Below are 57,492 nucleotides of genomic sequence, written 5' to 3' on the forward strand. Positions count from 1 at the left end.
CCCCCCCCCCCCCCCCCCCCCCCCCCCCCCCCCCCCCCCCCCCCCCCCCCCCCCCCCCCCCCCCCCCCCCCCCCCCCCCCCCCCCCCCCCCCCCGCGCCCGTAGGCTGCTCCCCTCGGCCTACAGGTGCCGCTCGTCGACGCCGTCGTAGGCGGAGAGCGGACGGATGAGGGCGTTGGACGCCGCCTGCTCGATGACGTGCGCCGTCCACCCGGTGACCCGCGACGCCACGAACAGCGGCGTGAACATCTCGGTGTCGAAGCCCATCAGGTGGTACGCGGGCCCCGACGGGTAGTCGAGGTTGGGGTGGATGCCCTTGCGCGCGACGAACTCGCGCTCGAGCGCGTCGGAGAGCGCAGCGACATCCGGCCGGCCGTAGTACTCGATGAGCGTGTCGAGCGCGGCGGTCATGGTCGGTACGCGCGAGTCGCCGTTCTTGTACACGCGGTGCCCGAAGCCTATGATCTTGCGCTTCTCGGCGAGCGCCGCATCGAGCCACGCCACGACGTTCTCGGCTGAGCCGATCTCGTCGAAGACGTGCATGACGGCCTCGTTGGCGCCGCCGTGCAGCGGGCCCTTCAGCGCGCCGATCGCGCCGACGACCGCCGAGTACAGGTCGGAGAGCGTCGAGGTGATCACGCGCGCCGTGAACGTCGACGCGTTGAACGAGTGCTCGGCGTACAGGATCATCGACACGTCGAACGCGTCGACGACGAGCGGGTCGGGCACCTCGCCGAACGCCATGTGGAGGAAGTTCGCCGAGTAGTCGAGGTCGTCGCGCGGCGGCACGATCTCGTGGCCGCGGCGGCGGCGCTGGTCGTAGGCCACGACCGCGGGCAGTGCCGCGAAGAGCCGCGTCGCCTTCGCGAGGTTCGCCTCGGGGCTCGGGTCGTCGGCCGCCGGGTCGGACGCGCCGATGACGCTGACGGCGGTGCGCACGACGTCCATCGGATGGCATGTGGTGGGCAGCAGATCGATGGCGGCCCTCACGTTCGGCCGCAGCGCGCGCTCCGCGCGCTCGGCGGCGCGGAACTCGGCCAGCTCCGCGGCATCCGGCAACTCGCCGTGCCAGAGCAGGTACGCGACCTCCTCGAAGCGCTTGGCGGCGGCGAGCTCCTGCACCGGGTAGCCGCGGTACAGCAGCGAGTTGGTCTCCGGGTTCACCTTGGAGATGGCGGTCGTGTCGACGACGACCCCCGCGAGGCCCTTGCGGATGTCGGGCGCCGCGGCCGGCGCCGTCGTCAGGGTGTCGGTCATGATGGCTCGCTTTCGTTCCGGCCGGCGCGCGTCAGCGTGCGACGGTGAAGTTGAAGATCGAGGTGTCGAAGTGGTTGTAGCCCTCGTAGTCGATGAGCTCGTACAGGTCGGCGCGGTGCTGCATCTCGGGCAGGAGGCGCGTGAGCGCACCGGCATCCGTCAGCTCGTCGAGCCCGCGGCCGGCGGCGCCCATCGCGATGCGGAGGAGCGAGACCGGCCAGATCACGATGTTCATGCCGACGTCGGCGAGCTGCTGCGCGGTGAAGAGGTCGCTCTTGCCGAACTCGGTCATGTTGGCCAGCAGCGGCACGTCGACCGCGGCGCGGATCGCAGCGAACTCCTCTAGCGAGGCCATCGCCTCTGGGAAGATCGCGTCGGCTCCGGCGTCGACGAGGCGCTTGGCCCGGTCGACAGCGGCATCGAGCCCGTCGACGGCGCGGATGTCGGTGCGCGCCATGATCAGGAAGTTCTCGTCGCGGCGCGCATCGACCGCCGCGGCGATCCGCTGCAGGGCCGTGTGCTCGTCGACCACCTGCTTGCCGTCGAGGTGGCCGCACCGTTTGGGGTTGACCTGGTCCTCGATGTGCAGGCCGGCGAGGCCGGCGTCCTCCATCTCCTGGATGGTGCGGGCCACGTTCATGGGCTCGCCGAAGCCCGTGTCGGCGTCGATGATCGCGGGCAGCTCGGTCATCCGGGCGATTTGCCTGCCGCGACCGGCGACCTCGGAGAGCGTCGTGAGCCCGATGTCGGGCAGGCCGAGGTCGGCCGAGAGCACGGCGCCTGAGATGTACACGCCCTCGAAGCCCTTGCGTTCGATGAGCCGGGCCGAGAGTGGGTTGAACGCGCCCGGGAAGCGAAGCAGCTCGCCGGTCGCGAGGCGCTCGCGGAAGAGCCGGCGCTTCTCGTGCGCGGGCGTCTGTGCGTACAGCATGGGTCCTCCTGAGGGTCCGGGCTAGAAGAGGCCGTGGGGCGTCTCGACCGAGGCGAGCACGCCGGGTGCGGCGATGATGGTCAGCTGCCCGAGCTCCTCGGCGGTCAGCAGTGGCAGGCGCTGCGCGACATCCAGGAACCGCTCGATCTCGGCCGGCTCGAGGACGTCGGCGGCCAGCGTGCGGAACTTCTGCACGTACTGCTCGCGCCCGAAGGGCCGTGCGCCGAGGGGGTGCGCGTCGGCGACCGCGATATCGTCGGCGATCGTCGTGCCATCGGCCAACGTGATCACCACTCGGCCGCCGAACGCCTTCTCGGCGATGTCGAGCGAATGGTAGCGGCGGGTCCACTCCTCGTCCTCGACCGTGGTGACCTTGCGCCACAGCTCGACCGTGTCGGGGCGTCCGGCGCGCTCGGGTGCGTACGAGTCGACGTGATGCCAGGCGCCGTCGAGGAACGCGACGGTGAAGATGTACGGAATGGAGTGGTCGAGCGTCTCGCGCGACGCCGTCGGGTCGTACTTCTGCGGGTCGTTCGCGCCCGAGCCGATGACGACGTGCGTGTGGTGCGAGGTGTGGATGACGACGCTCTCGATCCGCGACGGGTCGGCGACGAGCTCGGGGTGCTCGTGGTGGAGCTTGCGGGCGAGGTCGATCCAGGCCTGCGCCTGGTACTCGGCCGAGTGCTCCTTGGTGTAGGTGTCGAGGATGGCGCGCTTGGCCTCGCCGCGCTCGGGCAACGGCACGTCGTACGCGCCATCCGGCCCGTCGAGCAGCCACGCGATCACGCCGTCCTCGCCCTCGTAGATCGGGGTCGGGCTGGTCTCGCCGCGCATCGCGCGGTCGACCGCCTCGACGGCCATCTTGCCCGCGAACGCGGGGGCGTGCGCCTTCCACGTCGAGATCTCGCCCTTGCGCGACTGGCGGGTCGCGGTGGTGGTGTGCAGGGCCTGGCCGACGGACTGGAAGATCGTCTCGGGGTCGAGGCCCAGGAGCGTTCCGATGCCGGCAGCGGCCGACGGGCCGAGATGGGCGACGTGGTCGATCTTGTGCTTGTGCAGCGAGATCGCCTTCACGAGGTCGACCTGGATCTCGTAGCCGGTTGCGATGCCGCGCACGAGGTCGCGACCCGTGAGGCCCCGGGCGGCCGCGAGGTGCTGGGCAACCGCGACGATCGGCGGGATGTTGTCGCCCGGATGCGAGTACTCGGCCGCGAGGAACGTGTCGTGGAAGTCGAGCTCGCGCACGGCGACGCCGTTCGCCCATGCGGCCCACTCGGGGCTCGTGCGGCGTGCCGGAGCGACGCCGAACACGGTCGCTCCGTCGCCGCCGACCGAGACCGGGTGCGAGAGCGCCTGCGAGCGCGCGGCGACCACGGGCCGGCGGGTGAGGGATGCCGCGGCGACCGACGCATTGTCGATGACGCGGTTGACGACCATCTCGGTCACCTCGTCGGTCACCTCGACCGGGTCGGCGGCGACCTCGGCGATCTTCCAGGCGAGCTGGCCCTCGCGGGCCAGGTTCTCGTCGCTGCGATGGACGCGGACGTGGTGCAGCTGCACGATGGGACCTTCCGTTCTATGCGGCGTCGGCCGAGGTGGCCAGCGCGTTGGTCAGGCTCATGTGCAGGTGCACATGCGTGGCGTGGGAGGCGAGCTCGGCGTCGCGCGCGAGGATCGCGTCGACGATGAGCAGGTGCTCGCCGGCGGCGGCGCGGAGCCGCTCGGGGTTGTGTCGCGACAGCCGCCGGATGCGCGCCGAGTGCAGCTGCACGCTGCGCAGTGCCGTCGCGAGGAACGGGTTGGCGACCGCGGCCTCGATCGCATCGTCGAGGTCGTCGACGATCGCGAAGTAGGCGGCCAGGCCCGCCTCGCCCTGGGTCAGCAGCTGCGGCGTATCGCGGAGGCGGTCGCGGATGCGTTCGAACGGCGCGTCGTCGTGTCGCTGCGCGGCGAGGCCGGCGGCCTTCGCCTCGAGCGCCTCGCGCAGTTCGTAGAGCGAGACGATGTCGTCGCGGTCGACGCCCGTGACGACGGTGCCGCGACCGGATGCCTCGACGAGCCCGTCGGCGGCGAGCTGCCGGAGCGCCTCGCGGACCGGGGTGCGGCTCACGCCGAGCCGGGTCGACTGCTCGACCTCCTGCAGCACGGTGCCCGGCTCGAGCGCGCCGTCGAGGATCTCGCTGCGGAGGGTGCGGTAGGCACGATCACCGGCTCGCATCAGTCTCCCTTCGACATCGACGTCTGGCCTCAATGTATACACGCGCGGCACGTAATCCGCAATTCTCGCGGAAATTCGTCCTCTGAGTTGGCGCGCCAGCGCATGTGTGTATACATTGGATGGACTCGCGCCAGAGCCGGCGCGAACCGACAGCACGTCCCGAGGCAGTGGCACCGTCGCCCTTCCTCGGTGGGGAGGAACGGCGATGGGCACGACCGAGACGCGCACGCACGCGGACGAGTACCGGCGGAGCGTCGAGCATCCGGGCGAGTTCTGGCTCGAGGCATCCGCTCTCGTCGACTGGGTCACGCCGCCCGCCCGCGCCCTCGACGAGTCGGCCGCACCGATCTACCGGTGGTTCCCGGACGGCACGCTCAACGTCAGCGCGAACGCGCTCGACCGCTGGGTGGCCGCCGGCCGCGGCGACCAGGTCGCGCTCGCGTACGACTCCGCCATGACGGGGTCGAAGCGCACGTTCACCTACGCCGAGCTGCTGCACGAGGTCTCGCTGTTCGCCGGCGTGCTGCGGGGTCGCGGCGTGGAGCGCGGCGACCGCGTGGCGATCTACCTGCCGATGACGCCCGAGGCGGTCATCGCGATGCTCGCGTGCGCGCGCATCGGCGCCGTGCACTCGGTCATCTTCGGCGGCTTCGCGGCGAACGAGCTCGCGGTGCGCATCCAGGACGCCGAGCCGAAGGTCATCGTGACCTCGTCGGGCGGACTGGAGCCGGGCCGCACGGTCGAGTACCTGCCGATCGTCGAGAAGGCGCTGGCGATGATCGTCGGAGACCGGTCGGTGACGGAGGCGGTGACCTCGTCGATCTCCGTGATCTCCGAGGACGAGCTCAGCGTCGAGACCGTGATCGTGCGGAACCGCGAGGCGGTGCCCGGCGATGCTGCGGAGTTCGACGGGCGGGTCGGCGTGCGCTGGGTGGACTGGGCGACCGAGCTCGCCACGGCGTCGCCGGTCGCTCCCGTCGAGGTGACGGCGACCGATCCGCTCTACATCCTCTACACGTCGGGCACGACAGGCACGCCCAAGGGCGTCGTGCGCGACCACGGCGGGTACGCCGTGGCGCTCGCCTGGTCGATGCGGAACATCTACGACATCCACCCCGGCGACGTGATGTGGACGGCGTCCGACGTCGGCTGGGTCGTCGGCCACAGCTACATCGTCTACGGGCCGCTGCTCGCGGGCGCCACGACCGTGCTCTACGAGGGCAAGCCGGTCGGCACGCCCGACGCGGGCGCGTTCTGGCGCATGGTCGAGGAGTACCGCGTGAAGGTGCTGTTCTCGGCGCCGACGGCGGTGCGCGCCATCCGTCGTGAGGATCCCGGTCTCGAGCATCTGAAGCGGTACGACACGTCGAGCCTCGAGGCGCTGTTCCTCGCCGGCGAACGCCTCGACACCGAGACCTACCACTGGATCAACGACGCGCTGCACTGCCCGGTGGTCGACCACTGGTGGCAGACCGAGACCGGCTGGGCGATCGCCGCGTACCCGCGCGGCATCGAGCCGCTGCCGGTGAAGCCCGGCTCCCCCACCGTGCCCGTGCCCGGCTACCGCGTCGCGATCGTGGATGGCAGAGGTCGACCGGTCGCGACCGGCAGGGAGGGCAACATCGTGCTCGAGCTGCCCCTGCCGCCGGGAAGCCTGCCGACGCTCTGGGGCGGCGACGAGAAGTACGTCTCGTCGTACCTCACCGCGTTCCCCGGCCACTACGCGACCGGCGACTCGGGCTACCTCGACGACGACGGGTACGTCTACGTGATGGGGCGAACGGATGACGTCATCAACGTCGCCGGGCACCGGCTCTCGACCGGCGGGCTCGAGGAGGCGCTGAACCACCATCCGGCGATCGCCGAGGTCGCCGTGATCGGCGTCAAGGACGAGCTCAAGGGCCAGCGCGCCGCCGGCTTCGTGACGCTCAAGCACGGCACGGTCGTCGACCACGACGTGCTCGTGAAGGAGCTCGTCGCGCTCGTGCGCGAGACGGTCGGTCCGGTCGCGGCGTTCCGCGACGTGACGGTGCTCGAGCGGCTGCCCAAGACCCGCTCGGGCAAGATCCTTCGCAAGACCATGCGGCAGATCGCCGACGGCGAGCCGTACAAGGTACCCGCCACCATCGAGGATCCGACCGTGCTCACGGCGCTCGAGGCGGCGCTCGCCCGATAGCTCAGGCTGACGACCCGTTCAGGCCCTCGTCGACCAGGTCGCCGCGCGTGGCTGACCGCACCGGGTAGTGACGCCCATCGAGCCCGCTCGAACGGTGTCGCCGTGTGACGCCGCCCCTTGCCCGGAGTGAGGGTTGCTCAGGATGATGAGCGCGGACTAACCACCGTACTGTCCTCGGGGGTCGCGGCGTTTCCCTCACCTGGCGCCGCGACCCCGCGACGGGGAGGTTCACTCGGGCGGCCCGGCGCGCGACGACGCCGATGCCGAGAACACGCCCCGCTCGACGACGACCGAGACCGTCGCCTCCGCGCCCGAAACCTCGCAGCCGACGAGCCGCCCGCCGTTCCGCGCAGCGAGCCGCCCGGCGAGACCGCACGGCTCCCCCGCCACCGCACCGGACACCGCATCGGCCGCGGCGAGCGCCGCCGCATCCGCCGCGTTGGCGGCTTCCTGTGAGGCGACGGACGCGGCGAGGACCGCGACCAGTCCCGCCGCGAGCGCGACGATCGCACCCGCGATCGCGATCGCGAGCACCGTGGCTGCGCCGCGCTCATGGGCTGTCCGAGTGGAGGGCGGGCTCGGGAGCGGATCGAGTCCGTGCTGCTGCCGGAGACGCCATCGCCTGCGCGACGCGGGGAGAGCGGCATCGGCCGAATACCTCGCTGCCCCGTTCCAGGCGAGCAGCCCGTGCCGCGCGGGCGGCCCGGGTCGCGAACGTCCGCCTGCGCACACAGTCACAGTCCGCCTCGCATGGCGCACGACTCGGCACGCAACTCGAGTGCCGACAGCACGCCGCCGGCGCTTCCGGTCAGGGTCGCGCAGACGAACGGCTCGTCGGTGCTCGTCGACAGCCGGGCCCCGGCCGCGTTGCGTGCCGCGATGCCTGCAGCGACCGCCGCGCTCTCGCCGCGCCCGAGCGCACGCGCAGCGTCGGCCGCGGCATCCGCAAGACGCACCTGCACTGCGGCCACGTGTACCGCCGCCAGGCACGCGGCGAGCACCAGCGCGATCGCGGGCAGCGCGACGGCGAACTCGGCCGTCACGCTGCCGCGCTCGCGCTCACCCCACCGTGAGCGCATTCCGCACGAGGTCGGTGAGGATGCCGCGCACCTCGTCGCCGCGGAGGATCACGACGAGCAGGCCCGCGAACCCGACAGCCGCCATGGTGGCGACCGCGTACTCCGCCGTCGCCGCGCCGCGCTCGCCGGCCAGTCGGCGGGCCAGGCGCCGGAGCCGCGCTCGGGTCGGCGCGATGCCGGCGCGGAGGCGGCCTGCCGACGCACGCGGGCCTTCGGCGGATCCGATGGATCCGGTGGATGGGATGTTCGACATGGGGTTCCTCTCACAGGGCCGCGGAAGCGGCGACGATGGCACGAGTCGGAACCGCCCTCATGCGGCACCGCCGAGGGTGCCGGTGACGACGGAGACAATGAGCGGCGCAACGCCGAGCAGCACGAAGGCGGGCAGGACGCAGCAGCCGAGGGGGATCATGAGGCGCACGCCGAGCGCCGCCGCCCGCCCGGCACCGGCGGCGCGGGCCGCGCCGCGGAGGCGGGCCGCTTCGGCACGGAGCAGCTCGGCGACGGGGGCACCGGCCTCTTCGGCCAATCGGAGCACGGGCGCCGCCTCGGAGGACCTCGCGAGCTCGGGCAGGTGCGACGCGAGCGCGCGCGCCACGTGCGCCTCCGCCCTCGCGAGCGAGGCACCGCTCGTGAGCGCCACCGCAAGCAGTTCGAGCTCGAGACCCGCGGACGGCGTGGCGTCGGCGGCGCGGCGCACGAGCGAACGGCTCCATCGGGCACCGGCCCACAGGAGGGCCGAGCCGACCACGAGGCAGGCGAGTCCGATCGGGTTGCCGACGAGCACGCCGAACGTGTCGAAGCCGAGCAGCACCCCGAACAGCACGGCGATCACCGGCAGCGCCGCCACGAGTCGCGCACTGGCTGCAGGCCCGGCGAGGGCGGCCGCCGCCTCACGGCGCAGTTGCGCCTCGTCGCGCAACGCCCCCGCGAGCACGCCGAGCGTTCCCGCGAGCGGTGCGCCCGCCGCATCCGCCACGGCCCACGCCGCCGCGAGTGTCGACCATGCGGGCGACGCGTCGCGGTGTTCGCTGCGCGCGCGCTCGATTGCCGGCGCGACCGGCTCCCCCTCGGCGGCCGCGCTCGCCGCCGCCGTGGCGACCGCGGTGTCGGCCGATGCCACGCCCGCGCCGGCCGCGGTGCGCGTCGGCGGCGACGCGACGGTCGCACCCTCGGGGTCGATGTTCCGCCAGGCGGCGGCCGGTCCGAGCCCCGCAGCGAGGAGGGCCGCGAGCCGTTCGGCAGCGGCCGCCACGCGGTCGATGGCGGCCGGGGGCTCGGCGTGCCGTCCATGGAGACGCACGAGGATCTCCCGGAACGACCTCGCAGCCCCATCGCGCCTCGAGCTCAGCACGGGGCCATCCCGAGGCGACCGTCGTCGAGCCGGAAGCGCCCGACCTGCGCGACACGGCGACGACCGTCCACGCGCTCGAGGTGCACGACCAGATCGAACGCGCTCACGGCCTGGCGCGCGACCGCGTCGGCCGACATGCCGGCCGTCGACCCGAGCGCCTCGAGCCGCGCCGGCACGTCGTCGAGCGAGTTCGCGTGCAGCGTTCCGGCGCCGCCGTCGTGCCCGGTGTTGAGCGCGGCGAGCAGTTCGCGCAACTCGGGCCCGCGGCACTCCCCCACGACGAGCCGGTCGGGTCGCATGCGGAGCGCCTCACGGAGCAGCACGTCGAGTCCGATGCGTCCGCTGCCCTCGAGGTTCGCCTGCCGCGCCTCGAGCGCGACGACATGCGGGTGCCCGATCCGGAGCTCCGCCACATCCTCGAGCAGGACGACGCGCTCACGCGGCCCCGCCTCGCCGAGCAGCGCACCCAGCAGCGTCGTCTTGCCCGATCCGCCCGCGCCGGTCACCAGGATGTTCCGGCGCTCGGCGACCGCACCCCGCAGCAGGGTCTCCTGCTCGCGATCGAGCATGCCCGCCCTGGCGAGCGCGGCGAGGGAGAAGTCGGCGACGCGTGGCACCCGCACCGACACGAGCGTGCCCGTCGAGGACAACGGCGGGAGGACGGCATGCACCCGGATGCCCCGACCCAGGCGGACGTCGACGGCGGGCGTCGCCTCGTCGACGTGCCGGCCGCCGCGGGCGATGAGCTGAACGGCGAGCGCCCGAACCTCGGGCTCGGCGGCGGTCCACGACGGTTCGTGCTCGGGTCCGATGCCGCGATCGATCCACAGGCCGCGTTCCCCGTTCACGAAGAGATCGGTTACCGGGCCGGATGCGGCGTACGGAGCGAGCGGACCGAGCAGCGCGAGCTCATCGGCGGCGACGCCACCGGTGGGAGCGGATGGTGGTGACATCCCGGTGGATGACGCCGCGAACGGCAGCGGTCGGCCTGGACCCTCACCGTCGCCGGGCACCGCCGCCGACCGCTCGGCGAGGGCGGGCTCGACGAGCGCGGACTCGACGAGCGGGGGCTCGACGAGCGCGGATTCCCACGAGGGGACGGGGACGAACGGACGAGGCATGCCGCCGACGCTAGGCCCCCGCACGCCCGGCTCCGCCGGGATCGGCGCCGGAGACGGAACGAGCCCTCCGCCACGCCGTTGTGGAGGAGGGCTCGTTCCATGGCATCCGCCGAGTGGTCGTCGGAGCCGTTAACAGAAGGGGGCGGCACCCATTGGGGGGAACAGGTGCCGCCTCGGCAACGCAAGGATTGGGGGGAATCACGAGCGTTGCAGGCCTCGAAACGAAACGTCCGGGCGGTACTCAGTGTATGGGTTACGGATCCATGCGCAAGCACTTTTTGTCCTCATTTGTGCCGACACTCAGAAATCTCTTCGACTTCCTCCATAGCCGAGGTCGACAGCCACGGATTCGTTGGAGAAATCGTCAGGAGACGACGCATTCCGAAGGTCCGAAACCGTGGCGCTCCAGCGCGGATGCCGCTCGAGAGGGGCACGCGATACGCCGGGGTCCCTCTCACGACCCCTCCTCGGGCCGTGGATACCGCTCAGGATACGCCTCACCGCCGACCTCGGACGAACGACACGCACTGCGCCGGGCGGTAGTCTGCTGTGTGGGGCAGGCGAACCCACCGTTTGTTGATTTCGCGAAGGAGCGATCGCACCACTATGAACGCGCAGATCGATCACGCGCTCGAGGAGATCCGGCGCTTCCGCCCGAGTCCCGAGTTCGCCGCCCAGGCCGTCGCCGACGAGGGCCTCTACGACGCCGCCCGGGCAGACCGGCTCGGCTTCTGGGCCGACCAGGCCCGCACGCTCCTCCAGTGGGAGAAGCCCTTCACCCGCACGCTCGACTGGTCGAACCCTCCGTTCGCGAAGTGGTTCGACGACGGCGAGCTCAACGTCGCCGTCAACTGCCTCGACCGGCACGTCGAGGCCGGACTCGGCGACCGCGTCGCGCTCCTCTGGGAGGGCGAGCCCGGCGACTCGCGCGCCATCACCTACGCCGAGCTGACCGATGAGGTCAAGCGGGCCGCGAACACGCTGACCGACCTGGGCGTCGGCGAGCACGATCGCGTCGCGATCTACCTGCCGATGATCCCCGAAGCCGTGGTGGCCATGCTCGCGTGCGCGCGCATCGGCGCCATCCACTCGGTGGTCTTCGGCGGGTTCAGCGCCGACAGCCTCGCCTCGCGCATCGACGACGCCGAGGCATCCGTGGTCATCACAGCCGATGGCGGCTACCGCAAGGGCCGCGTCTTCCCGCTCAAGCCCGTGGTCGACGAGGCGCTCGGCAAGAGCGAGGGCGGCACGGTGCGCAAGGTCCTCGTCGTCAAGCGCGGCGAGAACGAGGTCGACTGGAACGCCGACCGCGACCTCTGGTGGCACGAGACCGTCTCGACCGCATCGAACGAGCACGAGGCGAAGGGGTTCGAGGCCGAGCACCCGCTGTTCATCCTCTACACGTCCGGCACCACCGGGAAGCCGAAGGGCATCCTGCACACCTCGGGCGGATACCTCACGCAGGCCGCGTTCACGCACAAGAACGTGTTCGACCTGCACCCCGAGCGCGACGTCTACTGGTGCACCGCCGACGTGGGCTGGATCACGGGCCACTCCTACGTGGTCTACGGGCCGCTCGCCAACGGCGCCACCCAGGTGATCTACGAGGGCACGCCCGACACGCCGCACCCCGGCCGGTGGTGGGAGATCGTCGAGAAGTACAAGGTCTCGATCCTGTACACGGCGCCCACCGCCATCCGCTCGTTCATGAAGCTCGGCCGGCAGATCCCGCACGAGTTCAACCTGCGCTCGCTGCGCCTGCTCGGCTCGGTCGGCGAGCCGATCAACCCCGAGGCCTGGATCTGGTACCGCCACGTCATCGGCGGCGGCTCGATCCCGGTCGTCGACACGTGGTGGCAGACCGAGACCGGCGCGATCATGATCTCGGCGCTGCCGGGCGTCACCGACCTCAAGCCCGGCGCCGCGCAGGTGCCGATCCCGGGCGTCTCGATCAGCATCCTCGACGACGACGGCACCGAGATCCACGGCGAGGGCGGCGGGCTGCTCGTCGCGACCGAGCCGTGGCCGTCGATGCTGCGCGGGATCTGGGGCGACCCCGAGCGCTTCAAGGAGACGTACTGGGAGAAGTTCGGCGACAAGTACTTCGCCGGCGACGGTGCCCGGCGCGACGAGGACGGCGACTTCTGGCTGCTCGGCCGCGTCGACGACGTCATGAACGTCTCGGGCCACCGCCTGTCGACCGCCGAGATCGAGTCGTCCCTCGTCGCCCACCCGTGGACGGCCGAGGCGGCCGTGGTCGGCGCCTCCGACGAGACCACGGGCCAGGCGGTCGTCGCGTTCGTCATCCTCAAGGCGAGCCAGGTCTCGCACGTGAACGACCCGTTCGAGGCGAGCGAGGAGCTGCGCAAGCACGTCGCCACGCAGATCGGCGCCATCGCGCGGCCTCGCCAAGTGTTCATCGTCAACGAGCTGCCGAAGACGCGCTCGGGCAAGATCATGCGGCGCCTGCTGCGCGACCTCGCCGAGGGCCGCGAGATCGGCGACACCACGACCCTCGCCGACACGTCGATCATGCAGGTGATCAGCGCGCAGGTGCGCTGAGGCCCTTCGCAGAGCGGATGCCGCGGCGGGCGAGTCCCGCCGCGGCATCCGTTCGCTCCCTGAATGCCCGCGCCCCGGTTCGCACGTGCGAGACGTGGGCGGCGGCATCCGCTCGCTCGATGGCAGCCCCGGCCCGGGCCCCGGTCGCACACGCGAGACCTCCCTCGAGGCATCCGCTCGCGCCATGCCCCACACGCGGTCCGCCGGCGCCTCCATGTGCATCTCGGGTTCGCAGGAGAATCGACGATGCGCATGACGATTCGGTTGCATCGGTCCTGCGCATCGTCCATTCGCCTTCAGACCTGTCAACGCTTGGAGTCATCCCCACGGACGTGCAACCCAGGCCCGCCCGCAATTCTGACCGTCTCCTGCTGAATCGGCCGAAGCGCCGGCGATCCTGACCAACGATGCAGCCCTTGCGCCACTGCCAAGAGGATCTGCTCCTCAGTCGCACCCCATCGATCCATCACGTCCGCGTAGCCGTAGCGCAGCACGGTGAAACCCTGGAGGACGAGCCGCGCGTCCTCTTCTCTGTCGCGCTGCCGATGCTGCTTCGTGGAATGGAATGTGTCTCCATCGAACTGCAGCACGAGTCGTTCGCCGATCAGCCCATCCACCTTGTGCCCGTCGACTTGCACCTGCGGAATCATCTCGATTCCGCGCCGCGCGAGCCGCAGCCGCGGCAAGGTCTCGATGCCGCTGTCGGCTCGACCATCCGAGTCGACGACCGCGTCGGCGAAGCGCCCGCCCACCTCGACTGCGAGCCGGAGAAGCTGCGGCCTGCGAACCAGCTTCTTGTTGAGGGCCGAATCGATGATCGCGACCGCGTGCTCATGGGGCTGGCATCGGGCGACGCCGACCAGCACGTTCGCGATCGGGTCTATCGCGATACGGGTGGTGACGTGAACAGGCGGCTCGGACCAGTGCACGATCTCGCGCGGCGCGACCCCTGAGGAAGCAGATTCCGTTAGACGAAGGCGGCTGGCCGTCGGCTGCGCCGCGACGTGGAAGCGCCCGTCATCGATCGTCCACAGCCCCAGATGGGCGGCAGCGGAGAGGCATGCCAGCCTGCCACCGATCCTCACTGCACGCAGCAGCGGAGGTGCGCACTCCGGAGTCGCGACCCAGTCGCGCCGGACACGCACGACGTGACCGCGCCGGATCGACGCCCGGACGGTGTCACGCGTCGCGCCGGCGTCGTACAGCGCGCTGCGGTGGGCAATGCCGCCGAGACGGCGGACGAGGTCGGGCGGAGACTCGCTCAGCATCGTCCGATCGTCGCGCACCGATGGGGTCGGTATGCGGCCGCATCGAAGATCCGCTCGGGCTGGACGGCGACTCGCGCCTGTGGAGGACGGGCGCGCGGCGGCGGACTACTGGCGCGACTCAGGAGAACCTGCGGTTTACAGGACCGATCTGCGGAATCCGGCATGTAGAGCGCGGTATCTCCTGTGGACCGCGGGAAGCGAGTGTGGTCCGGGCGGGGCATGCCGGGTCGGGTCGGGTAGGGGTTCCGTGCTCGCCGCGTGGCTTCGCGGGAGGCTCGCCGACGTGCCGCGGCCGTCAATACAGGAGAGCCCGCGGTCCACAGGACGGATCTGCGGAATCCGGCATGTAGAGCGCGGAATCTCCTGTAGACCGATGGTCCGTGCGCGGCGCGCGGAGCGGCGCGGTGCGCGGCGCGCGCTACGCGAACTCGACGATCAGCTCGACCTCGACCGGGGCGTCGAGCGGGAGGGCGGCGACGCCGACGGCCGACCGGGCGTGGCGACCGGCGTCGCCGAAGACCTCGCCGAGCAGCTCGGAGGCGCCGTTGACGACGCCCGGCTGGCCGGTGAAGGCGGGATCGGATGCCACGAAGCCGACGAGCTTCACGACGCGCGTCACGCGATCGAGCGAACCGAGCTCGGCGCGCACCGCCGCGAGGGCATTGAGCGCGCAGAGCCGCGCGTACGACTTGGCGTCGTCGGCGGAGACGAGTCCCTCGCCTTCGCCGACCTTGCCCGTCGCGGGCAGCGCACCCGACACGAACGGCAGCTGGCCCGACGTGTAGACGAGCGACCCCGTGGCGACGGCGGGCACGTACGCGGCGACGGGCGCGGCGACATCCGGCAACTCGATGCCCAGCTCAGCGAGCCGCGCCTCCACCGACCCCGAACCCGACCCCGAGCCCGAACCCGAACCCGAGCCCGAACCCGACCCCGAACCCGAACCAGCGCCCATCAGGCGCCGCCCTCGAACTGCTTCGCGGCCTGCGCGGCCGCGGCCGCACCGGCGGATGCCGCGGCCGAGGGCTCCCCGCCGGCGGGACGCTTCAGGTAGGCGACGAGCCCGCCCTCGGGGCCTTGCACGACCTGCACGAGCTCCCAGCCCTGCGCGCCCCAGTTGTTGAGGATCGCGGCCGTGTTGTGGATGAGCAGTGGGGTGGTGATGTACTCCCAGGCGGGCATGACGCTCCTTCGAGCCGGCGGTTGCGTGTGGAGTCGGCGGCAGGGTCGCGGGCGCGCGCGCTCGCGGGCACGCGTGGGCGCACCGGGTTTTTGCCAGCCTTCTCGGTTAAGCTCCACTATATGTCTGCCCAAAAACCCTTGAGTGATGCCGCCACGGGCGTCCTCGGCTTCGTCGGCATGAGCGCACTCGCCGGAATCCTCGTGACGGCCGCGGTGACCCCCGCGCTGGCCGTCACGGGCATGGCCGCCAACAACAGCATCAGCATGTTCGAGAACCTCCCGGCCTACCTCGACATCAGCGAACTCTCGCAGAAGACCGACATCTACGCGACGCAGGCCGACGGCACGGTCGTGCCGCTCGCATCGTTCTTCGACGAGAACCGCGAAGAGGTCGCGTGGGAGCAGATCAGCCAGTACGTGAAGGATGCCGCGATCGCCGGTGAGGACCCCCGGTTCTACGATCACGGCGGCGTCGACATCCAGGGCACCGTGCGCGGCGCGCTGAGCACGGTCACGGGCAAGGACGTGCAGGGCGGTTCGTCGATCACGCAGCAGTACGTCAAGAACGTGCTGATCAACAACGGCGTGAACAAGGCGACGACCGAGGAGGAGAAGGACGCCGCCTATGCGGAGGCGACCGAGGTCTCGGCCGAGCGCAAGCTGAAGGAGATGCGGTACGCGATCGCGCTCGAGAAGAAGTTCTCGAAGGACGAGATCCTCCGTGGCTACCTGAACATCGCCGCGTTCGGCGGCCGGGTCTACGGCATCGAGTCGGCCTCGCAGTACTACTTCGGGGGCAAGCACGCCGTCGACCTCTCGCTCGCCGAGGCCGCGAGCCTCATCGCGATCGTGAACCACCCCGAGAAGTTCCGCCTCGACCGGCCCGACAGCGAGACGAACGGCGCGAACACGGTGGTCGACGGGCAGCCCGTTCCCTACGCCGAGAACAAGCAGCGGCGCGACTACATCATCGGCGAGATGCTGAAGTACGGGAAGATCACGCAGGAGGAGCACGACGCCGCGATCGCGACGCCGGTCGCCCCGGTGATCACCGATCCGAGCACCGGCTGCCAGACCGCGGGCGGCAGCGCGTACTTCTGCGATTACGTCACGTGGATCATCAAGAACCACTACGACGACCCCGCGACCGAGGATGTCAACGAGGGTGCGCGCCTGCTGCAGCAGGGCGGCCTGCAGGTCTTCACGACCCTCGACCTCGACCTGCAGAACACGGCCGAGACCGCGATCGCCGAGAACGTGCCATCCGTCGACCCGCGCTTCGACGTGGGTTCGGTGGCGGTGAGCGTCGAGCCCGGCACGGGCCGGGTGCTGGCGATGGCGCAGAACAAGAAGTTCACCGCCGACCCCGAGCTCGCCGCGACGAGCGCCGAGTACACGTCGGTGAACTACAGCACCGACTACGAGTACGGCGGCTCGAGCGGCCTGCAGCCGGGTTCGACCTACAAGACGTTCACGCTGGCCGAGTGGCTGAACCAGGGGCACTCGCTGCTCGAGTCGTTCAACGGCGGGCGGCGCACCTTCACGTCGTTCACCGACAGCTGCACGGGCAACTGGAGCGGCAGCTACAACCCGCGCAACGACGACGGTCGCGTCGCGAGCAACGCGGTCGACGCCACGAAGTGGTCGGTCAACACGAGCTTCATGGCGATGGCCCAGCAGCTCGACCTGTGCAAGATCAAGCAGACGGCCGAAGCGTTCGGCATCCATCGCGCCGATGGCGGCGAGTTGCAGATGAACCCCTCCGACGTGCTCGGCACGCAGGAGATCGCGCCGGTCACGATGGCTGCGGCGTTCGCCGGCATGGCCAACAACGGCACGACCTGCAGCCCGATCGCGATCGACCGGATCGTGAAGGCCGATGGCGAGGAGGTTCCGCCGCCGCAGTCGAACTGCGTGCAGTCGGTGACGCCCGAGGTCGCGCACTCCATGGCGTACGCGATGCAGCAGGTCTTCGCGGGCGGCGGCACCGCCACCGCGTCGAACACGGGCTCCGACGTCCCGCACATCGGCAAGACCGGTACGACGGATGGCGCGAAGGACACCTGGATGATCGGCTCGAGCACCGAGGTCGCGACCGCGGTCTGGGTCGGCAACGTGACCGGTGATGCGAACCTGCGCGACCTGAGCTTCGACTCGGGTTCCGCGGCGACGGCGCGTCACCGCATCTGGCCGGCGATCATGGCGGTCGCCGACGGCAAGTACGGCGGCGCCGCGTTCCCCGAGCCCCCGACGGGCGCCTTCAAGCAGGTGCTGGTCGACATCCCGCAGGTCGCGGGGCTCTCGGTCGACCAGGCTCGCCAGGCGATCGAGGCCGCCGGGTTCGTGTTCGAGCAGGGCCCCGAGGTCGACAGCGACCAGCCGAAGGGCACCGTCGCGGGCACCGATCCGTCGGGCCAGGCGGCTCGCGGCTCGGTCGTCCGGGTGCTCATCAGCAACGGCAACGTGGCGAGCGTGCCCGACGTGCGCGGCCAGACGGCCGACCAGGCGAAGGCGACGCTCGAATCGGCGGGCTTCAAGGTGCAGACGCGCGACGAGAACGTCGCCGATCCCGCCCAGGACGGCGTCGTGATCGCGCAGTCGCCCGACGCGGGTGCCACGGCGAAGCCCGGCGACACCATCAGGCTCTCGATCGGCAGGCTCGCAGGAGGCGTGACGCCGCCCGGCAACAACGACTCGTCCGGGAACGACTAGTGCCCGCGGCGCGCTCGACCGCCGCGACGCGCGTCGCCGCGGCGGTCGGCGTCGCGGTGACCGCCGCAGCGGTCTGGGGTTCGCTCATCGAGCGGACGCACTGGACGCTGCGGCGCGTTCAGGTGCCCGTGCTGCCCGCGGGCGCCACGCCGGTGCGCGTGCTGCACGTGTCCGACCTGCACATGGCACCGTGGCAGCGTTCGAAGCAGGAGTGGGTCGCGGCGCTCGCCGCGCTGAAGCCCGACCTCGTGGTGAACACGGGCGACAACCTGGGTCATGAGCGCGGCCTCGAGGGTCTGCGCCGTGCGTTCGCGCCGTTCCGCGGCGTGCCCGGCGTGTTCGTCAACGGCTCGAACGACTACTACGGGCCCGTGCTGAAGAACCCGTTCAGCTACTTCGGCGGCCCGTCGGGTCATCTCACGCGCGCGAAGCGCCTCGATACGGCGGCGATGCTCGAGTTCTTCGACGAACTCGGATGGATCGACCTCGACAACCGCGCGGCGGCGCTCGATCTCCGCGGCACGCACTTCGAGATGTTCGGTGTCGACGACCCGCACAAGGGCTACGACCGGCTCGACCTCATCACGGCGGCGATCGACGACCTGCGGTCCGACGACGCGCTCGGCGACGACGCGTGGCCCGACGCGCCGACGCCGCGCGAGCTGCGACCCACCGTGACCGTCGGCGTCACGCACGCGCCCTACCAGCGGGTGCTGAACTCGTTCGTCACGCACGGCGCACAGCTGCTGCTCGCCGGCCACACGCACGGCGGCCAGGTCTGCCTGCCCGGGTTCGGCGCGCTGGTCACGAACTGCGACATCCCGCGCTCGCAGGTCAGCGGGCTGAGCGTGTGGCGGCACGGCCTGCGCTCGGCGTACCTGCACGTGTCGGCGGGCCTCGGCACGTCGATCACGGCGCCGGTGCGGTTCGCCTGCCCTCCCGAAGCGACCCTGCTCACGCTGGTTCCGGCCGGATGACGCGTGCGCGCGTCGGCGCGTCGGGCGTGGTCAAACGCGGGTGGATTGTGGGCTATCCTTGTTGAGGCCTTCGGGCCAGACGGGGTGTGGCGCAGCTTGGTAGCGCGCTTCGTTCGGGACGAAGAGGTCGCAGGTTCAAATCCTGTCACCCCGACCACGTGAACCCCCTCCTCCGGGAGGGGGTTTCGTCGTCTGCGGGCCGGGCGTCAGCGGCCGCGATGGCGGATCACGGCGGCGTCGCCGGTGAGGTGCACGATCGCATACTCGGGTCCGGCGTCGAGACGCGTGACGCCGAGCGCGCTCGGGTCGACGGGCACGTCGCGCGGGTCGCGCGCCAGGCCGACGCCCAGCGCCTTGAGCGTGGCCTCCTTGACGGTCCACGCGCGTGCCAGCGCCCGCGGTCGGACGGTCTCGGGCAGGCGATCGAACTCGGCACGCTCAGCCGACGAGCACATGCGCCGCACGAGCGCGTCGCGGCGGAACGCGTCGAACGGCGCATCCTCGACGTCGACGCCGACCTTCCCTTCGCCGCCGATCGCGGCGACGAGCAGGGCGGTGTCGCCGTGCGAGATACTCACGTCGATGCCGGGCGCGCCGCGCAGCCGTGGCTTGCGTCCCGGGACGTCGGGGGCGTAGCCCGGCCAGTCGAGGTCGAGGCCGTGCGTCACGAGCTCGCGCGCCCACTCGCGGCCGAGCTCCCGCCGTCGGCGCAGGGCCTCGGCGCCGGCCGCACCGGCACCGGCGCCGGCCGGCGCATCCCGCCACCGCCCGAGCCGCCAGACGACCCCGGACGACGTGACGCCCTCGAGCCGGGCCGCACCCGTCGTTGGGGCGGTCGGCGGAAGCGGGAGCCCCCGCAACCCGGTCACCGTGGTCACGCCGCCGTGAGCAGCCGCTCCGAGATGCCGTGCGCGAGGTCGCGGATGGTCGGGTGATCCCACACGATCGTCGGATCGACCTCGAGTCCGAACTCGTCCTCGATGTCGCCGCACAGGGTGAGCGCGTAGACCGAATCGAGCCCGAGCTCGGCGAGCGGCGTGTCGGGCGTGAACGATCCCGGTTCGACCTTGCCGTACGCCACCACCCGGCCCTCGAGCCAGGCTTGGACCGTCGTTGCGTCCGTCATCGTGGTTCTCCTTCCCCGGTCGTGCCGACCGGTGCGTGGTCTGCGGCCTCGGCGGCCGAGTCGGGCGAGCGGATGTCGCGTGCCGCGCGCTCGCGCAGGGAGGCGACGAGCGCGTCGGCGAGGTGCGGCTCGAGCGGTGCGACCCGCCCGCCGAGGCGGAGCTCGGCGCGCCGCAGGCACGCCTCGCGCGCCGTCGGGTCGGCTGCGACGGCACCGAGCGGGCCGGTGCCGCCGCCCTCGGAGCACACCCCGGTGAACGCGGCCGCGGCCAGGAGCGGTGCGAGCCGTTCCGCGAGATCGACGGCCTTGGGCGCGGCATCCGCGCCGCCGGGCGTCGGCGCAGCCCCGGCGAGCGCGCCGCGCACGGCGTCGAGCTCGTCGGCCAGCCGATCGAGCAGCCCGCGTTCGGCGTCGCCCCATGCGATCCCGTCGCGCACGACCGGGTCGCGGAGCGCGCCGCCGATCGGGTCGCGAGTGCCGGCAGCCGGCGGCGTTGCGCCCAGGAGCCCGAAGTCGAGCTCGTCGAGCGCCGCGGCGAGCCGGACGACCGCGGGGTCGACGCCCGCCGACGTCGACGCGGCGGCACCCGCCCAGCCGGGCAGCTCGTCGAGCACGTCGAGCAGCGGCCACGCCGCGCCACCGTACGCGAGCGGGAGCATCGCGACATCCCGCAGGAGCTTCTCGAACACGTCGTACGGTGCGACGCGCGCGTAGAAGGTGGAGCCGAACAGCACGGAGAGGTCGAGCATGGCGGACGAGACCAGGCGCGTGACGGCGTTCGCGGCCGCGGCGGAGAGGATCCGGCTCGCCCCGGGATCGACGTGCAGGGCGCGCACGGCGACCGAGGCGAGCGCGTCGGCCAGTCGGACGTCGGCGACGGCGCCCGCCAGGAGCGCCCGGGACTGCGGCAGGTCGAGCACCGAGCCGCCGTAGAGCACGCGCTCGTCGCCGTAGCGCACGGCGAGGTCGAGGGCCGCGTCGACCGCGGCGACGGCGAGCGCCGGGACGACCGCGCGCACGACGGCGGCGGCGGCGCGTGCCGTCTCGTCGGCCGAGCCGGGCGCGCCGATCATCCGATCGGCGGGCAGCCGCAGACCCCGGAACGCGACCGTGCCGAGGTCGGCGCCGCGGGCTCCGCCGGTCCGGATGCGCCGGGTCTCGACGAGGGGTGCGGTCGCGTCATCCGTCGACCAGAGCAGCAGCGAACGGCGCCCCGCCCCGTCGACTCCCCCGGTGCGCGCCCGGATGAGCAGCGACGCGGACCGGTCGGCATCGACGACGAGGCCGAGCTCGCCGTGCAGCACCCACTCGCCGTCGAACGGCTCGGCCGTGCAGTGTTCGACGATCGCGCCGCCGTCGCGGCCGTCGCCGAGCGGGCCGGCGAGGCGCTGCCCCTGCCGCAGTCGGGCGGCGACCTCGGCGCGCTGGGCCTCGTCGCCGGCGATCCAGACGTCGGTCGCGGCGGCGAGCAGGGCGACGTGGCCGAGGCCCGCGGCGGCGTCGCGTCGGAAGACCGGCCGCCAGCGGCGCACGAGATCCTCGGTGGAGCGCCAGCGTCCGCCGAGGGACGCGGGCACGGCGTCGGCGGTGGCGTCCCATTCGTCGAGCAGCGCCTCGAGGGATGCGTCGGCGCGGCGCGCCGCGTCGGCCGCGAGGATCGCCGCGAACCCGTACGGCCCGTCGGCGCGCGGGTCGCCGAGCAGTGCCTCGAGATCGTCGGGCTCGTGGACCGGCGGGCTCGCCGCCAGAGCGGGGTCGATGCTCACAGCGCCTCCGTCCATCCGTCGAGCACGCTGAGACGACGTCCGCCGCGCGCGGCCTGGAGCGCGAGGTCGCCGAGGGCCGCGACGGAACCGGCCACGGCTGCGTGCGCCTGCAGTCCCAGCCGCGCGGCGAGCCGGTCGAGGGTCGCGAGCAGACCCGCCTCCGACTCGGCCTGTCCGGCGGTGGGTCCGGCGAGCTCGACGGCGATCGCGCACGCCGCGCCGAAGCACAGGGCGATCCGCTCGGCGAGGTCGAACGACCGGGCGCTCGGCGCCGCCTCGCGGGGCGCCTCCGCGGCGAGCGCGACCACGCGGCGCAGCTCGGCCTCGATCCGACGCGCGGGGCCGGCGGAGCCGCGCCGACCGAGCAGGTCGACGAGCGACGGCAGGGCGCGAAGGAGCCGCGAGCCGCGACGCGTCACGAGACGCAGGCGCGCGGGGTCGAGCCATCCGTCGGCCCGGATGTCGCGGCGCAGCGACGCGACGACCTCGGCACCGTCGACCGGCTCGTCGGGCCGCGCGATGCTGCCGAACTCGTTCGCGATCATGTTGAGGTTGACCATCGAGTTGCCGTCGAAGATGCCGACCACGCGGCTGTCGCGGGCGACCTTCTGGAAGCCTCCGGCGCCGCCGAACCCGAGCACGTGCGCCCAGGGGCCGATCGCGGCGGCGATGTCGCGCACGAGGAGGTCGACGGTGCTCGGCACGAGGAACTTCGCGAGCGAGCTGACGAGCGCCATCTCGTTGGTCGCGAGGTGCATCTCGCGGGCGGCGGCGACCATGACGGCCTCGGCGAGGAGCGCGTCGGCGACGGCGGTGCCGAGGGTCGCGCGCGAGAGGGCGCGCGGCCCCGCTCGCCCGTCGGCGCCGGGCCGGGACGCGAACTCGAGCGCCACGCCGACGACGTGGTCGGCCGCCCCGACGGAGAGCGGCGTGGTGAGCGGGCGCGTGAGCTGCAGGCTCTTCAGGACGGTCTCGAGGCCGTGGCCGGGCGGGCCGATGAGCTGGTCGGTATCGAGCGCGGTGCCGCGCATCGCGAGCCCGCTGATGTCGGCGCCGCGCGTGCCGTGCGTGGCGACCTTCGGGAGGGTCGTGAGCGTCGACTGGTCGGCGCGGTGCTTGTCGAGCAGCACGAGCGAGAGCGACCGCGGCCCGGGCTGGTCGGAGGTGCGCGCGAGCACGGTCATCGCGCGGCCGCGCGTGGCGTTGTTGATCGGCCACTTCTCGCCCTCGAGCACGATGCGCTCGCCGAGCGTCGCCCGGGTCGCGGTGTTCGAGAGGTCGGAGCCGCGCCCGCGCTCGGTCAGCCCCCAGGAGACGGGGCCGCCGGCGAGTACCAGGTCGGCCATCGTCGCGGCGATGGGGCCGCCATCGATCCACGCGCCCACCGCGCCGAGGAAGGTGACGCCATGCGCGACGGCGACGGTGAGGTCGCGGCTCGCGATGCGCCGGATCAGGAGCATCGGGACGAGGAAGTCGCTGAGTTCGCCACCGTGCGCCTCGGGCACGTACCAGCGCTGCAGTCCCCACTCGGTCACGGCCGCGATCGACTCGGCGGGGAACTCGAGGCGCTCGTCGAGTTCGACCGATCGGCCGACCGGGACGACCGAGCCGGGGTCGCGCGGGTCGCCGAGGAATGCGTCGAACGCGGCCACCACGCCGCCGGCACCGAGCGGGACCCCGGCGGAGCGCTCGGCGATCGCGGGCCCCAGCACCGGATCCGCCACCGGCCCGTTCACGGCGCGACCGCCTGCCCGAAGCCGAGGGTGTGCACGGTCGCCAGTCGCCGGTCGGCGAGCATCGACCGCGTGAGCCCGCGCTGCACCTTGCCGCTCGTGGTGCGCGGCAGCGTGCCCTTGCGGATCAGCGCGATGCCGAGCTCGGGCAGCAGGTGCGCGTCGGCGACCGTCCGCCGCAGGCGTTCGGCCAGCTCCCCGGCGGCGTCGTCGCCGACCCGCGGGTCGACCTCGGCGACGAGGCCGACCACCGGCTGGCTCTCGAGCCCTTCGAACGCCGCGCTGAGGCATCCGTCGGGGAGGACCGCCTGCGCCGAGGTCTCGAGGTCCTGCGGGTAGATGTTGCGGCCGCGGATGATGATGAGGTCCTTGAGCCGCCCGGTGACGACGAGCTCGCCATCGACGAGCGCGCCGAGGTCGCCCGTGCGGAGGTACCGTCGCCCGGCGGGGTCGCCCGGCACGGTCGCCCCGAAGGCGGCGGCGGTCTCGTCGGGTCGCCGCCAGTACCCCTGCGCGACGCTGGGCCCGGCGACCAGCACCTCCCCGATCGCGCCGTCGGCGACCGGCCGACCGCTCGACGGATCGACGACGACCACGTGGTGGCCGTCGGCGGGCGGCCCGCACGAGACGAGCTCGGCCACGCGCGCGCCCGGCTCGGCAGGTGCGGCGACGGGGCGGATGGCGCCGCCCTCGAGTGCCGCGGCATCCGCGAGCATCGTGGTGACGGCCCGGCCGGCCGGCTTCGCGGTCACGAGCAGCGTCGTCTCGGCCATGCCGTACGCGGGGATGAACGCCTCGGCGCGGAAGCCCGCGGGAGCGAAACGCTCGGCGAAGGCGCGGAGCGTTCCCATGCGCACCGGCTCGGCGCCCGTGATCACGCCCTCGAGCGCTGAGAGGTCGAGCGCGGCGAGCTGCTCGTCGGTGACCAGCCGCGTGCACAGCGCGTAGGCGAAGTCGGGGCCAACCGTGTGCGTCGAGCGGTGCTCGCTGAGCAGCGACGGCCAGAGCGCGGGCCGGCGGAGGAACTGGGAGGGCGAGGTGAGGACGCTGTCCGCGACGGCCGAGATCGGCTGCAGGAGCTGCCCGACGAGTCCCATGTCGTGGTAGTGCGGAAGCCAGCCCATGGTGCGCGACTCTGGACCGATCCCGGCGGCGCGCGTGATCGCGACCTGGTTGGCGACGAGGTTGGCGTGGGCCACCATCACGCCCTTCGGCGTGCCGGTCGAGCCCGACGTGTACTGCAGCACCGCGAGCGAGGAGGGGCCGATGGCGGGCTCGGTCCACGCATCCGCGTGCGCGGGCGCGTCGGCCTCGGCATCCGACACCGGATCGAGCTCGGCCACGTGCGCCGGGCCGATGCGGTCGCCCGCGGTGATGCCGACGCCCGCGAGCGCCGAGCCGTCGGTGAGCACGAGCCGGCTGCCCGAGTCGGCGACGATCGCCTCGAGGCGCCGCAGCGCGAGCTCGGGGTGCCGCACGGCGCCCACGGCGACCGGCGCGGCGACGAGCCCGGCGTAGAACGTCGCGTACAGCGCGCGGATGAACGGGAGCCCCGCATCGAACGCGAGGATCACGACCTCACCCGGCCGGTGCCCCCGGTCGATGAGGCTGATGGCGTCGGCCCGCGCCCGGCGGTCGAGCTCGGCGTACGAGCGGAACTCGGAGTCGCGCGGGCTCGTGTAGAACCGGAACCCGCGATCCGCGCCTGCGACCTCCGCGGCGGTGCGCATCGCCTCCACGAACGTGCCGATGATCGACATGCCGGCCCCCTTCCAGTCGGTGTTCCGGCTTGACGGTTCATCGGCGAACCCCGTCGAGTGCGGGCCACGTTACCGACCCCCGACTCCTCGCCGTGTTGCGCCGACGTTAACGTCCGGCAACGTCTCGGCCCCACTTCTGGGGGCGGGACATCCGGCGGGGAACGGCTGGCTATCATGGCCCCCACGCCCACGAGAGGATCTCCGATGGCTTCGTTGCTCGGCCGTGCACGTCAGCGCCTCTCCCAGCCGCTGCGCTCGCCCGCACTGCTCGCGGCGGCCGACCGGGTGCTGCTCACGCGCCGCACCGTCCGCCCGGCGGGCACGGGCGCCGACGACGCCGGAAGCACCGAGCCGCACCACGTGCTGCTCGCCCCAGCCGGCGGCGGCAACATCGGCGACCAGGCGCTCGTCGAGGCGTTCCTCGAGAACGTCGACGGCCGGGTGAGCGTCATCGCCCGCCGCCCGACCGACTTCACGCTGCCCGACGATCCCCGCGTGCGGCTCGTGCCGCTGTTCTCGCTCGTCTACGGCGACCTGCTCGGGCACGTTCGCGACGTGCGGGCGCTCCGCGAGGTGCTGGCGGATGCCACGTCGTTCTCGGTCATCGGCGCCGACGTGATGGACGGCGGTTACGGGTACCGCGCCTCCACGAACCGGGCGAACCTCGCACGGCGCCTCGCCGAGCTGGGCATCGACACCCGAATCCTCGGCTTCAGCTGGAATGCCGCGCCCGACGCCCGTGCGCTCGCGGCACTCCGGGCGGCGGCCCGCGCGGGCGTGACGACCGTGCTCCGCGACCCGCGGTCGGCCGAGCGGGCCCGGCGCGACGGCATCGAGCCGATCATCGAGGGCGCCGACATCGTGTTCCTGGCGCGCACGGTCGACGCGGATGGCGCGGCGGCGTGGGCCGATCGCGTGCGCGGGCCCCTCGCGCTCGTGAACTTCTCCGGGCTGGTGCCGTCGGGCGGCGACCTCGACCCGTACGTCGAGGTCGTGCAGGCGCTGCGCGAGCGCGGCCACGGCGTGCTGCTCGTGCCGCACGTCTCTCGCGCGGGGGCCGACGACCTGCCGATCTGCCGCGCGGTCGCCGAGCGCTTCGCCGGCGACCCCGACGTGCTGCTGGTCGACCGGCTCGTCTCCCCCGCGACGATCCGCGGGCTCGCGCAGCGAGCCCGAATCACGGTGACGGGGCGGATGCACCTCGCGGTCATGAGCCTCATGCACGGCGTGCCGGCGGTCACCGTGGCGACGCAGGGCAAGGTCGAAGGGCTGATGGAGCTCGTGGGCGCATCCGAGCTGTGCGTGCCGACCGACGAGCTCGCGAGCACCCTGCCCCGCGCGGCGCGCGAGGCAGCCGACGCCGCGGAGTCCCTGCGCGAGCGAATCGACGCCGCGCTCCCCCGCGTGCTCGAGCTCGCGGCACGCAACCTCGACGGCCTGCCGGTCGTCCGCCCTGTTACCTCCGGGTAAACAATGGCGAACGGGCGGCTCGACCGCGGGAACGGCTGGGTACAGTGGGCGAGCGGGCGAGTCGGCCGATGACGACCACGGTGGCCCCCGCCGGGCCGACTCGCGTGGCGCGGAGGACGGAACTCACGCGGAGGGGCGGAACGTGAACGGTCTGGATGTGATCCTGCTCCTGCAGCGAGCACGCGACGCGGTCTTCTCGCGCATCGCGGCGACCGGCTTCCACGGCTTCGGCGCGCGGTCGCGGATCCTGCTGCCGTTCCGGGTGGGCAACGCCGACCGCATCGCGATCGGCTCCGACGTGCTGATCGGCCCGGGGTCGTGGCTGATCGTGCCGCGCCTGGACCATCCGGCACCCGTCATCCGCATCGGCGACCGGGTGCGCATGAACCAGACCTCGATCTCGGCGATCGAGAGCGTCGTGATCGAGGACGGCGTGGCCATCGCGCGCGGCGTCTACATCTCCGACCACACGCACGGCTTCGACCAGCCCGACGTGTTCATCCGCGACCAGCCGCTGCAGCGGGTCGCGCCGGTGCGGATCTGCCGCGGCGCGTGGCTCGGGCAGAACGCGGTCATCATGCCGGGAGTGACGGTCGGTGCGGGCGCGGTCGTCGGGGCGAACTCGGTCGTCCGGGAGGACGTGCCTCCCCGGTCGATCGTGGCGGGCGCCCCGGCACGCATGATCCGGCAGCTGGCCGCATGATCGAGCACACCGATCCCGTCGTGGCGCCGCTCGAGCCGGCGAGCGCGTCACGCACGCCTGCCGACTTCGTCTTCACGTTCAGCTACGAGACCTACTCCGACGCGGTGCGGCGCGGCATGATGCGCCCGCCCGACCGGATCCTCGCGAGCCTGATGGCGAGCCCCGAGGTGCGACGGCTCCTCGTGGCGAACCCGTTCCGGTGGGGCCCGCGCGTCGCCGCGACCCCGGTGCTCGATCGCGACGTGCGCTTCCCGTCGAGCGAGCGGATGTCGCTGCACCGCCCCGTGCGCGCGCGTCGCGACGATCCGACCGACGTGTCGCGGATCGACGCCGAGTACGAGCTCTACGACCGCTCGCTCCGCCGCGCCGCGCGACGTCTCGGGCTGGACCGGCCGCTCGTGCTCACGACCAACCCGCTCGTCGCCGGGTTCGCGCCGTTCGACTGGGCGTCGGGCGTGACGTTCTTCGCCCGCGACGACTGGTCGAGCTCGCCGGCCCGCGAGGCGTACTGGCCGGCGTACCGCGAGGCGTACCGGCGCATCGCGCGCTCGGGCCGTGCGGTGGCGGCGGTCTCGGCCGAGATCCTCGAGCGCATCGAGCCGACGGGGCCCGCGCTCGTCGTGCCGAACGGCGTCGAACCGTCGGAGTGGCTCGGCGACCCCCCGCAGTCCCCGCCATGGTTCGCGGCGATCCCGGGGCCTCGCGCGGTGTACGTGGGCACGCTCGACTCCCGGCTCGACGTGCCCGGCATCGCCGACCTCGCGACCCGCATGCCCCACCTGCAGGTCGTGCTGCTCGGCCCCCTGCCCGACCCCGAGTACGTCGCCGCGCTGCGCCGGTTCTCGAACGTGCACGTGCACCCGAGCGTCGCCCGGCCCGAGCTCGTGGCCGTGCTGCGCAACGCCGAGGTGTGCCTGCTGGCGCACCGGCGCACGCCGCTGACCGAGGCGATGAGCCCGCTGAAGATCTACGAGTACCTGGCCGCGGGTGCGCCGGTCGTCTCGATCGACCTGGCGCCGGTGCGCGGCATCGATGAGCGCGTGCTGCTCGTCGACTCGGTCTCCGACTTCGCCGACGAGCTGCCGCGCGCGCTCGCGCTCGGCCCGGCCGTCGAGGCCGACCGCCGGGCCTTCATCGCGGCGAACTCGTGGGCGGCCCGCCACGAGCAGGTGTTCGCGCTCGCGCGAGCCTGAGCGGCGCCATCCGGCCGCGACCCCCGAACGGAGGGGTTCCGCATCGCTGTGTGTCGGCGGTGTATCGACCTTCTGAAGCCCGTGTGAACTTCGCCCTCGGTGCCTTCCACCGCCTCCGGCGCCTGCATAGCATCGCTGCAAGGAGCGCGATCGACGACGAGGCCCTGAACGCCACGGCCCCCCATGACGGAGGGGCCACGTCGCCGGCCGCGCTCCTCACGTTCCACCAGGGCGACGCCGCCTGCGATGTACCCGTCCAAGGCGGGTGGGGGCGACCGCGGAACCCGCGTGCTCGTCGGCACTCGCCGATCGCCGACGCACGAGGGGGCTTGATGTCCGGCGAAGTCGACACGATGCTGCTGGTTCCGAGTCCGGCCGAGCGCCTGCGAGATCGGGCGGCCGCCGTGGGCCAGCGGGTCGTGGCGCAGCCGAGGCGGCTCGGCTGGCGCAACCGGCTCGTGGCCGCGCTGACGGTCACCGATGCGGCCGCCATCGTCGTCGCGCTGCTCGTCGCGCAGCTGGTGCGCTTCCAGACCGACGGCCTGCGAGCGTCGACTCCGGCGGGCGAGGTGGCCTACCTGTCGCTCAGCGCGGCGATCGCCGCGGCCTGGCTGGTCGCGCTGTCGGCGACGCGGTCGCGGATGCTGCGCAACATCGGCACGGGCACCGTCGAGTACCAGCGGGTCGTCAACGCGACCCTCATCACGTTCGGCCTGCTCGCGGTCGTCGCCTACCTGTCGGGCATCGACATCGCTCGCGGGTTCATCGCCGTCGCGCTGCCATTGGGCCTCGTGCTGCTCCTCGCGGGGCGGGTCGCGTGGCGCTGGGTGCTGCACGCGATGCGGCGGCGCGGCCGCTGCACGACCGGGTCGATCGTCGTGGGCCGGCCCGACGACGTCGCCCGCGTGGTCGATGAGCTCCGGCGGCAGTTCCGGGTGGGGTACCGCGCGATCGGGGCCGCGTACGCGGGCTCGGCGCGCACCGCGCAGGCGAGGGAGCTCGACCTGCCCATCGTCGACTTCGCACGCCTGGCCGAGACGTCGAAGCGCACGCGCACGCGTGCGGTGATCGTCGCCGGCGACCTGCCCGGCGGGAACAGCACCATCCGGCGCCTCGGGTGGGAGCTCGAGAACTCGAACACCGAGCTCATCCTCGTGTCGCGGCTGACGGATGTCGCGGGCCCGCGCATCCACCTGCGGCCCATCAACGGGCTGCCGATGGTGCACGTCGACCTGCCGCAGTACACGGGGTTCAACCATGTCGTGAAGCGCGGCTTCGACATCCTGGTGTCGGGCATCGCCCTCACCCTCCTGCTCCCGCTGCTCACCGCCATCGCGATGACCGTGCGGCTGACCAGTGACGGGCCGGTGCTGTTCCGCCAGGAGCGCGTCGGCGTGCACGGCACGCGGTTCACGATGCTGAAGTTCCGGTCGATGGTCGTCGACGCGGAGGCTCGGCTGCGGGAGCTGCGCACCGCCAACGACGGCGACGGCGTGCTGTTCAAGATGCGCGAGGATCCGCGGATCACGCCGGTGGGTCGCACGCTCCGCCGGTACTCGCTCGACGAGCTGCCGCAGCTGTGGAACGTGCTCGTCGGCGACATGAGCCTCGTCGGCCCGCGCCCGCCCCTCCCGTCGGAGGTCGAGCGGTACGAGGAGGACGTGAACCGGCGCCTGCTCACGAAGCCCGGCATCACCGGGCTGTGGCAGGTGAGCGGACGGTCCGACCTGTCGTGGGACGAGAGCGTGAAGATCGACCTCTACTACGTCGAGAACTGGTCGATCACGGGCGACCTCGTGATCCTCCTGAAGACCGTCCGCGCCGTCATCGGCAGCCACGGCGCGTACTGACGCCGACCCGACCTCGAGGAGCCGCACATGACCGGTCTGATCGTGCAGGAGTGGATCGAGGAGTCGGGCGGCGCCGAGCAGGTGCTCGACGCCATGCGCGTCGCGCTGCCCGACTCGCGCCTCGCGTGCCTCTGGAACGACGATCCCCGCCGCTTCCCGCGCGAGGGCGTCGACGAGTCGTGGATCGCGCGCACGCCGCTGCGCGGCCGCAAGGCGCTGTCGCTGCCGCTGATGTCGCAGACGTGGCGGCGGGGCTGGCGCACGATCGAGCCCGAGTGGATCGTCACGAGCAGCTACGTCTTCGCGCACCACGCGGGGTTCGGCTCGCAGCGAGGGGTCCCGAAGTTCTCCTACATCCATACGCCGGCGCGGTACCTGTGGGAGCCGGGCCTGGACCGCCGCACGTCGAACCCGCTCGCGGGGCTGGCACGGAGCTACCTCCGGGGCGTCGACCGTGCCGCGTCAGCGGGATCGGGGTCGCTCGCGGCGAACAGCGACTTCGTGCGGCAGCGCATCGGCCGCGCGTGGGATCGCGAGGCGATCGTGATCCATCCGCCCGTCGCGTCGCGGGCCATCGCGGGCGTCGACGACTGGGCCGAGCGGCTCACGCCCGAGGAGCGCGAGGTGCTCGAGCGGCTCCCCGACCGCGGGTTCCTCATGGCCGCGTCGCGCCTCGTGCCGTACAAGCGCCACGAGGCAGTCGTCCGCATGGGTGCCGCGCTCGGCCTTCCCGTCGCGCTCGTGGGCTCGGGCCCCGAACACGACCGGCTCGCGGCGCTCGCGGCGGCCTCGCCGGTGCCCGTGCACCTGCTCGGTCGCGTCTCCGACGAGCTCATGCGAGCGCTGTTCCAGCGCGCGCTGGCGTTCGTGTTCCCGCCGATCGAGGACTTCGGGATCATCCCCGTCGAGGCGATGGCGGCCGGCTGCCCGGTGATCGTGAACCGGGTCGGCGGAGCCGCGGAGTCGGTCGTCGACGGCGTCACGGGCGCGCACTACGACCCCGACGACGCGTCGGGCTTCGCCGCGGCCGTCGAGCGGGCCGACACGGTCGACCGCGACGCGGCGCGGGCGCGCTCGCTCGAATTCGACGTCGCCCGGTTCACGTCGCGGATCCGGGAGTGGGTTCTGGGCGAGCCTCAGGCGTCGGCGAGCACCCTGCCGAACAGCGTCTCCTCGGCCTTCGGGTAGCCGTCCATCCAGTCGACCCGGCGCCGCCACACGGTGCGCCAGGGCGCGCGCGTGCGCCGGGTCGCGATCTCGAGCGCAGCGCGCACCCCGACGCCCGCGACCAGCAGCCCGACGCCGAGGCGCGCGCGAACCGGCGTCCACGTCTTGCGCAGCAGGGTGACCTTGCCCGCCATCACCATGCAGCCCTTCGCGCCGCCGGCGTCGCTCGAGCCGCCGACCTCGTGCACGATGACGGCGTCGGGCACGACGACGCGGCGGAGCCCGGCGCGGCCGGCACGCAGGCTGAACTCCGCGTCCTCGCCGTAGAGGAAGTAGTCCTCGTCCATGCCGCCGAGCGCGTCCCATTCCGCGCGCCGCATGAGCAGGAGGCATCCGGTGACGATGGGCACCTCGCGCACGCTGTCGCGCTGCCAGCCGCCGAGCGACTCGGGGTCGAACACGCGCGAGCGCTTGAACGCGGTCGAGAGCATGCTCGCGAACATGGCCAGCGACCAGAGGCTCGGCGCGCCCCAGCAGGAGCTCGGGTCGACGGTGCCGTCGGGTCGCAGCGTGCGCCCTCCGAAGACGCCGAACTCGGGGTGCCGCTCGGCGAAGTCGACGAGCGCGCGCAGCGAGCCGGGCAGCACGACGGTGTCGGGGTTGAGGAGCAGCAGCCAGGTGCCCGTGGCCTCGCGCGCGCCGCGGTTCACGGCGCGCGCGAAGCCGAGGTTCTCCCCCGCCTCGATGGTCACCGCGGCCGGGAACCGCTCGCGGAACGCCGCGGCGCTCCCGTCGGCCGAGCCGTTGTCGACCACGACGACCTCGAGGTCGAGTCCGCCCGCGGTGTCGAACACCGAGCGGAGGCAGGCGGAGGTCGCCTCGCGGGTGCCGTAGTTGACGACGACGATGCTGAGTTCGGGCACGATCGGATGGTTCGCCGCGGTCAGATCGCGACCGGTTCGAGGTCGTCGCGGCGGGTGACGCGCCAGCGCGACGCCTCCCGCAGGTCGTCCTCGGTGATCTCGTCGGCGGGGCGGATCACCGCGAGTCCGCGGTCGGCGAGGAACGCGGCGAGGTCGTCCTGGTGCGAGTCGACGTGCTCGCCGTGCTCGACCGAGCGCGGCGCGAGCACGGGCACCTTGCCCGCGGCGAGCGCGGCCAGCGCCGTTCCGGTGCCGGCGTGGCCGATGACCACGTCGGCGGCTTCGAGCTCGGCCGACAGGCGGGCCGACGGCACGGACGGCTCGGCCCGGATGTCGAGCCCCGCGACATCCGTCGACCCCGACTGCCAGAGCACCTCGGCGTCGCGGGGGATCGCTCGGCGCGCGGATTCGAGCAGTCTCCGGAAGCCGTAGTCCCCGTTGCCGCCGACCGTGACGACCGCGCGGCCGATCGGGCGCTCCTCGGCCGGTTCCACCCGGAACCCGTCGAACACCGACAGCGCGTAGCCCCAGCGCGAGGACGTGCGCATGGGGTACTGCACGTACCGGCGCACCGACGGGATGTGATCGATGAGCTTGCCGGTGGTGGAGAGGCCGGTCACGCGCGTCGCCGACTCGACGTAGCTGAACGGCACGCGCTTGAAGTACGCGGGGATGAGCGCCGACAGCGCGATCTGGGCCCCCGAGCTGATGACGCGTGTCACGGGGTGCTCGGCGAAGGCGCGGCGCGCCACGCCGGTGTCGCGCAGCACCCCCACGAGGTCGCGCGGGGGCCGCGTGGGCACGTGGTAGACGCGTTCGCCGTCGAGCAGCGATCTGCTCTGGGCGGTGTTGTCGGTCATCCAGACGACGTCGTCGCCGTCGGCGATGCGCGGCGCGAGCAGGTGCAGTTGTGCGAGATGGCCCCCGGAGATGGCCACGAGCATGGTCGTCATGGTGTTCCCCTTTCCAATGCGTCCCACGCGATCGCGGCGATCGCGCGCTGCCCTGCGACCGACGGGTGGAACCGGTCGATCGCCGAGATCTCGTCGGCGCTGAAGGCGTACGCATACACCGCGCCGTCGTCGTGGATGCACCCCTCGGTCGCGTCGCACACGCGCGCGATCGCGGCGTTGTACTCGACCACCCGGGCGGCGACCGCGTCGCGCCGGGCGGCGGCCTCGGCGGAGTCGTCGTCGGCCGAGCCGAGCAGGTTGGTGCATGAGGGGCTGCTGTTCCAGACCTGCACGGTGCGCGCGTCGGCGCGGCCGAGCTCCCAGAGCCGGTGGAGGTCGGGCACCGACATGGTGAGGATGACGGCGTCGGGCGCCTCGGCGGTGAGGCGCGCGTAGAGCCGGCTGAGCCGGTCCTCGAAGTCGGCGGCCGAGGTCATCTCGTCGAGCGTGGGCGCGCATGCGTCGTTGCCGCCGAGCAGCACGGTCACGAGCTGCGGCTGCGCGGCGATCACCTCGTCGACCAGGCCGAGGGCGTCCTCGACGTCGCCGCCGTCCTTCGCGGCGTTGACGACCGCGGGCTCGGTTCCGGATGCCGCGGCGAGCCGGGCCGCGACGGATCCGACGGCGGCCTCGGTGCCGCCCGCCCACGACGCGGCGGCGCACTGGCCCTGGGACTCGCAGGCGTTGACGCCGAGCGAGATGGAGTCGCCGAGGATGCCGATCGTGTCGACCTCGGCGGCGGCGGCCGGCGGCTCGAGCTCGGTGAGGTCGGGCGGGGCGGCGGCGGATGGCGCGCACCCGGCCAGGATCGCGGCGGCCGCGAGGCCGGCCGCCGTTCCGAGGATCCGGTGGCGCATCCGCATGTCAGGGTCCCTTCGTCCGTTCGGGTGCCGGTTCGGTGGTGTCGGCGGGGGCGGGGTCGGCGGCATCGGAGGGCGCGCCCGTGGCGGCCGGGGAGCCCGCGGGCTTGCGCACCTGCTTGACGAACCCGACGATCTGCGCCAGGTCGCGCCGGTAGGCGGGGATGGCGAGGCAGGCGGCGAGCGGCACGACCCCCGCGACCACCCCGAGCGACAGCTGCACGATCGCGGGCAGCCCGGCGGTCGCGAGCTGCACGCCGTACGCGGCGCCGAAGCACAGCGGCGCGAGCACGACGGGCCGTGCGATGGGCCGGATGATGTCGCCGACGCGCACGAAGGTGCCGACCGTGGCGAAGTAGAAGCCGGGGATGAGCAGCAGCAGCGTGAGCACGCCGTAGACGAGCGCGAGCCCTTCCACTCCGGCCCACCAGATGCCGAGCACGTAGCCGCCGATCACCATTGGGCGCGTCACGAGGTAGTACACGAGCTGCCGATGCGCGCGGCCGAGCGTGATGTACAGCCAGCCGAGCACGCTGCCGATCGACTGTGCGACGCCCGCGATGGCGAGCAGGCTGAAGAGCGTCGCCGCCTGCTCCCACCCCGGTCCGAGCAGGATGGCGATGAGCGGCGCCGACACCGCAGCGGCGACCGCATACACCGGGATCGTGAGGTACCCGATGACCATGAGGGCGCCGCTCACGTAGCGCCGGTACCGTTCGCCGTCGTCCTGCAGCTTGCTGAGCACGGGCAGCGCGACCCGGCCGAGCGTGCCGTTCAGCTGCTGCATGGGCAGCAGGTAGAGCGCGTACGCGCGCGAGTACTGGCCGAGCGTCGCCGGACCGAGCTGCGCGCCGATGATGACGTTGTCGGCGTTCTTCGCGGCGTAGTTCAGGAGCTGGACGCCGAAGATGCTGCCGCCGGTGGTGACGAGCGGGAGCACCTCCTTCGCGATGTGCGGGCGGCCGAAGCGGGGGCGGGACGCCACCCAGAGAGCGACGAGCCGGTAGAGCTGCCCGGCGGCGTTCATGGCCACGAGCGACCAGACGCCCCATCCGAGGAGTGCGGTGCCGATGCCGACGGCGACGCCGCAGAGCATCGACACGACGTCGATGCTCGCGAGCGTGCCGAACCGCAGGTCGCGCTGCACGCGGGCCTGCATGGGCATCGCGAGCCCGTTGATCAGGAGGATCGGCGCGATCGCGAGGGTCAGCACGACGAGGCGTTCCTCGTCGTAGATCCAGGCGATCAGCGGCGCGCTCGCGGCGATCAGGCCCATGAGCCCGAGGCCGAGGGCGACGGAGAGCCACATGACGCTCATCCACATCCGCTCGCTGAGCTTCTTCGCCTGGATGATCGCGCCCGTGAGCCCGAAGTCGCGCACGAGGTCGGCGACGCCGACGATCGCGGTGACCATCGCGACGAGGCCGAAGTCGGCCGGCGAGAGCAGTCGGGCGAGCACCACCGTCGAGGCGACCTGGATGAGCGTCTTGCCGCCGAACCCGCCCATGGTGACGAACACGCCTCGCGACGAGGTGTGCGCGAGGCGGTCGGGCGCGGCGTGGTTCACGCCGTCGTCCTGGCGTCGTCGCGTGCCCATACCGCCTCCTTCCGTTCGTCGATCTGGCGGATGGCGCGGAGCTTCGGGATCGTCGAGGTGACGCAGTACACGGCGAACGCGGGCCACAGCGCGGGGCGTCGGGCGACGCGCTCGACGAGGTTCGACGCGCGGTCGCCCGACGGGGCGAGGTCGGGCGCGCGCTCGTCGGCACCGGCCAGCTCGAGGTTGCCGCGCGCGATCCGCGTCGTGCGCCGCAGGTGCGCGCCGATGGTGCGGGCGCTCGGCACCGTGAACGCGTGCCCGTCGAGCGTGGCCCGCTCCCCCGGCTCGAACAACAGCTGCACGAACCGGTCGTCGGCGATCACGTCGGGCCACTCGCGGAACCGCGACCGTCCCTCGGCCGAGAGCGCGACGACGCCCGAGCCGATGTGGCCCTGCTGGCGGTAGTCGGTGAGCTCCCAGATCCGGTAGTGCGCGCGGACCGGCCACGACGCGCGCGACGTGTCGACCTCCAGCCGCGGCGAGGCGACGAGCGGTCCGCCGGGCGTCTCGAGCAGGTCGGCGAGCGCGAGCAGCGCGTCGGCCGAGATCCGCACGTCGGCGTCGACGTAGGCGCGCGGGAACGCGGACGCCGCGCGGTCGCCGGCCCGGAGCGCGGCGATCTTCGAGGCCTCGGGGATCTCGATGACTCGCACGCGGCGGCCGAACCCGCGGGCGACCGCGGCCGTCGCGTCGCGACATCCGTTGGCCACCACCACGATCTCGAGCCCGGCCGAGCGTGCGTCGCCCACGAGGTCGGAGAGCAGCCCGCCGATCACCGCCGCCTCGTCGTGCGCCGGGATCACCACCGAGAGCCGGGCGGTCACGTCACGGCCTCCGGTTCGGGCTCGCGCTCGGCGACGGCCTCGCCGGTCACCCGCTCGCGCCGCGGCGCCTCGGTGAGCAGCCACGCCCCCGCCGCGAGCAGCATGCCGTGGATGAAGAACGTCTGGAAGAACCCGAACGCGTCGTAGAAGAAGATCGCGGCGATGTAGCCCGCGATCGACACCGCGAGCGCGATGGCGAGGTTCGCGTGACGACGCTCGGCCGCGCGCGCGAACGCGAAGTGCAGCAGCATGATCGGCGGGACGAGCAGGAACGCGGCAAGCCCGATGACGCCGAGCGCGCCGGTCTCCATGAGCGTGCCGAGGAACTGGTTGTCGAGGATGAACGCATTGCGCTCCTCGCCGATCACGATGCGGCTGCCGTAGCCCTGGCCGAAGAACGGCGACTGCTCGACCTCCTCCATCGCGGGCCCGAGGTCGGCCAATCGTCCGGCGCCCGTGAACCCGGCCGAGGAGTACTGCGATTCGATGAGCGAATCGAGGTCGAGGAACGAGAGCACCATCTCCTCGAACACCTTCGGCACGACCACGGCCGCGAGCATCACCACCGGGAACGCGAGCGCGAACAGCGCGCCCGCGACCCGCGGGGTGAAGATCAGCGCGACGAGGAACATGACGCCGAGCACGACGACGGCCGTCCGCGAGATCGCCGAGAGGATGCCGCCGAACAGCAGCACGGTCGCGCCCGCGTACACGATGGTGCGGTTGTACGGGTTCCTCGGCCATCCGGCGTACTTGGCCAGGTAGATCGCGATGGGGATCAGCAGGCACAGCGCGACCGCGAGGGCGATCGGATGCTGCGCCGAGCCGAACGCGCGGGCGACGCCCGCACGGCTGACGTCGCCCGCCTCGCGCAGCAGCTGGAACGGCAGGAAATTGGCGAGCATGAGGAACACGTTCATGCGCGTGAACCGCTCGTACACGGCGAACACCGAGACGACCGCGCCCGCCCAGGTGATGAAGGTGAGCAGCAGCATGACGTCGCGTTCGGAGCGGAACAGCTGCCGGAAGCAGAGGAACACCGTGAGCATGAGCAGCAGCTGCGTGATGCCGCCGACCGAGGTCTCGATGAGCGCGTCGTTGGCGAGCTGCGTGGAGTTGACCACGAACGAGACGAGCACGGTCGCCACGAAGATGCCGATCGGCCAGCCGAACGCGATCGGCCGCCAGCGCACCTCGGGCTTGAGCAGCAGCGCGACCACGAGCGAGACGATCACGATGGCCAGCACGAGCCGGTAGGGCTCGAGCTGGAACGGCAGCGGGATCGGGATGGCGTACCGCCGGGCGGGCACGAACATGATCACGGCGGCGAGGCCGATGATCATCGCGCTCCAGGTGAACACGACGCGTCGGAAGATCACGAGGAGCGCGATCGTGGCGAGCACGGCCGCGGCGATGAGCGGCGGGAGCAGCGCGACCGCCGTGACGGCGGCGGCCGCGAGCACGAGTGCGGCGATGACGATCCGGCGACGGCTCACCCCGTCGGCCCGCCCGTCGCCCCGGTCGGTGCCGGGTGCGACGGACGGACCGCCGGTGGGGGCGGAGCGGTCGGCGGCGACGTCGATCACGGCGTCGGCGCGGGTCATGGCGCGGGCTCAGTCCCTGCGGCCGGCGCCCACGAGCCGATGGTCGTCGGCGTCGGTGGTGTCGTCGGCGTCGGGCACGGCGGATGCCGCGGGCTGGTCGTCCGGCACGGTGTCGGCCGACTCGGCCTCCCGCCGGCCGCGTCGCGGCGTGCCATCCGTCTGCTTCCTGGCCTTGCGCTTGGCACGGTCGGCGCGGATGCCGGCGATGATGAACGCGAGCGCGACGAAGGACAGGAACACGGCCACGCCCGTGACGACCACGGGGATCGCCGGGTTGCTCGTCTCCGCCTCGACGGCCTTGCCCTCCTTGAGCACCTCGAGCATCACGCGGTTCTCCTCGGCGATCTGCTTGGCGGCCTGCTCATCGGTGACGTAGGTGAGGAATGCGGCGGTGGCGGCGGCCGAGATCTGCTCGGCGCGCGCCTCGGTCGCACCGGTGCCGACGATCTCGAGCACGGGGAGCTTGAGCGATCCGGGGAACCGCTCGTCGCCCGCAGGCTGCGTGGTGCGGCGGATGGCGGTGATCGACTCGGTGTCGTCGTCGAGCGCGCCGACCTCGGTTTCGACGGCGTCGCGGATGCGGGCGCCCGTGACGATGTAGGCGTAGATCTGCGCCGACTGCGACAGGTCGAGCGGTTCGGGCGCCGTGACGCCCTCCTGGATCTCGCGGCCCGGCACCTGCGACTGGTAGAGCGTGTCGCTCGGGCTGGTGACGAGCACCGTCGTGCCCGCGGAGAACGATCGCACCGCGCGCGACTCGACCTGCCCGTTCACGACCGCGAAGCCGGCGAAGAAGCCGGCGACGATCGCGACCAGCAGCCCGAAGGCGAGCAGCCACTTGTAGTTCCACAACACCTGCAGGTACTTCGGAGTCTCCATGTCGTCCCCCTGGATTCCCATCGGCCGGCTGTGGTGCGAGCCGGGCATCGGTGAGCGCCCCCGTTCCGATCGCTCGGTCCCGGTGCGCCGTCGACATCACGAGAAGGAGAAGCTCCGTCGAACCCCATCGTGGGACCGTCGTGTTAACTCCGGCCCCGGCGGATGTTGCGTGACTGTTAACTCTGCGCGTCAAAGGCCGCCGCAAGTTGTATCGGCCGACCCGGTCGCTCGAAGGTGGAGAGGACACATCCTGCGTCTGGGGGTCGCATGGCTTCGATGGCACCGACGAGGGACGGCGAGCGGATCTCGATCCTGTACAGCTTCCCGCACGTGTTCGGCGCGCCCGGGATCGGCTGGACGGCGTGGAACCAGGTGAACGAGCTCGTCCGCGCGGGGCACGACGTGCACCTCGTGACGACGAGCGTCGCACGCCCGGTCGAGGGCCTCGCCTCCCTCGAGACCACGCTCACGGTCGCCGGCCGCCGGGTTCCGCACCGCGCGCTCGGCCGCGATCGCGCGCTCGCGTGGCACGACAGCCGTGCGGCTCGCGCGGTGGTGCGCCGTTCCCCCGAGGTGGTGCACGTGTGGCCGCTGGCGGCGACGCGCACGATCGCCGAGGCGAGCCGACGCGGCATCCGCTCGTATCGCGAGGTGCCGAACACGCACACGGCCAACGCCTACGAGGTCGTCGCGCGTGAGAGCGCGCGGCTCGGGCTGACGCCGCGCGCCGGCGCGTCGCACGCCGCCGATCCGGTGCGGCTCGCCACCGAGGAACGCGAGTGGGCGACCGCGACGGCGCTGCTCGTGCCGTCCGATGCGGTCGCGGCGACGTTCCTCGAGCGCGGGTTCGACCCGGCCCGGCTGCGTCGCCACCGCTACGGGTGCACGCCCGATTCGGCCGTCGAGCGCCCGCCGCGCGAGCGGGGCGCGGGGCTCACGGCCGTGTTCCTCGGCCGGGTCGAGCCGCGCAAGGGCCTGCACCACGCGCTCGACGCGTGGCTGGCCTCGACCGCGAGCGACTCGGGGCGCCTGCTCGTGTTCGGCGCGATCGACGAGGACTACCGGGCCGTGCTCGCCGATTGTCTGGCGCACCCGAGCGTCGAGCTGCGCGGCGTCACGGCGTCGCCGATGGCCGAGCTCGCGAGCGCCGACGTGCTGCTGCTGCCGAGCCTCGAGGAGGGCAGTGCGCTCGTCACGTACGAGGCGCAGGTCGCCGGATGCGTGCCGCTGGTGTCGACCGCGGCGGGCGCGCTGCTCGAGCACGACGTGCACGGGCTGGTTCACGAGCCCGGCGACGTGGCGACGCTCACGGCGCAACTCGACCTGCTGGCATCGGATGCCGCGACGCTCGAGCGGCTCCGGGCGGCGGCGCTCGCGCACGCGCCCGAGCTGAGCTGGGCGGCCGCCGCGCGCAGCCTGGTCGATGCGTACACCCGGGCGGCGCCCGCGGCCGCGGCGACCACCTCGGTCGACGAAGGAGACGGAGCGGTGCGTGCCGACGCCGCATGAGCTCACGGTGATCGTCTGCACGCGCAACCGCGCGCGGATGCTGGCGGACGCGCTCGAGTCGATCACGGCCGCGGTGCCCGAGGGCGTCGAGGTGCTCGTGGTCGACTCCGCATCCGACACCGGTGAGACCCGCGAGGTCGCCGAAGCGGCCGGCGTAGGCTACGTGCGCAGCGACGTGAAGGGGCTCTCGATCGCGCGGAACCTCGGCTTGGAGACGAGCACCCGCCCGATCGTGCTCTACACCGACGACGACTGCGTCGCGGTCGAGGGCTGGATCACGCCCGTGCTGGCCGGCTTCGACGACCCCGACGTGGGTGCCGTCACGGGCCGGATGCTCGACCACACGCTCGTCGGCGGCGATGCGACGCCCGCGCCGGCGCGCCGGTACGCGCGCACGCTCGAGGGCCTCGACGCCGGGCACGGCGCCGTGATGGCGTTCCGCCGCGACCTCGTCCTCGAGCTCGGCGGCTTCGACCCGGTGCTCGGCGCGGGGCGGCGGCTCGCGGGCGCCGAGGACCTCGACATGTTCTGCCGCGTGCTCGACGCGGGGCACGCGATCGTGCACGACCCGGCCTGCGTCATCCACCACATGAACACGCGCGTCGGCGACGATTACACCGCGCTGCACCTCGGCTACGGGCTCGGCCTCGGCGCCATGGCGGTCAAGATGGTGCGCCTGCGGCTCGGGGTCGGCATCGCGATGCTCGCCGTGCTGGTCAAGCGCACGATCGGGCGCGCGGTGCGGCACCGCCGCGACCCGCGCAAGGGCCGGGCCGACCGGGCGATGCTGCGCGGCATCGCCGAGGGCTTCCTCGCCGGGGCCCGCATACGACTGCAGGGAACGACGTTCATCGACGAGCATCCGCCCGCACCGACCCCGATCGGCGATCCCGCCGGTCGCGACACCGGGAGGACGCGATGACCCGACCGACGCCGACGGCCGAGCTGATCCGCACGCTCGACGAGAAGTACGTGGCGAACGCGATCGCCTTCGAGGCGATGGTCGCCGCGGCGACGCTCATCGTCGAGGGTGCGCCGCTGCGGGGCGCCGACGGCGCCATCGACCTCACCGGCATCCGCGACCGTATGGAGGCCGTGACCTGGCTCGTGCCGGCGATGCGGCAGCGGCTCGTGCCGACGCCGCTGCGCCTGACGACGCCCGCGTGGGTGCCCGTCGACGAGCTCGACATCGCCCGGCACGTGCACCTGCACCCCACGATCGAGCCCGACGACCCCGCGCACGTCGAGCTGCTCACGGGTCGCCTCGGCGGGCCGATGGACCCGGCCGCGCCGCTCTGGGACCTCCATGTCGTCGAGCTCGACTCGGGTCGCGTCGCGATCGTGGCGCGGTACCACCACGTGATCGGCGACGCGCTGTTCGGGATCCGGATCGGCGAGGTCGTCGCGGGCGCCGAACCCGCGCCCGAGCTGCCCGCGGTGACCGAGGCCGACCGCGCGGCGGTGGGCGTCGCGCCGCGCACCGGGTTCGGCATCCTCGCGATCGCGTGGCGCGCCTGGTGGGCCGAGCGCGACGGGCCCGCGGCCGCATGGCGCGAGTACTGGCGCAAGCCGTTCACCCGGCGGCTGCGCCGCTGGGGCGGTCGCGTCATCCGCCCGCTGAAGAATGCGGTGATCGCCCGCACCGGCGAGGCCGAGCGCGTGCTCGTGCCGCGGCACTCGCGCTACCTCGACCTCGAGCTGGTGCCGGCCACCAAGCTCGCGTATCGGCTGGGCGGCACGGTGCACGACCTGACGGTCGCGGCGACCCTGCGCGCGGCCGCCGCCGTCGAGCCCGACCGCGAGACGGTGTCGCTGCTCGTGCCGATCTCGCGGCGGGGGCGCGACGACGCGAACGTGCGCAACCACATCAGCATGGTGAAGGTGACGGTGCCGTCGGCGGCGCCCATTGAGGAACTCGTTCCGCTCGTGCGCGCGCAGGTGCAGGCGGCGGTCGAGGACCGCGACCGGCGCGACCTCGGCGAGCGCGACTGGAGCGGCTACGCGACCTTCATGACGTGGGGCCGCCAGCCACGGTTCTTCGGGCCGGCGCGCATCGAGACCGTCACCGGATGGCCCGCCGGCGACCCGCGCGACGACCTCGCGTGCCTGTCGTGCGCGTACGCCGATCGTCTGACCCTGGCGGTGACCACGCGCGCGACGACCGACATCGACCTCGTGATGGCGGCGATCGCCGAGGCGTTCACGGCGGCGCCGGTCGCGACGTCGGCGCCCGTCGCGGCGGCGGCGGGGTGATCCGGATGCCACGGCTCCCCAGCGTCGCGCAGTCGATGCTCGACCTCCGCACCTACCTCCACGCGCTGCGCCTCGCGCACTTCTCGAGCTACTCGCACGTGCGGCAGGTGCGCCGGCTCGACCTCGGCGAGGGCGTGTCGATGGCGCCGAACGTGTCGTTCCGCAACGCGGAGCGAATCCGGATCGGCGCGGGCACGCACGTCGGCGAGCACTCGGTGATCTGGGCGGGCAACTCGACCGGTCGCATCGTGATCGGCGAGAAGTGCCTCTTCGCCCCGAACGTGACGCTGACCGCGTCGAACTACGGCATCGTGCAGGGCGACGTGGCGATCATGGACCAGCCGAAGGACGAACGCGACATCGTGATCGGCGACGGAGCATGGCTCGGCGCGAACGTCGTCGTGCTCGCGGGCGTGACGGTCGGCGAGGGCGCGGTCGTGGCGGCGGGCGCGGTCGTCACGAAGGACGTGCCGCCGCAGGCGATCGTCGGCGGCGTGCCGGCGAGGGTCATCGGCGAGCGCCCGACGGCGAGCGCCGAGGCATCCGACGACCATGCGGCGGCCGACGCCCCCGACTCGACCGCGGAGGCCGCATGAGCACCCACCCCCTCGTCGTCGAGGCCGAACCCGCGTTCCGCACGGCGCACGCGAACCCCTACAACGCGCGGCTCGCGACGAGCCTGATCGCCGAGGGCTGCACCGTGCGCGACCTCAGCTACCTGCGGCTGTTCACGCGCCGCGTCGACGTCGTGCACCTGCACTGGCCCGAGCTGACCTTCCTCACGGGCCGCCGATGGCGAGTGACCGCGCGGCTGCTGCTCTTCAGTGCGGCGCTGCGGATGGCACGACTCCGCCACCGCACGAAGCTCGTGTGGACGGTGCACAACGTCGCCTCCCACGAGCAGCGCTCCACGCCGGCGCTCCGGGCGCGGCTGCGGCGCCTGCTCGTCGAGGAGGTCGACGGCCTGCTCTCGCTCACCGAGGGCGGGCTCGACGCCGCGCGGGCCGCGTACCCCGAGCTCGCCGCGACGCCTGGCGCGGTGACGCCGCACGGTGACTACCGGGGCGACTACGACTTCTCGACGTCGCGCGCCGAGGCGCGGGTCGAGCGCGGCCTCGACCCCGACGCGACGGTGATCGCTTCGGTCGGCCTGATCCGCGCGTACAAGAACGTGCCGGGCCTCGTGCGCACGGTCGCGGCCTCTGGTGACCCGTCGCTGCGGCTGGTGGTCGCCGGCAAGCCCGCGTCGGCGGCACTGGCTGAGGAGATCCGCGCGGCGGCCGCGGGCGACCCGCGCATCGTGCTCGACCTGGCGTTCCAGTCCGACGCGGCGATCGCATCGTGGCTACGGGCAGCCGACGTCGTCGCGCTGCCGTACCGCGCGATCCAGAACTCGGGCTCGGCGATCCTCGCCCTCTCCGCCGACCGCCCGGTCGTGGTGCCGGCGCTCGGCGCGATGCGCGAGCTGCAGGAGCTCGTCGGCTCCGACTGGGTGCGCTGCTACGACGGCGAGTTCGACGCCGACGTACTCACGCGCGCCGTCGCCTGGGCGCGCGAGCCCCGCCCCGAGCGCGCCCCGCTCGACCGGCTCGACTGGGGCGACATCGCCCGTTCGACCATCGCGTTCTACGACCTCCTGCGCGCCAAGTCGCCCGCCACGTCGTCGGAGCGCGCCGCCATCCCCCTCCAGGAGCCCGCACCCTACTAACCTCGAGGAGCCGCCATGACCATCGCCCGAACCGAAGGTCGCCGCCCCACCCGTCACCACCTGCGAATCGCCGTCGCGGCAGCCGCGATCGCGGTGCTCGGCACGTCCGCCCTCGCCGCGGCGCCGGCCGCGGCATCCGTCTCGCTGCCCGCCGGCACGTACAACCTGAGCCTCACGGATGCCACGGCGAGCGCCGCCGCGATCGAGGCGTACGACCTCGAACCGACGCGACAGTACGACTCGGTGATCACCGGGTTCACGGCGAAGCTGACCGCCGAGCAGGCGACCGCCCTCGCTGCCGACCCGGCCGTGCTGGGCATCACGGCCGACCGCGTCGTGCAGGCGCTCGCGCAGACCGTGCCGCCCGCGGTCGGAACGGCCGAGGCCGACGAGGCGCCCGTGAACGCGGGCTCGGGCAAGGCGTGGAGCGGCCCGTCGGTCGGCATCCTCGACTCGGGCGTGAGCACGCACACCGACCTCAACCTCAGGTCGGCCGTCAACTGCTTCCCGACCGGCGACGGCGCCGACGTCGACGGGCACGGCACGGGCGTGGCCGGCGTGCTCGGCGCGATCGACAACGGCAGCGGCATCCTCGGTATCGCGCCGGGCGTGCCCATCCACTCGGTGCGCGTGCTCGACGGCAGCCTGCGCGGCACCGTGCAGACGCTGCTGTGCGGCCTCGAATGGATCTCGGAGAACGCCGACCGCTACGACATCGCGGCGGTCAACATGAGCATCTCGTACACCGGCGCCGACGACGGCAACTGCGGCCTGTCGAACAACGACACCGTGCACCAGGCGATCTGCTCGCTCACGCGCGACGGCGTCACGGTGGTGGGCGGTGCCGGGAACTCGGCGAAGGACCTCGCGACCACCTCGCCCGCGAACTACGACGAGGTCATCGCGGTGACCAACATGGCCGACTTCGACGGTCGCCCCGGCGGCCTCGGGACGGCGCCCTGCAGCGTGACGACGAAGGATGACGCGTACGCCGTCTCATCGAACTTCGCGGTGAGCGCCGCCGACCAGGCGCACACCGTCGCGGCGCCGGGCGTCTGCCCGTACACGACGAAGCTCGGCAACCGGTACGGCTACGTCGCGACCGGCACGAGCATGGCGACCCCCGTCGCGACGGGCGTGGTGCTGAACTGCCACCGCTACGGGCCGTGCACCGGCAAGCCGGCCGCCGACGTCCGGTCGACCGTGCGCGCCCAGGCGCAGGCGGCGGCCGCGCGCGGCCACGTCTTCGCTGGCGACCCGACGAAGCCGGTCCCCGGACGGTACTTCGGCTACCTGGTCTCGACGGTGCCGACGGGTTCGACGCCGACGCCGACGCCCACTCCGACGCCTACTCCTACGCCGACGCCCACTCCCACGCCGACGCCGACCCCCACTCCCACTCCCACGCCCACCCCCGACACGACCGCTCCGACGGTCGCGATCACGTCGCCGGCGTCGGGCAGCACGGTCTCGGGTGCCTCGGTCGTCGTGCTCGTGAGCGCGACCGACAACGTCGGCGTGAGCTCGGTCGCGATCTGGTCAGGCACGACCCGCCTGGGCAACGCGGGGAAGCAGGCGGATGGCTCGTGGCGTGCGGTCTTCGACTCGCGCGACTACCCCAACGGCACCTACCCCGTCGTCGCCCGCGCGACCGACGTCGCCGGTAACACCGGCACGAGTTCAACGGTGACCCTCACCGTCCGCAACTGATCGGGATATTGCCGTTAGTCCGGTAGGACGCGAAGCGCGCGTACCCGACCCCCACGCGCTGCCCGGGAAGTAGAGGAGCACCTGAAGCATGCCTTCGATGTGCGCTGTGAGTAGACCTCCGCGAGAGAACTTCGCCGGTACCTCGTGACTCCTTCGCTTGACCCGACTGGGAAGGGCAGGGCACGCTGGGCCACGAGATCAAGGCCCGCAGTGGACTCTTTCCTCGATCGCCTGCGAGGACCGCATCAACCAGTGACCGCCGTCCCAGAAGCACCGTGCATCGGGCAAACCCGCGGAAGGCCGAAAGCAGGTTGCTTCGATCCCGTAGTACGGTGCTTCCGTTGTTCGAGTTCGAACAGTTCGCGAGGCTCGAAGCAATGACATCGCTGGAGGAAACGTGAAGAAGGTGCTCGGCTTCTGGGAACGACGCTCCCGGCGCCGCGACACAACCCCGGGCGAGCTTGCCGGCCAACTTCTCGTCGAAGAGTACACGAGCGTGCGTGCGGAAGCGGTCCAGTCCTTCCAGAACGCGCAGTCGATAATCCAATGGAGTCTTGCAACCTACGGCGTGCTATTTGGTGCCGGTCTCGTCGCTCTTGGAGGTGACATCGCGGGCCCATCTGAACCCTTCGTCGTGTATTCCGCTCTGTTGATATTCACGCTCCTCCTGCCTGGTCTAGTCGCCGCCGCCACGTGGCAGTGGCTAGGCGAGATTACGCGGATGGAGCGAACGGGGGTGTTCCTGCGTGGACTCGAAAACAAACTGCGCGACCATGGGCAACCCCACGCCACTAACGAGGGATTGGCACCGCTGCACTGGGAGACATTTCTTGCTGGTTCGCAAGGCCAGGGCCGTAAACGGCTTGCCCCGTATGTGGGAACGGCGTTGATGTTCGGTGGCTCATTTGTGGCATCGCTCATCTTCGCAATGGTCTGGTACTGGTCTTACGCGGGCGACTTGGGATGGAGCTTCCCGGGTGTCCTTTGGGTGGTTGCCGTGATCGTCTGGTTCATCTTGTTTGCGTGGGTCTCCATCGTGATGGGCGTAGCCGTCTTGAAACTCGGAGGGCAGAGATACAACTTCGACACGGGCACGTTGGAGAAGACCCACTGATTGGAAGCCGGGATCTTGTGCCACTTGTTCTAGGGGAAGACCAGTACTCGCGAAGGGCCGTATCGAGACCTTTGGGCGAAGCTTGGAATGGCTGCCTAGATGAAGCCGTCGTAGGTGCGGCGGACGACGCTCGAGTACACCCAGTCGATGAGCGTGATGTAGTCCCACACCGGCAGCCCCGTCGCATCCTGAATTTGCTTGGCGTAGGGCGGCATGTCGCTGCACTCGAGCAGCAGGGCGCCGATCTCGGGATGCTCCTTCACGAGCTGCACGGCCGCGCCCACGACCTCGTCGCGCACCTGCTCGAGGTCCATCCAGCCCTGATCTTCAAGGATTGCCGCGCGGAACCCGGGGCTGTGCTCCATCCCCGCCACCACGATGGGCGCCTCCTCACGGATTCCGACGGCTTCCAGCATCCGCTGGTCGAGGCTGCTCTCCTTGGCACAGAGGATGCCGAGCCGCTGCTGCGGCTGCAGCGCACCCAGCAGCATCGGCACCTGGCACAGGCTGGAGAGGAACACGGGAACCGGCAGCGCCTCGGCGAGCTCACGCTGGAAGCGGGCGAAGTAGCCGCAGGCGCCGATGATCGCGCGGCACCCGTCGTGCACGAGCTCTCGGGCGGCGGCAAGGATGGGTTCGAGCAGCGTCGGATCGCCGCCGATGAGTCGCGGGCTGTCGGCGCCCTCGACCACCTTGTACCGGACCGGGTAGCTGTACGTCGACGCGTTCGCGACGTTTCCGGGGATGATCGGGTACCCGGTGTTCAGTAGCAGGATCCCGACGGCGTGCCCGCCCATCATCTGAGCGGCAGGCTGGTGGATGATCGTGCCCATACGTCCCCCTACCGCACGTCGAGCGTTCGGCAATCGAACTCACCGTACAACGGGTCATCACGCCGACGGATGGCACCGAGCCCGCGATGTTCGACGTCCGCGGCTTCCCCGCCGTACCATGGCGCCTGAGGGGAGGCGGACGATGGCCGATCCTGTGGGCGACATCATCGGGGACTATCGGGCGTTCACGGCGCAGCAGCGTGACCGCCTGCTCACCCGAGGCATCGACATCGCACCGTACGAGCTGGGGCACCTCGCCTTCCGCGTGCCGGAGTGGGACCAGTACGTGCACGTTCGGACCCTGCTGGAGCGGCACGCGATCGCCAACACGGAGGGCGTCTGGAACGGCCGTCCGATGTCCATGCTCCTTCTCGCCGAGCCGCTCCGCGTTCTCGACGGCAAGGTGATCCCGCTCATCGAGCTCATCCCGCCTGTGCACCAGCGCGTGTACAAGATGGGCATGGAGCACTTCGGCGTCGTCGTCGGCGACGAGGTCGACGAGTTCTCCCGCCGGCACCGGGAGGTGCTGACGGGCCAGCAGTTCCAGAACCAGTGGAACGAGCCGTACTACATCCTGTTCGAGGACTTCACCCACGTGAAGTTCCATCGCCGCGCGCTGCGTGAGGTGATCGAGTTGCAGGGCGGGACGTTCGACGGAATCCAGCACGTCGACGGCTGGGTGCCGCAGCGGCTGGTCACGGCGACCGGGCCGAACCCGCTGCCGCGTTGAGCGGAGCGTCGCAGGCGCTTCAGACGAGGCCGAGCCGGGCTCGCACCGCGTCGAGGAACGCGCGAACATCCAAGCTGCCGTACCCGCGGTCGGCACTGCCGAAGACGTTGAAATCCTGAGAATGATCGATCAGCAGCTGCCTAATCTCGTCGTGGGTGAAGGCGGCGTGCTGTCCGCCTCCCAACGCCGCCTTCTGCCCCATCGAGAGCGCGAGCGCGACCGCGCCGGTGACGTGCGGCGCTGCGAAGCTGGTTCCGTCGCGGGCGTCGGGCATCGTGCCGTCGTCGGTGCCCGCGCGCGCTGCGGCGATCTGCACACCGGGCGCGACGAGATCGGGTTTGATGACACCGTTCGCGTTGGGTCCGCGAGAGCTGCGGTCGTACAGTTCCTTCCCCTCCCGGGGCGTGATGGCGCCGACGGTGATCACCTCAGAACCGGTACCGGGGATGGTGATCGTGCACTCCTCGAAACTGTCGGCCTTGAACGCGAGGCGACGGTCGCGTTGATCCTCGAGCCAGGCATGGAAGACATCCCGGCCGCGGAAGCTCCTGGCGGTGATGAGCAGCTTCCATTCGCCGGGCTGGACGGCCTTCTTCTTTCCCGGCGCGACGGTGATCGACAGGCGCGCCTTTCGAGGGTTCGTGGTGGCGTACTGCTCATAGCTGGCGTTCAGCGTGTTCTGCGTCGACAGGTTCTCGGAGATCGGCGTGCCGACGGTCAGCATGCCGCTGAGATTCTTGTCGGGATCTTCGATCTGGAAGTCGTAGAGATTGTGCGTACCGAACCACAGCTCGATCTCGTCGGATGCGCCCTCGCGCGGGGCGTTCACCGGCGTGGAGTCCCAGCGGAGCGACTTCCTGCTCTGGTCGGCGATCTCGAAGCGTGCGTGTCGTCCGAGTCCGCCTTCGTTGCCGGCGGACTTCACGATGACCCGATTCGGTCGGTCCACGAATCGTGCGCACCGCCGCTCGACGACTGCGCTTCCGTCATGCGCACCTGCGTTCATGCCGTTCGAGATGTTGACCACGACCGGCAATCCGAGTTCTTCGGCGCGATCCTCGATGAGCTGGAGCGCGTTCAGGTGTCCCGCGGACGCGCCGATCGATTGGCCGCGCCGGTCGAAGCGAACGACGATCAGCCGCGCATCGGGCGCGATCCCGCCGCCGAACTTCGGCTGGTCGCCGAGGGCCCGCCCCGCGGCGATGCTGGCGACGCCGGTGCCGTGCTCGACCCCCGTCCGAAGCGCGGCCCGGTCGCCGTCGGCGAGCGCGTCGAAGTCGGTTCCGAGATACACGGCGCCGCCTTTCACGCCGAGCCGCGTCACGAGGTCCGCACCCTCCGCGGAAAACGTCCGTGCCGGGGCGTCGGCGGGTACTTCGGTGTCGCGCTGGTCCCAGTACAGGTCGATCCGGCTGTTCCCGGCACCATCGCGGAAGGCCCGATGGTAGGGGTCGATGCCGTCATCGATCAGGGCGATCAGCGCGTGCTCACCACGCTCATCGATGCCAGCACGGTCCAGCGGCACGCCGACGAACGGAAGGCTCACGCGGCACTCCGTCTGAAGTGCCGTCCCGCTCGCCGAGAGTGAGACGACGTCGCGGGTCCGCGCGAGCTCCCGCGCGGCCGACGGGTCCACGAGGACGCTCACCACGTCTCCATCGCGGGAGATCACTGACATACCCGCGATCGAGGGGATCTCGGTGGCGGCATCGACAAGGACAAGCAGGGCCGGCTGGGGAGCCGAGTCTGCGGAGAGGAGGACCGGATCGATGGTGCGGAGCGCCTCCTGCGCGCCGCAGATCCGACGCCACAGCTCCTGGGTCTGCGCGGCACCGCGCAAGGCCACGACAAGTGCTTCGACCGACGTTCCCAGCTTCGTCGCCATCGTCTTCCCCGAGGCATCCGTGCTCCTGATGGCCGCTCGATGCGTCGCGACCACTTTCCAACCCTGGTTGAGCACCGGAGCACCAGCGCTACCCGCGGAGGTGGCGAGGATGTAGCGGACGTCGTGTCCGTCGTTCGAAAGCAGCTGGCCGCCGACGTAGGACAACGACTTGGGTCCGAGGTAGGGATAGTGGATGGCCGCGATGGGTCCCGCGGCCGGCCGGCCCAGCTCGATCTGAAGGGGTTCGCGGTCGTCCATCCTCTTGGCGAGCCGCAGGATCATGAGGTCGATCGTGTAGTCCAGGAGCGCGATCTCGGCGGCGCCGACCACGGTGGCGGTGTCGCCATCGCGATCGCCATCGAACTCCACCGAGCATTCCGAGAGATCGACCTCCTCGAGTGCGAGCAGCTTCTTCGCCTCCTCGCCTCGATCTCCGAACGTCGCCAGGTGCGCAGGCGCGACCACGAGGTCCGGCGCGATGAGCCATCCGGTGCTGGCCGAACGGCTGAAGCGCACTCGCGCGACCGAGCGGGCCGCCTCCAGTCCGGAGGAGAGGAATGAGATCCCCACCATCTGCAACGCGTCGGGTTCGGGGAGATGCTGCAGCACGCCGGGAAGCGGCTGCCCCAGTTCGGCGAGGGCGGTGGAGATCGGCTCGGTGTCGTCCACGTCCCCACGCTCGACGATCATGCGCAGCAGCCATCCGAGCGCTTCGGAGTGGTCGTCGGCGTCGTCGCGAGCGAGCCGCCGCACCAGGTCGGGAAGCGGTTCGATGGTGCCGTCCGACCGCGACAACTGGTGGGCGAAGGGGGATCCCATCACGTACCTGTCCGCGTCCTTCGGGAGTACGGCGACGACGGATTCGAGTGTCTCATCGGAAAGTGCGGAACCCGATCGCACGGGCGCGGTCCTGGCCTCCGATGTGGCGTCGGATGTCGGGACATCCACCGGCATGATCACGCCGACGAGGTCCGCATCCAGGAGGCCACGCCGGTTGAGCGAGTCGATGACGGCACCGAGGTACTCCTCATCGGAAACGCGGTTCCGCCCCGGCTGCGCGTCGATCGCCTCGGCGTAGGCCGGACCATGTGCACGTAGGAAGTCGAGAGCGGCATCGACATCGGGGAATCGCGCGAGCAGCTGCCGTGTGACGCTCTTCACCCCGGTGGCTTCGAGGCCCGGCGTGAACGACTTCGACTGGCGTTGCATCGCTCCGATGTCGTCCCCAGGGGCGGTGAACGACGAGTCGGGGTATTCACCTTCGAAGGCCAGTGGATCCGGATCGGGAAGCTGACCGGCGAAGCGGAGGCCGAGCGAGACGACCCTCGGGTCGAGTGCGAGCTCCGAGACCGGAACCGCCCAGTTCTCCTTCCCGAACTGACCGGCGAAGTGGCAGCCCCACACGGCGCCGCTCGACAGGCTGACGAGGGCCGCCCCGGCAGCGCCGCCGAGCGTCGAACAGTCATGGGCGATCGACCAGTTGCCGCGCTCGCCGAACCGATCAGCCGAGTGCCCCAGCACTCGGCCGGGTGAGACGACCTTCTGTCCGGTCTCGAAGGGGCCGATGTCCTTCTGCCACTCGGGGTCGTTCCGCTGGTCATACGCGTAGAACCAGGCGACCGCCACCTCATCGCCGGCCGAGACTACGGCGGTCGCATCGAGACTGAGCGGCTCGATCACCGGCACACTGTCGAGCTCGAGCACGGCGAAATTGAGCACCGGATGCCGCAGGAGACATCCGACGATCCGATACTCCGGTCCCTCGCCGAGCAGCGCTCCCATCCGCAGGGCCGGGCGGTGGCGCACGATTCCGCCGGCGCCCGACGGCACGATGAGATCGGCGATGAATCCGGCGGTGATGACCAGACCGGGGCCCGCGAGGAATCCGGTTCCCACCCACTGCATGCTGGGGTGGTCGTCGAGTTCGATTCGCCCCGTCGCCGCGACGGCAGCCTCGATCTCTGGCCACCCGGTCTCGACCGCCGAGGTCAGCTCGTTCCCGCGCTGATCCCACGTGACACGGTTCCCGTCGTCGATGGGCAGGACCGGTCGTTCAGCGGGCCGGAGGATCAGCGCCATCGTCGTCAGCCGCTACGACTGGCCCGCATCGCGGCGGCGGCGCTCTCGACGATCGAGGTGCCGTCGGCCCCTCCGACGGATTCCTCGCCGCCCTCCGACCGCGTCGGTGCCGCATTCTCGAGCGCCGAGAGGATCTCGTCCTGCATCGTGGCGATGCTCTCGCGCTCACCCTGTTCGTCGGGGTACAGCAGTCGGAGGCCCCGGACATCGCCCTCGGACAGCGCCTGGCCGTCACCGTTCGGCGCGCACGGACTGGGCTCGGTCTTGTAGAACAGCGACGGGAACCGGTACAGCATCACGGAAGCGGGGTCGAAGGGCCCGATGACCAGGCTGGGGTCTTCTTCCGTCTTGAGGTTGTGGTCGACCTTGGCCCGATTCCAGAAGTTCGGGAAGCCGGCGAGATATGTGTAGATCCCCGGCCGTCGACCGTTGCTGTCCGCGATGAAGGCGCCGCGGTTGTCCTGCGTCGGCTGGTATCCGGGATCGTCGTCCCACCTGAAGGACACCTGGCAGGGGCCGCGCATGTTCTGGTGCGAATGGTGGAATCCCAAGGCGTGCAGGAACTCGTGCAGCGTCGTGCCGCGCCACGTCGCCGGACGCTGGACGGCGAACCCGCCCAGGTTCAGGCTGGCCTGGTGCGGCCGCCCGCCGACTCGGGAAGTGGGCGGGCCGATGCCGGTGTCGACGCTGTCGATCCCGACGAGCGAGAAGTACCCCTTTTTGTCGAAGCTCACGCGGATGTCGGCGGCGTGCTCGGTGTCGGACTCGGTCCACCTCCGGAAGTCGCCCTCCGCGGTCTCACCGAAGTCGAAGACGACACCGCAGGCATCGGTGACCTTCTGCAGCGTGGTCGCGATGTCGAGGTGCAGGTCGCTGTCGCCGTCGAGGAAGGCCACCTTGATGACCTTGCCGGGCAGCCATCGCCGGAGGTCGGAGACGACGAACTCGAGCCCGAGGTCGCCGCTGTACGAGAGCTCTTGCAGCTTCGCATTCCGAATCTCGACCGTGGCGGCCACATCGTCGGGGAGATCGTCGAAGAGGATGTCGCCGTCCTGCAGCTGGCTGAAGAAATCCATGACTCCCCCTCGAATCACGTGCGCCCCTATGGAGGAGCCTCGGCATCCACCCATCCCTCGACGAGGGTCCCGGGGCGCAACCGAACAATCGTCACCCCCGTCCTACTCCCATCGCCGGAAACTGACCAGTCCTCAGTTCAGGGGACGGGCGTCAGTAGAACAAACGTGAGGTGCATCTCAGGGAATTCTTGCCGGGCGGTTCGTCGGGGGTGTATGAAATAGCCACTGCACTCGGCCCCGAACGTATTCGGTCAGAGGAGCGAGCAGCAGGCCGGGTTTAACGGCAGTGCCGTCCTCTGGAAATGGCTCGGGCCTGACTGCGCCCGCACGAACTGGTATTTCCTGTGGAGCACCTCGATCAACCGATTCGAGCGAGCCGGATGGTGCCGCCGCCCGCGGACTGACGCCTACGACATTCGTTACAGGATCTACTGGCGTGGCTAGCTCCGGCCCCCGTGGTGAGTCGCCGTCGTAATCGGCATATAGAGATCTACTTCCAGATCCCCGCAAGGTAAGCGTCCGTCGGAATGGGGGTCCGCTCGTCGAACCACGCGGCGCCGAGGCTCGACATTCCGGCGTCGTACTGCCACGCTCCGGCGAGCGATGTGTTCGTCGTCGTCGCCTTGTTGTACGACGTGAAGCTGTTCGTCACCTCGCCCCACTTGGTGGTGTACATCGAGCCGAACACGTAGGAGTCGCGCGCGAACAGCTGCCCTGCCTCACCGGCGCCGTTGATCGCCTGGCCCATCTTGGGTTCGTAGGCGCCATCCGGCAGCGGGTATCGCACGCGGATGGCGAAGACCTGCGCCGCGAGGATGGAGTGCTCGATCGTGGCGAAGGGGGTACCGATCTCGGGGTCCTGCGACTTGGGTCCGCCGAGCTGGAGGGCGCTGTTGATGCCGCCGAAGATGGTGGTGTCCCGGACGGTGAGGCCGCGGTAGGCGCCGTTGCCGTACATCTGCAGGGCGTCGATGTGGTCCTCGGCGCCGCTCGGGCGGAACACGGGTGCGATGTAGCATCCTTCCCAGATCGAGTCGGTGATCATCGAATTGGTGCCGGCGGCGAAGCCCATGGGGTCGTTGATGTCGACCTTCGCGTCGGCCATTACGACCTCGTACGCGTTGCATTCCCGAGTGACGCCGTTGGACGACGTCATCCGGAATCCGTTGGAGACCTTCGAGTGCGCCCACGTGGTGCGGGAGCAGTCGGTGAGCATCACGGTGCGCCCGTTGATGCGTGCGAACGTCACGCCCTTGACGTTGGTGATGCGGGCGGAGTCGGCGATCGTGACAGACCCCCATCCGTTCTTCGGCGAGACGAGGACGTTCTTCGTCGCCGTACCGCGGCCGACGTTCTTGAGCACGGCCTGCGAGCCCGAGGAGGCGCCGAAGCCCGGGAGCTGCCCTGGTGCGATGCGGATGTGCACGCCCCTGCCGATGTCGGCGTCTGAGACGGCGGCGATGGCCTTGCCGATCGCGGCCCAGTCGCAGGGGACGTCGATCACCCTGCCGAACGTCGAGCCGAGCTTGGGCGTGTTGGCCGGCCAGTGCGTACCGTCGGGCCCGTACGCGCCGCTCGTCGTGGCGGTGCTCGTGGTCGTTGCCGCGGCCGCGGGTGCCGGCGCGGCCCCGCGTCGGAAGACGGGGTACAACGGATCGAGCGTGTCGCTGAGCAGGAGCGGCGCGGTGGCGACGGCGGCGGTGAGCAGCGTTCGTCGGGAGATGGGACTGGACATGTTCGGGTCCTCCGTGGATCCGTGGACGGTTCCGTTGCGCGTCCCCTTTTCGCGGCAGACGCGGGTCCACCGAGCGTCGATGCACGAAGGCCCCCTGTGCGACCGTCGCACGAATTCCCCCCGTGCGACCGTCCCACGGTAACCCGGGATGATTAACCCGGCATTACAGACTCGCGACAAGTCTCAACACGATCTCGAAGGTTCGGCGCGATCGAGAATGCGCAAACCCCGTATTTCCTGTTGTGGTCGAGTAAGGACGAAGGCGATATCGAGACCCGAAACCTCCGACACCCGACGGAAACGTCGGCGGAACTTTCCAGGGTTACGCTGAATCGATGACCTCGAACCGCTCGGATCGTCGGCTCGCGGCATCCGCTCGACTGGATGCCCTCTCGCCGGCGCCCACTCCGCGGGTCGGGATCGGACGCGGCTGGGTCTTCCTCGTGACCCTGCTGTATTCGGTCGGCCTCGGCCTGATGCTGTTCTGGCCGGTGCACGTCGACGGCGAAGGCGGCCTCATCGACCCCGGCTGGCTGCTCGGCGTGCTCGGCTACTGGGGCATGTCGCCGGAGGTCCGCTACCCCCTGGTGGAGATGGCGGGCAACGCGCTGATGTTCGTGCCGCTCGGGGCGCTGTGGATCGCGTGGGTGCGCCGGCCGCGGTGGTGGAGCGTGGTCACGGCGATGCTGATAGCCGTCGTGGTCAGTGTGGCCGCCGAGTACGTACAGGCGCGCTACCTGCCCGATCGCACCTTCGACCCGCGCGACATGATCGCGAACACGCTCGGCGCCGGCATCGGCGCGGCCATCGCTTTGGTCGCGGTGAGATCTTGGTATCGGCTGGCCGATCCCGAACTGCACTTGCCCTTTCGGCCCCCGAGTTAGGCAACAGCCGGCGCAGTGCAGCGGCCGATCAACCGGCCACAGATCATCGCATTGGTCAAGCTATTGCTTCAGCTCCTCGAACCCATCACGGACAATCCTCGCCAACGTCTCGAGGCTCTCGCGAAGAAATACGAGCTCATCGATGATGCGTTGCTGCATGTCGTCTTCGACCGCGCCGACCGCGCTCTCGGCGAAGTCCGATTCTGCTCCACGCCCTAGCGGCTCCGCGAAAGGTTTGGCCTTGGAGAGCTTCTCAACGAGATCTGCTGCATCGGACGAATTCATCGTGACCTCCAATATCGCTTCCCGAGCCATGCTCGTGATCGGATCACCCTGCCTGAGCATCATCCCTGGGTGGTTCAGGCTGCGCACTCCTCGGTTGATCGGGCTGAGCAGCTATCCGTGGTTCAGCCTCAGCCTCCTGGGGTGGTTCAGCCTGCGTGCCCCTGGACGGTGCATGCGATTCCCGCGTGTCCTGCGCTCGAAGTCGGGGCCTTGACTCCAAGCTCGCGATCACGTCATCGACTTCCGCCGTTCGCTTTGCAAGCGCCTGATTCGCCTGTGAAGTCGCACGAATGCCAAAGTACGCCGTAACAATCGAGACGACCGGCGTGGCGAAGACGCCGAAAGCACCAGCAATCTGGTCATCGGCTACCCCGCCCCACATCATTATCACGAATACGATGCCCAAGACGAGTACCGCGATGATCGCAACCCATACCGCCTCGG

At 71.4% G+C, this 57,492-nt stretch carries 48 protein-coding genes and 1 tRNA gene (1 of these 49 only partly in view); 19 read left to right on the top strand and 30 right to left on the bottom strand.

Annotated features, from left to right (window positions below; all coding sequences use genetic code 11):
* Positions 1-119: 119 nt before the first annotated feature.
* Genes ACZ4TW_RS16765 through ACZ4TW_RS16780 form a run of 4 tightly spaced genes read right to left on the bottom strand, consistent with a single transcriptional unit; the run spans position 120 to position 4,405 of the window.
* Positions 120-1,256 (bottom strand): bifunctional 2-methylcitrate synthase/citrate synthase, encoded by a 1,137-nt coding sequence (locus ACZ4TW_RS16765; RefSeq protein WP_465544418.1) that lies wholly within the window; start codon positions 1,254-1,256, stop codon positions 120-122.
* Between the two features lie 31 nt (positions 1,257-1,287).
* Positions 1,288-2,187 carry a methylisocitrate lyase gene (gene prpB, locus ACZ4TW_RS16770; protein WP_465544420.1) on the bottom strand — a complete coding sequence of 300 codons (900 nt, stop codon included), beginning with the start codon at positions 2,185-2,187 and terminating at the stop codon, positions 1,288-1,290.
* 21 nt (positions 2,188-2,208) lie between these two features.
* Positions 2,209-3,750 carry an MmgE/PrpD family protein gene (locus ACZ4TW_RS16775; protein ID WP_465544602.1) on the bottom strand — a complete coding sequence of 514 codons (1,542 nt, stop codon included), beginning with the start codon at positions 3,748-3,750 and terminating at the stop codon, positions 2,209-2,211.
* A gap of 13 nt (positions 3,751-3,763) precedes the next feature.
* Positions 3,764-4,405, bottom strand: a complete 642-nt coding sequence (locus ACZ4TW_RS16780) for a GntR family transcriptional regulator (RefSeq protein WP_465544422.1) — start codon at positions 4,403-4,405, stop codon at positions 3,764-3,766.
* Positions 4,406-4,610: 205 nt separating this feature from the next.
* Between ACZ4TW_RS16780 and ACZ4TW_RS16785 the strand changes: the two genes are divergently transcribed.
* On the top strand, positions 4,611-6,581 hold the full coding sequence (locus ACZ4TW_RS16785) for an AMP-binding protein (protein WP_465544424.1): 1,971 nt from the start codon (positions 4,611-4,613) through the stop codon (positions 6,579-6,581).
* Between the two features lie 228 nt (positions 6,582-6,809).
* On the opposite strand, the gene ACZ4TW_RS16790 is transcribed toward ACZ4TW_RS16785, so the two are convergent.
* The 5 genes from ACZ4TW_RS16790 to ACZ4TW_RS16810 are packed head-to-tail and all read right to left on the bottom strand — an operon-like array spanning position 6,810 to position 10,135.
* Positions 6,810-7,340, bottom strand: a complete 531-nt coding sequence (locus tag ACZ4TW_RS16790; RefSeq protein ID WP_465544426.1) for an Rv3654c family TadE-like protein — start codon at positions 7,338-7,340, stop codon at positions 6,810-6,812.
* Positions 7,316-7,624, bottom strand: coding sequence for a TadE family type IV pilus minor pilin (locus ACZ4TW_RS16795; protein WP_465544427.1), 309 nt, complete (start codon positions 7,622-7,624; stop codon positions 7,316-7,318). Before ACZ4TW_RS16795 ends, ACZ4TW_RS16790 begins: the two co-directional genes overlap by 25 nt.
* A 16-nt stretch (positions 7,625-7,640) precedes the next feature.
* A complete protein-coding gene (locus ACZ4TW_RS16800; RefSeq protein WP_465544429.1) occupies positions 7,641-7,913 on the bottom strand; it encodes a DUF4244 domain-containing protein in 273 nt (90 codons plus the stop codon).
* 57 nt (positions 7,914-7,970) lie between these two features.
* On the bottom strand, positions 7,971-8,963 hold the full coding sequence (locus ACZ4TW_RS16805) for a type II secretion system F family protein (RefSeq protein WP_465544431.1): 993 nt from the start codon (positions 8,961-8,963) through the stop codon (positions 7,971-7,973).
* A gap of 44 nt (positions 8,964-9,007) precedes the next feature.
* Entirely contained in the window at positions 9,008-10,135 is a 1,128-nt protein-coding gene (locus ACZ4TW_RS16810) for a TadA family conjugal transfer-associated ATPase (protein WP_465544433.1), read from the bottom strand.
* Positions 10,136-10,741: 606 nt separating this feature from the next.
* Between ACZ4TW_RS16810 and acs the strand changes: the two genes are divergently transcribed.
* Positions 10,742-12,697, top strand: coding sequence for an acetate--CoA ligase (gene acs, locus ACZ4TW_RS16815; protein WP_465544435.1), 1,956 nt, complete (start codon positions 10,742-10,744; stop codon positions 12,695-12,697).
* A 305-nt stretch (positions 12,698-13,002) separates the two neighbouring features.
* Here the strand turns inward: acs and ACZ4TW_RS16820 are convergent, their stop codons facing one another.
* The 3 genes from ACZ4TW_RS16820 to ACZ4TW_RS16830 form a co-directional block, all read right to left on the bottom strand.
* Positions 13,003-13,965, bottom strand: a complete 963-nt coding sequence (locus ACZ4TW_RS16820; RefSeq protein ID WP_465544437.1) for an endonuclease domain-containing protein — start codon at positions 13,963-13,965, stop codon at positions 13,003-13,005.
* Positions 13,966-14,383: 418 nt separating this feature from the next.
* The gene (locus ACZ4TW_RS16825) at positions 14,384-14,920 is read right to left on the bottom strand and encodes a RidA family protein (RefSeq protein ID WP_465544439.1); all 537 of its coding nucleotides are present in this window, start codon (positions 14,918-14,920) and stop codon (positions 14,384-14,386) included.
* On the bottom strand, positions 14,920-15,147 hold the full coding sequence (locus ACZ4TW_RS16830; protein WP_465544441.1) for a DUF4177 domain-containing protein: 228 nt from the start codon (positions 15,145-15,147) through the stop codon (positions 14,920-14,922). Before ACZ4TW_RS16830 ends, ACZ4TW_RS16825 begins: the two co-directional genes overlap by 1 nt.
* Before the next feature lie 138 nt (positions 15,148-15,285).
* Between ACZ4TW_RS16830 and ACZ4TW_RS16835 the strand changes: the two genes are divergently transcribed.
* The 3 genes from ACZ4TW_RS16835 to ACZ4TW_RS16845 all read left to right on the top strand — a co-directional run bounded on the left by ACZ4TW_RS16835 (position 15,286) and on the right by ACZ4TW_RS16845 (position 18,993).
* Entirely contained in the window at positions 15,286-17,859 is a 2,574-nt protein-coding gene (locus ACZ4TW_RS16835) for a transglycosylase domain-containing protein (RefSeq protein WP_465544443.1), read from the top strand.
* Complete coding sequence (locus ACZ4TW_RS16840; RefSeq protein WP_465544445.1) at positions 17,859-18,836, top strand: metallophosphoesterase; 978 nt, start codon at positions 17,859-17,861, stop codon at positions 18,834-18,836. Before ACZ4TW_RS16835 ends, ACZ4TW_RS16840 begins: the two co-directional genes overlap by 1 nt.
* Positions 18,837-18,916: 80 nt before the next feature.
* Positions 18,917-18,993: transfer RNA gene (locus ACZ4TW_RS16845), tRNA-Pro, on the top strand.
* Between the two features lie 49 nt (positions 18,994-19,042).
* Here ACZ4TW_RS16845 and ACZ4TW_RS16850 read toward each other — a convergent pair.
* From ACZ4TW_RS16850 to ACZ4TW_RS16870, 5 genes are read right to left on the bottom strand one after another with little or no spacing between them, the layout of a single operon-like run.
* A complete protein-coding gene (locus ACZ4TW_RS16850; RefSeq protein ID WP_465544447.1) occupies positions 19,043-19,714 on the bottom strand; it encodes a 4'-phosphopantetheinyl transferase family protein in 672 nt (223 codons plus the stop codon).
* Positions 19,711-19,962, bottom strand: a complete 252-nt coding sequence (locus tag ACZ4TW_RS16855) for an acyl carrier protein (RefSeq protein ID WP_465544450.1) — start codon at positions 19,960-19,962, stop codon at positions 19,711-19,713. Before ACZ4TW_RS16855 ends, ACZ4TW_RS16850 begins: the two co-directional genes overlap by 4 nt.
* Positions 19,959-21,728 (bottom strand): acyl-CoA dehydrogenase family protein, encoded by a 1,770-nt coding sequence (locus ACZ4TW_RS16860; RefSeq protein WP_465544452.1) that lies wholly within the window; start codon positions 21,726-21,728, stop codon positions 19,959-19,961. Before ACZ4TW_RS16860 ends, ACZ4TW_RS16855 begins: the two co-directional genes overlap by 4 nt.
* On the bottom strand, positions 21,725-23,464 hold the full coding sequence (locus ACZ4TW_RS16865; RefSeq protein ID WP_465544454.1) for an acyl-CoA dehydrogenase family protein: 1,740 nt from the start codon (positions 23,462-23,464) through the stop codon (positions 21,725-21,727). Before ACZ4TW_RS16865 ends, ACZ4TW_RS16860 begins: the two co-directional genes overlap by 4 nt.
* Positions 23,461-25,221, bottom strand: a complete 1,761-nt coding sequence (locus tag ACZ4TW_RS16870; protein WP_465544456.1) for a fatty acyl-AMP ligase — start codon at positions 25,219-25,221, stop codon at positions 23,461-23,463. Before ACZ4TW_RS16870 ends, ACZ4TW_RS16865 begins: the two co-directional genes overlap by 4 nt.
* Before the next feature lie 204 nt (positions 25,222-25,425).
* Between ACZ4TW_RS16870 and ACZ4TW_RS16875 the strand changes: the two genes are divergently transcribed.
* The 5 genes from ACZ4TW_RS16875 to ACZ4TW_RS16895 all read left to right on the top strand — a co-directional run bounded on the left by ACZ4TW_RS16875 (position 25,426) and on the right by ACZ4TW_RS16895 (position 31,625).
* Positions 25,426-26,691 carry a polysaccharide pyruvyl transferase family protein gene (locus tag ACZ4TW_RS16875; RefSeq protein ID WP_465544458.1) on the top strand — a complete coding sequence of 422 codons (1,266 nt, stop codon included), beginning with the start codon at positions 25,426-25,428 and terminating at the stop codon, positions 26,689-26,691.
* 142 nt (positions 26,692-26,833) lie between these two features.
* A complete protein-coding gene (locus ACZ4TW_RS16880) occupies positions 26,834-27,394 on the top strand; it encodes an acyltransferase (RefSeq protein WP_465544460.1) in 561 nt (186 codons plus the stop codon).
* Positions 27,391-28,587, top strand: coding sequence for a glycosyltransferase (locus tag ACZ4TW_RS16885; RefSeq protein ID WP_465544462.1), 1,197 nt, complete (start codon positions 27,391-27,393; stop codon positions 28,585-28,587). The genes ACZ4TW_RS16880 and ACZ4TW_RS16885 overlap by 4 nt, the downstream gene beginning before the upstream one ends.
* A gap of 332 nt (positions 28,588-28,919) precedes the next feature.
* The gene (locus ACZ4TW_RS16890; RefSeq protein ID WP_465544464.1) at positions 28,920-30,437 is read left to right on the top strand and encodes a sugar transferase; all 1,518 of its coding nucleotides are present in this window, start codon (positions 28,920-28,922) and stop codon (positions 30,435-30,437) included.
* Between the two features lie 27 nt (positions 30,438-30,464).
* Positions 30,465-31,625 (top strand): glycosyltransferase, encoded by a 1,161-nt coding sequence (locus ACZ4TW_RS16895; RefSeq protein ID WP_465544466.1) that lies wholly within the window; start codon positions 30,465-30,467, stop codon positions 31,623-31,625.
* On the opposite strand, the gene ACZ4TW_RS16900 is transcribed toward ACZ4TW_RS16895, so the two are convergent.
* The 7 genes from ACZ4TW_RS16900 to ACZ4TW_RS16930 are packed head-to-tail and all read right to left on the bottom strand — an operon-like array spanning position 31,574 to position 39,247.
* Entirely contained in the window at positions 31,574-32,527 is a 954-nt protein-coding gene (locus ACZ4TW_RS16900; protein ID WP_465544468.1) for a glycosyltransferase family 2 protein, read from the bottom strand. The genes ACZ4TW_RS16895 and ACZ4TW_RS16900 overlap by 52 nt on opposite strands.
* A gap of 20 nt (positions 32,528-32,547) precedes the next feature.
* Positions 32,548-33,480 carry a glycosyltransferase gene (locus ACZ4TW_RS16905; protein WP_465544470.1) on the bottom strand — a complete coding sequence of 311 codons (933 nt, stop codon included), beginning with the start codon at positions 33,478-33,480 and terminating at the stop codon, positions 32,548-32,550.
* On the bottom strand, positions 33,477-34,343 hold the full coding sequence (locus tag ACZ4TW_RS16910) for an SGNH/GDSL hydrolase family protein (protein WP_465544472.1): 867 nt from the start codon (positions 34,341-34,343) through the stop codon (positions 33,477-33,479). The genes ACZ4TW_RS16905 and ACZ4TW_RS16910 overlap by 4 nt, the downstream gene beginning before the upstream one ends.
* Position 34,344: 1 nt before the next feature.
* On the bottom strand, positions 34,345-35,937 hold the full coding sequence (locus ACZ4TW_RS16915) for a lipopolysaccharide biosynthesis protein (protein ID WP_465544474.1): 1,593 nt from the start codon (positions 35,935-35,937) through the stop codon (positions 34,345-34,347).
* Positions 35,904-36,764 (bottom strand): glycosyltransferase family 2 protein, encoded by an 861-nt coding sequence (locus ACZ4TW_RS16920; RefSeq protein WP_465544475.1) that lies wholly within the window; start codon positions 36,762-36,764, stop codon positions 35,904-35,906. Before ACZ4TW_RS16920 ends, ACZ4TW_RS16915 begins: the two co-directional genes overlap by 34 nt.
* A complete protein-coding gene (locus tag ACZ4TW_RS16925; protein WP_465544477.1) occupies positions 36,761-38,368 on the bottom strand; it encodes an O-antigen ligase family protein in 1,608 nt (535 codons plus the stop codon). Before ACZ4TW_RS16925 ends, ACZ4TW_RS16920 begins: the two co-directional genes overlap by 4 nt.
* 9 nt (positions 38,369-38,377) lie before the next feature.
* Positions 38,378-39,247, bottom strand: a complete 870-nt coding sequence (locus ACZ4TW_RS16930) for a hypothetical protein (protein WP_465544479.1) — start codon at positions 39,245-39,247, stop codon at positions 38,378-38,380.
* Between the two features lie 276 nt (positions 39,248-39,523).
* On the opposite strand from ACZ4TW_RS16930, the gene ACZ4TW_RS16935 reads away from it, so the two are divergent.
* From ACZ4TW_RS16935 to ACZ4TW_RS16965, 7 genes are all read left to right on the top strand, one after another.
* Entirely contained in the window at positions 39,524-40,756 is a 1,233-nt protein-coding gene (locus ACZ4TW_RS16935) for a glycosyltransferase family 4 protein (RefSeq protein WP_465544481.1), read from the top strand.
* Positions 40,740-41,678: a glycosyltransferase family 2 protein gene (locus ACZ4TW_RS16940; RefSeq protein ID WP_465544483.1), complete on the top strand. Its 939-nt coding sequence runs from the start codon at positions 40,740-40,742 to the stop codon at positions 41,676-41,678. Before ACZ4TW_RS16935 ends, ACZ4TW_RS16940 begins: the two co-directional genes overlap by 17 nt.
* On the top strand, positions 41,675-43,009 hold the full coding sequence (locus ACZ4TW_RS16945; protein ID WP_465544485.1) for a wax ester/triacylglycerol synthase domain-containing protein: 1,335 nt from the start codon (positions 41,675-41,677) through the stop codon (positions 43,007-43,009). Before ACZ4TW_RS16940 ends, ACZ4TW_RS16945 begins: the two co-directional genes overlap by 4 nt.
* 5 nt (positions 43,010-43,014) lie before the next feature.
* Complete coding sequence (locus tag ACZ4TW_RS16950) at positions 43,015-43,605, top strand: acyltransferase (RefSeq protein ID WP_465544487.1); 591 nt, start codon at positions 43,015-43,017, stop codon at positions 43,603-43,605.
* Complete coding sequence (locus ACZ4TW_RS16955) at positions 43,602-44,717, top strand: glycosyltransferase (RefSeq protein WP_465544489.1); 1,116 nt, start codon at positions 43,602-43,604, stop codon at positions 44,715-44,717. The genes ACZ4TW_RS16950 and ACZ4TW_RS16955 overlap by 4 nt, the downstream gene beginning before the upstream one ends.
* A 15-nt stretch (positions 44,718-44,732) precedes the next feature.
* A complete protein-coding gene (locus tag ACZ4TW_RS16960; protein WP_465544491.1) occupies positions 44,733-46,427 on the top strand; it encodes an Ig-like domain-containing protein in 1,695 nt (564 codons plus the stop codon).
* A 397-nt stretch (positions 46,428-46,824) separates the two neighbouring features.
* On the top strand, positions 46,825-47,541 hold the full coding sequence (locus tag ACZ4TW_RS16965; RefSeq protein ID WP_465544493.1) for a hypothetical protein: 717 nt from the start codon (positions 46,825-46,827) through the stop codon (positions 47,539-47,541).
* A 95-nt stretch (positions 47,542-47,636) separates the two neighbouring features.
* On the opposite strand, the gene ACZ4TW_RS16970 is transcribed toward ACZ4TW_RS16965, so the two are convergent.
* Positions 47,637-48,374 (bottom strand): aspartate/glutamate racemase family protein, encoded by a 738-nt coding sequence (locus tag ACZ4TW_RS16970; RefSeq protein ID WP_465544495.1) that lies wholly within the window; start codon positions 48,372-48,374, stop codon positions 47,637-47,639.
* Positions 48,375-48,516: 142 nt separating this feature from the next.
* Between ACZ4TW_RS16970 and ACZ4TW_RS16975 the strand changes: the two genes are divergently transcribed.
* Positions 48,517-49,104: a VOC family protein gene (locus tag ACZ4TW_RS16975; RefSeq protein ID WP_465544497.1), complete on the top strand. Its 588-nt coding sequence runs from the start codon at positions 48,517-48,519 to the stop codon at positions 49,102-49,104.
* A 19-nt stretch (positions 49,105-49,123) separates the two neighbouring features.
* Here the strand turns inward: ACZ4TW_RS16975 and ACZ4TW_RS16980 are convergent, their stop codons facing one another.
* The 3 genes from ACZ4TW_RS16980 to ACZ4TW_RS16990 all read right to left on the bottom strand — a co-directional run bounded on the left by ACZ4TW_RS16980 (position 49,124) and on the right by ACZ4TW_RS16990 (position 55,879).
* Complete coding sequence (locus ACZ4TW_RS16980) at positions 49,124-53,068, bottom strand: S8 family serine peptidase (protein ID WP_465544499.1); 3,945 nt, start codon at positions 53,066-53,068, stop codon at positions 49,124-49,126.
* A gap of 5 nt (positions 53,069-53,073) precedes the next feature.
* Positions 53,074-54,144 carry a zinc metalloprotease gene (locus tag ACZ4TW_RS16985; RefSeq protein ID WP_465544501.1) on the bottom strand — a complete coding sequence of 357 codons (1,071 nt, stop codon included), beginning with the start codon at positions 54,142-54,144 and terminating at the stop codon, positions 53,074-53,076.
* A gap of 490 nt (positions 54,145-54,634) precedes the next feature.
* Complete coding sequence (locus ACZ4TW_RS16990; protein ID WP_465544503.1) at positions 54,635-55,879, bottom strand: hypothetical protein; 1,245 nt, start codon at positions 55,877-55,879, stop codon at positions 54,635-54,637.
* Positions 55,880-56,214: 335 nt separating this feature from the next.
* On the opposite strand from ACZ4TW_RS16990, the gene ACZ4TW_RS16995 reads away from it, so the two are divergent.
* The gene (locus ACZ4TW_RS16995; protein ID WP_465544505.1) at positions 56,215-56,763 is read left to right on the top strand and encodes a VanZ family protein; all 549 of its coding nucleotides are present in this window, start codon (positions 56,215-56,217) and stop codon (positions 56,761-56,763) included.
* 60 nt (positions 56,764-56,823) lie between these two features.
* On the opposite strand, the gene ACZ4TW_RS17000 is transcribed toward ACZ4TW_RS16995, so the two are convergent.
* Together ACZ4TW_RS17000 and ACZ4TW_RS17005 are read right to left on the bottom strand one after the other, a co-directional pair.
* On the bottom strand, positions 56,824-57,078 hold the full coding sequence (locus ACZ4TW_RS17000) for a hypothetical protein (RefSeq protein WP_465544507.1): 255 nt from the start codon (positions 57,076-57,078) through the stop codon (positions 56,824-56,826).
* Positions 57,079-57,091: 13 nt separating this feature from the next.
* Positions 57,092-57,492, bottom strand: the 3' portion of a protein-coding gene (locus ACZ4TW_RS17005) for a hypothetical protein (RefSeq protein WP_465544509.1). Its footprint extends 52 nt past the window's final position; 401 of the gene's 453 nt are visible here — the last part of the coding sequence; its start codon lies beyond the right edge, outside the window; the stop codon is at positions 57,092-57,094.

This window comes from Agromyces sp. NPDC029043 (assembly GCF_055564615.1).

Excerpts from the sequence above, each read along its gene's own strand:
- ACZ4TW_RS16765 (WP_465544418.1), bottom strand. The coding sequence starts at position 1,256 with ATGACCGACACCCTGACGACGGCGCCGGCCGCGGCGCCCGACATCCGC.
- prpB (WP_465544420.1), bottom strand. The coding sequence starts at position 2,187 with ATGCTGTACGCACAGACGCCCGCGCACGAGAAGCGCCGGCTCTTCCGC.
- ACZ4TW_RS16780 (WP_465544422.1), bottom strand. The coding sequence starts at position 4,405 with ATGCGAGCCGGTGATCGTGCCTACCGCACCCTCCGCAGCGAGATCCTC.
- ACZ4TW_RS16785 (WP_465544424.1), top strand. The coding sequence starts at position 4,611 with ATGGGCACGACCGAGACGCGCACGCACGCGGACGAGTACCGGCGGAGC.
- ACZ4TW_RS16800 (WP_465544429.1), bottom strand. The coding sequence starts at position 7,913 with ATGTCGAACATCCCATCCACCGGATCCATCGGATCCGCCGAAGGCCCG.
- ACZ4TW_RS16810 (WP_465544433.1), bottom strand. The coding sequence starts at position 10,135 with ATGCCTCGTCCGTTCGTCCCCGTCCCCTCGTGGGAATCCGCGCTCGTC.
- acs (WP_465544435.1), top strand. The coding sequence starts at position 10,742 with ATGAACGCGCAGATCGATCACGCGCTCGAGGAGATCCGGCGCTTCCGC.
- ACZ4TW_RS16820 (WP_465544437.1), bottom strand. The coding sequence starts at position 13,965 with ATGCTGAGCGAGTCTCCGCCCGACCTCGTCCGCCGTCTCGGCGGCATT.
- ACZ4TW_RS16825 (WP_465544439.1), bottom strand. The coding sequence starts at position 14,920 with ATGGGCGCTGGTTCGGGTTCGGGGTCGGGTTCGGGCTCGGGTTCGGGT.
- ACZ4TW_RS16830 (WP_465544441.1), bottom strand. The coding sequence starts at position 15,147 with ATGCCCGCCTGGGAGTACATCACCACCCCACTGCTCATCCACAACACG.
- ACZ4TW_RS16855 (WP_465544450.1), bottom strand. The coding sequence starts at position 19,962 with ATGACGGACGCAACGACGGTCCAAGCCTGGCTCGAGGGCCGGGTGGTG.
- ACZ4TW_RS16870 (WP_465544456.1), bottom strand. The coding sequence starts at position 25,221 with ATGTCGATCATCGGCACGTTCGTGGAGGCGATGCGCACCGCCGCGGAG.
- ACZ4TW_RS16875 (WP_465544458.1), top strand. The coding sequence starts at position 25,426 with ATGGCTTCGTTGCTCGGCCGTGCACGTCAGCGCCTCTCCCAGCCGCTG.
- ACZ4TW_RS16885 (WP_465544462.1), top strand. The coding sequence starts at position 27,391 with ATGATCGAGCACACCGATCCCGTCGTGGCGCCGCTCGAGCCGGCGAGC.
- ACZ4TW_RS16890 (WP_465544464.1), top strand. The coding sequence starts at position 28,920 with ATGTCCGGCGAAGTCGACACGATGCTGCTGGTTCCGAGTCCGGCCGAG.
- ACZ4TW_RS16895 (WP_465544466.1), top strand. The coding sequence starts at position 30,465 with ATGACCGGTCTGATCGTGCAGGAGTGGATCGAGGAGTCGGGCGGCGCC.
- ACZ4TW_RS16905 (WP_465544470.1), bottom strand. The coding sequence starts at position 33,480 with ATGACGACCATGCTCGTGGCCATCTCCGGGGGCCATCTCGCACAACTG.
- ACZ4TW_RS16910 (WP_465544472.1), bottom strand. The coding sequence starts at position 34,343 with ATGCGGATGCGCCACCGGATCCTCGGAACGGCGGCCGGCCTCGCGGCC.
- ACZ4TW_RS16915 (WP_465544474.1), bottom strand. The coding sequence starts at position 35,937 with ATGGGCACGCGACGACGCCAGGACGACGGCGTGAACCACGCCGCGCCC.
- ACZ4TW_RS16925 (WP_465544477.1), bottom strand. The coding sequence starts at position 38,368 with ATGACCCGCGCCGACGCCGTGATCGACGTCGCCGCCGACCGCTCCGCC.
- ACZ4TW_RS16930 (WP_465544479.1), bottom strand. The coding sequence starts at position 39,247 with ATGGAGACTCCGAAGTACCTGCAGGTGTTGTGGAACTACAAGTGGCTG.
- ACZ4TW_RS16935 (WP_465544481.1), top strand. The coding sequence starts at position 39,524 with ATGGCACCGACGAGGGACGGCGAGCGGATCTCGATCCTGTACAGCTTC.
- ACZ4TW_RS16945 (WP_465544485.1), top strand. The coding sequence starts at position 41,675 with ATGACCCGACCGACGCCGACGGCCGAGCTGATCCGCACGCTCGACGAG.
- ACZ4TW_RS16950 (WP_465544487.1), top strand. The coding sequence starts at position 43,015 with ATGCCACGGCTCCCCAGCGTCGCGCAGTCGATGCTCGACCTCCGCACC.
- ACZ4TW_RS16955 (WP_465544489.1), top strand. The coding sequence starts at position 43,602 with ATGAGCACCCACCCCCTCGTCGTCGAGGCCGAACCCGCGTTCCGCACG.
- ACZ4TW_RS16960 (WP_465544491.1), top strand. The coding sequence starts at position 44,733 with ATGACCATCGCCCGAACCGAAGGTCGCCGCCCCACCCGTCACCACCTG.
- ACZ4TW_RS16970 (WP_465544495.1), bottom strand. The coding sequence starts at position 48,374 with ATGGGCACGATCATCCACCAGCCTGCCGCTCAGATGATGGGCGGGCAC.
- ACZ4TW_RS16975 (WP_465544497.1), top strand. The coding sequence starts at position 48,517 with ATGGCCGATCCTGTGGGCGACATCATCGGGGACTATCGGGCGTTCACG.
- ACZ4TW_RS16980 (WP_465544499.1), bottom strand. The coding sequence starts at position 53,068 with ATGGCGCTGATCCTCCGGCCCGCTGAACGACCGGTCCTGCCCATCGAC.
- ACZ4TW_RS16985 (WP_465544501.1), bottom strand. The coding sequence starts at position 54,144 with ATGGATTTCTTCAGCCAGCTGCAGGACGGCGACATCCTCTTCGACGAT.
- ACZ4TW_RS16990 (WP_465544503.1), bottom strand. The coding sequence starts at position 55,879 with ATGTCCAGTCCCATCTCCCGACGAACGCTGCTCACCGCCGCCGTCGCC.
- ACZ4TW_RS16995 (WP_465544505.1), top strand. The coding sequence starts at position 56,215 with ATGACCTCGAACCGCTCGGATCGTCGGCTCGCGGCATCCGCTCGACTG.
- ACZ4TW_RS17000 (WP_465544507.1), bottom strand. The coding sequence starts at position 57,078 with ATGGCTCGGGAAGCGATATTGGAGGTCACGATGAATTCGTCCGATGCA.